Origin of the sequence: Billgrantia bachuensis (assembly GCF_011742165.1) — a bacterium.
Classification (GTDB): domain Bacteria; phylum Pseudomonadota; class Gammaproteobacteria; order Pseudomonadales; family Halomonadaceae; genus Halomonas; species Halomonas bachuensis.
This window is the reverse complement of the sequence record NZ_JAAQTO010000013.1, coordinates 1-55052: the sequence shown is the minus strand read 5'-3', so window position 1 is coordinate 55052 and position 55052 is coordinate 1. Positions and strand designations below refer to the sequence as shown.

Genomic DNA, 55052 nt, shown 5'->3' with positions numbered 1-55052 from the left:
TCGAACTGGTGCTGGAACGCGACCTCGAGGCCGAGCCGCTCGACAGCCTGCGCCTGATCTTCGCCTGCTGCCACCCGGCTCTGGCCCGACCCGCCCAGGTAGCACTGACGCTGCATACCCTGGGCGGGTTGCGTACCGAGGAGATCGCCCGCGCCTTCATGGTGCCGGTACCGACCCTGGCCCAGCGGCTAGTGCGAGCCAAGGCCAAGATCCGCGATGCCGGCATACCCTTCGAGGTGCCCGATGACACGGCGCTGGGTGAGCGCCTGGAGTCGGTACTGGCGGTGATCTACCTGATCTTCAACGAAGGCTACGCGGCCAGCTTCGGCGACGACTGGGTGCGCGGCGACCTCTGTGCCGAGGCGATTCGCCTGGGGCGGATGCTGGTGCGGCTGCTGCCGGCCGAGCGCGAGGCGCGCGGCTTGCTGGCGCTGATGCTGCTGCACCATTCCCGGCGTGACACGCGTACCGACGAGGCTGGCGACATCGTGCTGCTGGAGGAGCAGGATCGCACGCGCTGGAATGTCGACGAGATCGAGGAGGGCACCGCCCATATCGAGGTGGCGCTACGCGGCAACCCGCTTGGCCCCTACGCGGTGCAGGCCGGCATCGCGGCCCTGCATGCCCGGGCGGCGACACCGGCCGAAACCGACTGGCGGCGTATCGCCGCGCTCTACAGCCTGCTCTACGTCCTTCAGCCCACGCCCGTGGTGGCGCTCAACCGGGCCGTGGCGATCGCCATGGCCGATGGGCTGGAAATGGGCCTCGAGCTGCTCGAGAAGATCCATTTGCCCAATTATCACCTGCTGCCTGCGACGCGTGCCGACCTGCTGCGCCGGCTGGGCCGTCTTGACGAGGCGGCAGTGCATTACCGTGAGGCGTTGGAACTGGTCACCCACGACGCCGAGCGACGTTTCCTCGAATGCCGCTTGCGCGAGGTAATGGCGAACGCCGCCGATGTCGATTTGCCGTTGGCTGGCTCGAAAGAGGGATGAGGCCTCTCGGCCCACCCCAACCCATCACTCAGGAGACATACCATGAGCTACGTCGATGGTTTCGTAGTACCGGTTCCCGAAGGGAATCTCGACGCCTACCTGGACATGGCCCGGCGGGCCGGCGAGATCTGGCGCGAGCACGGCGCGCTGGAGTACGTCGAGTGCGTGGCCGATGACGTCCCGCCGGGAGAGCACACCTCCTTCCCGCTGAGCGTCAAGCTCGAACCGGGGGAGACGGTGATCTTCTCCTGGATCCTCTACCCCTCGCGCGAGGAGCGTGATCGCATCAATGCCAAGGTGATGGAAGACCCGCGCATGGCCGACATGATGGATCCGGCAAACCATCCGTTCGATGGCAAGCGAATGATCTGGGGAGGATTCCGTGAGGCGCTGAGGATGCCCTAGATCCTGGAACCACAGACCCTAAGACAGCCAGGCGACAGCCAGCCCCACCACCGCGGAGGCCAATGTCGGGCCGGCAATGCAGCGGGCCAGATGAGCATTGCCGGCACTGACGGCCAGCGCCACCTTGAACAGGTTGTTGACCGAGGCCGCCAACACGATGCCCAGCACGGCGGTGGTGAGTTCGATGGTACTCGTGGCCATGCGGCTCAGCGACAAGGCAACGGCATGCACGTCCGCCATGCCGGAAACGGCGGCCAACAGATAGACGCCGGCAGCGCCGAGCCAGGCGCGTAGCCATTCACCCAGCACCATGACCATCGCCAACAGGGCGCCGAGCATCAGCGCGGCGCGCAGTTCCAGGGGGTTCTGTGTCATCGGCCGGTCGGCCTTGAGGCCGCGGCGATGGCGGCGCCATAGCCACAGCGCCGGCAGGTAGAGCGTCACGCCCATGGCCGCTAGCGGTGCCACTAGTCGCGGCAGCATCGCGGGGCCGAGCAGCGCGGCATAGAGCAGCAGGCGCGGCAGCATGGTGCCGCAAGCCAGCAGGATGCCTGCGGCGAGCATCGGGGCGAGCTGCGGTTCGCGGCGCGCCTGGCGAGCGTACTGCAGGGTCAGGGCGGTGGAGGAGGTGAGCCCCGCGAACAGCCCGGTGAACAGGATGCCTTTCTCGGTGCCGCCGAGGCGCACGGCGAAGTAGCCGACGAACGAGATCGAGGCGATCAGCACCACCAGCCACCAGATCTCGTAGGGGTTGAGCACGCCGCCAGGGCCCATGTCTTCGTTGGGCAGTAGCGGCAACATCACCACGCTGATCAACAGCAGCTTGAGGCCGGCGTCGAGCTCGTTGGCCTGCAGCTTGTTGAGCAGGCCATGAATCTCGCGCTTGTTGTCGAGGATCAGCGCCGTGACCACCGCGCAGGCCGTGGCCAGCCCAATGTCCACCGCGACCGCAAGGGCGCCGAAGCAGAAGGTCAGCAGCAACCCGACCAGCCCGGTAATGCTGTAGTCGCGGGTCTGCTCCATGCGGGCCCGGTAGCCGACCAGGGCAATGATCGCCACGGCCAGGAAAACCAGCGGAAAGGCCCAGCGCGTGAGCACTTCCGAGAGCAGGGCCGCCACGCCCCCGAACAGTCCCACCAAGGCGTGGGTGCGCACCCCGGCGACCCGCTCGCCCCACTCCCGCTCGCGGGCGACCCAGCCGCGTTCGATGCCGATCAGAGCACCCAGCAGCAGCGCTACGCCGAGTTCGATGAAATCCCTATTGGTGAAAAGAAACTCACGAGTAGCTTCTTCCATTTCATCCTCGTCCCTGAAAGTTCTGCCATTCAGAGTGGTCTGTAACGAAGCCTTGATCAATTCGATGCCAGCGACGGTGGGACAGTTGCCTTCCGGTGGGGAGTTGGCGAATACTGTATGAGAATACAGTTATTGTGAGGGCTCCCATGACGCTCGCTTCACCTCCCGCGCTACATGTCGTCGGCGGGGCTTCGGCACCTACCGAGACCTGCGGTCAGCCCCTGCTGGGCTGTCGGGTACGGGCCGGTTTTCCCAGTCCCGCCGACGATCATCTCGATGACGAACTCAACCTGCATGAGCATGTCGTGCGACGTCCGGCATCCACCTATTTCGTACGCGCCGAGGGGGACTCGATGCAGAGCGACGGCATCCACGACCGTGACCTGCTGGTGGTGGATCGCAGCCTGGAGCCGTTGCCGGGACGGGTGATCGTGGTAGCGGTGGACGGTGAGCTCACCGTCAAGCGGCTGGCGCATCAGCGTGGGAGAACCGTACTGCTGGCCAGTAATCCGCGTTTTGCGCCGATTCCGTTGGAAGGGCGCGAATGCCATGTGTGGGGCGTGGTGACGCATGTGATCCATGCGCTTCCGGGGGCGCCGGCATGATCGCCCTGGTCGATGGCGACAGCTTCTACGTCAGTTGCGAGCGAGCCTTCGACCCACGCCTGGAAGGGGTGCCGGTCGGCGTGCTCTCTAACAATGACGGCTGCGTGGTGGCACGCTCGCGGGAGCTGAAAAGATTGGGCGTGGCCATGGGGGCGCCGCTGCACCAGTTGCCTCCCTCCATCCGACGCCAGGCCGTGCTGCTTTCCAGCAACTATGCCCTCTACGGCGATGTTTCGCGCCGGATGAATCTCGTGCTCGCCGAGTTCTCCCCGGCGGTGGAGCTCTATTCGATCGATGAAAGTTTCGTGCACTTTTCCGGCTTCGAGCCCGGGGCGCTGGAAGCCCATTGCCAGCGGTTGCGCGAGACGGTGCGACGCTGGACCGGTATTCCGGCCGGCGTGGGTTTGGCTCCCACCCGGGTGCTGGCCAAGCTGGCCAACCGCTTGACCAAGCGTGAGCCGGCCTACGAGGGGGTCTGCCTGCTCGAGGCTGACAGCGACATGACCCGCCAGGTACTGGAGCAACTACCGGTCGTTGGCCTGTGGGGCGTGGCCCGGCGTACGGCCGAGCGGTTGAAGCTGATGGGCATCGAGACGGCCTGGCAGCTGCGGCAGGCCGATCCCAAGTGGATTCGCGATGCCTTCTCGGTGGTACTCGAGCGCATCGTCTGGGAACTGCGCGGTCATTCGGCCATCGAGCTCGAGGATTTGTCCGTACCGCGCAAGCGCATCCTGGTATCGCGCTCCTTCGGCAGGCTGAGCAGCGAGCTTGTCGACCTGCAGGCCGCCACGCGGCAGCATGCCACGCGGGCGGCTGAAAAGCTGCGCCGACAGGCCAGCCTGGCCCGTGCGGTACTCGTTTTCGTGCGCACCAATCCGCACCGCCTGGGGGACGCCCAATACGCCAACAGCCACGTCGTGTCGTTGCCGGAGCCCTGCAACGACACGCCGAGCATTCTCGCTGCTGCGCGCCGGGCGCTGGCGGCGATCTTTCTCGAGGGGCACCGCTACCAGAAATGCGGCGTAATGCTGCTGGACCTGGTGGATGCCGAGCGCTGCCAGCTGTCGCTGCTGGATGAGCCCGCCGACGAGCGGCGACGCGATCGCAGCCGTCGGCTGATGGCAACCCTCGACCATCTCAACCGGGAGATGGGGCGCGACACCGTGCGCTTCGGCCTGCCGCACAAGGACAACGCCTGGGCGCTGCGTTGTCAGCATCGTACCCAGCGCTACACCACCTGCTGGGATGAGCTGGTGCGGGTTCGAACGGGGTAGGTCGGTAGGCCTGCACGGATCGCAACATGCTTCGAGGGTGTATTAGCGGGGAACCGCGGCTCCCCAGAAATTGAACCCCGCAAATCTCGGGACCTTCGATAGGTAATCCGTCTCCATCCGCTGGATGTTGAAGCCCGAGCGCTTGACGAGCTCAGGTATGTTGCGGTTGAGATAGCAACCCCCCGCCACCTTGCGCCATAAGGGGTTGATGCGATCCTGCCACTGTCGCACGGCCTCATCGGGCGCCGAGCCGTGTTCGCAGAACAGCAACTGGCCACCGGGCTTGAGGACGCGACGCATCTGGTCGAGGGCACGGCTCCAGTCCTGGATCGTACACAGCGTATAAGTCAGCACCACGGTATCGGCACTATGGTCCTCGAGAGGGATCTCTTCCCCCGGCAAGTCCAGCCAGCGTATCTCGAAGGGCGCTCCGGCGACATTATGTCGGGCCTTGCGACGCATGCCCTCTGAGGGTTCGAGCCCCCAGACCAGCTCGACCCGGCTCGGGTCGTAGTGGGCAATATTGAGGCCGGATCCCATGCCGACCTCCAGGACACGGCCTCGTGCCGCCGGCACCACTGCCGCCCGCTGTCGGTCGACTACTTTATTGCCACATGCCAAGTGGAGAAGGTGGGGCAGAACATACTGCTCGTATAAAGACATCAGCGATTACTGCCTTCTGAATTGTCTGGATGACGGGAGAGGGGCCGGCTACCCCAGTGTCGCCAAGGAGGGAAACAGGTCGACCATAATGCTGGAAAGCCGCGTCATGGTGCCCGAAGCAATGGCAATGCCCATCAGAATCACGATAGTGCCGGCGACAGGGCGTGTATAGGCGCTCCATCTCCCCAGACTTTTTCGATGCAGGGCGAACCGATTGATCAGCAGGGTACTGGCGAGGAAGGGCAGCGCCATGCCCACCGAATAGGCGCTGAGATAGACCATGCCGGCCTGGGCGCTGGCGGCACTTGAAGTGGCCATTAGAATGGCGCCCAGGATGGGCCCGATGCAGGGGGTCCAGCCGATGGCGAAGGATACCCCAAACACTGTCGCCGACAATGGGGAGCCGCCCTGGACGTTCGGTGTGAACTGAAAGGTGCGCTGGAACAGCGGCAACCGAAACACGCCGGTCATGAACAGGCCCAGCACGATCACAATGGAACCGGTGACCCAGTTGAACTCCTGGCGATATCCCCGCATCAGTTGGCCGATTCCACTGGCTCCGAGCCCCAACAAAATGAACACGATGCTGAAGCCGAAGATAAAGAAGACACTGAGAATCAATGCCTCCAGGCGCCTGTCGGCCTTGCCGGCACTACCCCCCGTGACCACCGACAGATAGGCAGGTAGCAGCGGCAGCGTGCAGGGCGAGAAGAAGGAAACCAACCCGCCGGCGAAAGCGCCGATCAGACCAATAGATGATAATGATTCCAAGACGTTACGCTTCCTGGTGATGCATTAGGCGTGAACCAGCCTGTGGCGACTGCCTGCTTCGTATTCGGTTCGGCAGGAATTCTAAGGGGTGTATCTGCTTCAAGGTCAACTGTAAATTATTGAATAAGAATATTCCTTCAAATGAATCCATGAGCGACCTTGACCTTGAAGTTAACTTCAAGGTTATCGTGTGCCGTGATGGTTGGCTTCAATGTCTCGCTCTCACGAAGGCCTCCAGGTGCGCTCTCCAGGATGGAATCGAAGTGCCCGGGTTGGAAGTGACCTTTGCAAGCGGGACCAACCGAAGCCACGCTAAAGCTTCACGCAATCCAGCCTAGGCGGGCTGCTGGAAGTTCCATTCGCGTTGTGGGGTGAAGCCATGCAAACACTTAGTATCGGTGAGCTTGCTGAACGTAGCGGGGTCGCCAGCCAGGCGATCCGATATTACGAAAAGGAAAAGCTCATGCCTGCTCCTCAGCGAACGGAAGCCAACTACCGACGCTTCCCCCTGGATGCCGTAGACAGGCTGCAATTCATCGTGCATGCCAAGCAATGGGGCTTCACGCTCGATGAGATCCGTGAGCTGTTGATTCTTCAGGATGCCAACGGTGATCGGGCGCAGGCCAAGCGTATCGCCAAGGAAAAGCTGCACAGAGTTCGCGAACAGATCAAGCACCTCTCGCGGATCGAGGCCTTGTTGTCGAGGACCCTTGCAGAATGCACTGGCGAAGGGCCGATGCGAGAAGGCTGCCCGATCGTCGAGGCCATCGCCGAGAAATCCGAATAATCGACATCTTAGCCCTGGTGGCGCAGCGCCAGTGATGCCGCAGAAGATCGATATCAAAATCAAGGGGCATGTCCTGTGCTTCTTTTGTCGGGCGAGTGGCGCGGGTGCTCGGCCAGCATCCGTGGGTCATCGACGCCCACGTGAACCTGGCCATGCAAAAGCAGCGATACAGGTAGGAAAGGGCGCGGCACCTACGTGCTGACCAAATCACTACGGTTGCATCGCTTCAGGCCGGATACCAACGGGTAAAACGCAAGAGAACCAGGTTGGCCAGATCCAAGCAGCAAAAGAGGAGAGTAAATATGATGGGAAATGAAGCATGCGCATGGGGAATTGGGGGGATGAGCCTGATAGCCATCCTGCTGATCATTGCCTTCGGGCTTGGCATTGCCGTGCTCTTAAATATCTCTTTTCTGCGATAAAGCGTGAATCATGACGTCAATAAGTGACGAGTTTGCTCACCTTAAAGAGACACAAGCGTGAAACGGCGATTGTTACTGCTTTTACCCTTGCTGGTTTTCCTGGGTTTGGGTTTGTTTTTTTACCGAGGCTTGGGCATGGATCCCAGTGCGAGAGATTCGGCGTTACTGGCGCAAAAGTTCCCTTTTTTTAATCTTACGACACTTGAAGCCCCCTCCCGGCGTGTTGACGAGTCACTATTCGAGGGCGAGGTGACCCTGGTGAACGTCTGGGGAGAGTGGTGCCCAACCTGCAAGCAGGAAATGCCACAGCTATTGGACTTGGCCGAACGTGGAGTGCGCCTGGTAGGTATCAATTACAAGGACACTCAGCGAAAGGGATTGGAATTCCTTGAGGAGTACGGTAATCCCTTCGAGCTCAATATTTTCGATCCGGAAGGTGGCTTGGGTTTCGAGTTAGGGGTTTATGGCGCGCCAGAAAGCTTTCTGGTCGATAAGGAGGGTATTATTCGTTATAAGCACACGGGATATATTACCCCAAAAGATGTTGAGCAAATCACGCAAGAAGTGGAAAAGTGGCAGCGGTGACTCCTTTACGTGGGGCCAATGCAGGCGAAAGCGGCGGTGGCCTCATGAATGCGGCCCTCGCTTCGCTTGAACAGATCGAGCTCGATGCGCTTTACAGTTCGCCTCCGGCAGCCTTCGCCAACAGCCTCTCATTATGAAATCGGTGATAATGTAAGGAACGTTTCGAATGGATCCCACCGACCTGAGCCTGCCGCCGTTGGCGGCGGCCTTCGTCTTCGGCTTGCTGGGGGGCGCTCACTGCATTGGCATGTGCGGCGGCATCATGAGTGCTCTAACTTTTGCCGTGCCTCCCAGCATGCGTCAGCCGGGACGCCTCGCTGGCCTATTGCTCGGCTATAACTTTGGCCGCATCAGCAGCTACATGATCGCCGGCGCCTTGGTGGCGCTGCTGGGATCCGTACTCAATCATGCCCTGGATGGCATCGCTCTGGTATTGCGTAGCCTGGCGGCGGTCATGTTGATTCTGATGGCGTTGTATATTGCCAACTGGTGGAAGGGCTTGCTTCGTGTCGAAGCTCTGGGGCGTATCCTGTGGCGCCGTGTCGAACCGGTCGGCCGTCGCTTGATGCCTGTCGTCAAGATTCCCCAAGCCATTGCGCTAGGTTCCATCTGGGGCTGGATGCCCTGTGGGTTGATCTATTCGATGCTGGCATGGAGTCTCGCCGTGGCTGAGCCAATGCGCGCGGCAGCGATGATGGGAGCCTTCGGGCTTGGTACGCTGCCTGTCGTCATGGCCACAGGCGTGGCAGCACGCCGCGTCTCACAGTGGATTCGTCATCCTGCGACCCGCACGATAGCAGCGTTACTGATCGTTGGGTTTGCCGTCTGGCAGCTCTGGCATCTGCAGGTAATGTCCGGCACGGATGGAGGCATGACGTCGTCACATCATTGACGGCTCCCTTGTGGACCATCCAGGACGATAACGGATCCCGCCGGTACTCGCTCTTCGATCAGTTACCTCAGGCTGAAGCCTTGAGGGCTGCCGCTACAAATTACCTAGGAAAATGTGTCCCCTCGCTCAGCCAGCGGCGCGTACCTCCTGACAGCCTTAGGTTGCCTTGGTTTGACAGGTAGCTATTAAGTTGATTTCAAAAAATTATTCCCCGTCGAGCGCAGGCGGCGGAAAAGGGCTTGACCTTGAAGTTGGCTTTAAGGATATCTTGCAAGAGCAGCTTCGCTGTCGAACGAAAATCGAAATCGCCCCTTGCCTCCAGCCATGGTGGAAGGTGATGCCAAGCAAGAGAGGAGAGATGTATGCGGAAACTTCATTACGCAATCATGACTGCCGCCGTCATCGCCGCTAGCGGCTTCGGAGCCGGTTCGCTCCTAGCGCAAGACAATACTATGCAAGAGCCGATGGAAGCCAATGGCATGCAAGGCGATATGATGCAAGGAGATGGCATGCCCGGCATGATGGGGATGATGAGCGAGATGAGCGCCATGATGGAAAAATGCAATGCCATGATGGACAAGATGCAACAGGACGATAGTGCGTCATGATATGGAAAGTAGACTGCTCCCCGCATATCGACGAGATATAAGGAGCAGTCTATACGTGAGGCTTGGTTATTTATCGGAGCAAGGCGGGTGGTAAGAAAAAATTCTTCAGTTTTTATCCTGTTGATGTTGGTCAGCCTGGTCTCTTTCGCCCACTCTCTTGAAGACGTAGAGAACGATCTGCAAGAGAGCGGGCGCTATGCGCAATTTGTAGACCAGCCTGCCCCTGCCTTTTCGTTGGCTGACGCCGACGGCCAAGTTTTGTCATTATCTGAATTGGAAAGAAAAGTCGTCATATTGAACTTCGTTTATACGCGCTGCAAGGAAGCATGCCCTTTGCATATGAACTTGATTGCTCAGATTCAGGACGGCATCAATGAATCTTCTCTCCGAGAGGATGTCATGTTCATCACGATAGCCACCGATACCGAGGATGTTCCCGCGACGCGCAGGAATATGCTTGCCTACGGCGAGAATTTCGACTTCGATCCGCAAAATTGGCGTTTTTTGTATCGAAGTGAGGGAGAGCATGCCGAGACGACAAAGCAGTTAGCAGAGGCGTATGGGCTCAATTTCGCTGAAGCCGAGGAGGGCGTTCAACTTCATGGCGTTGTCACTCATGTTATCGATCAGACGGGCCGAATGCGTGCTCGCTTCCACGGCCTGAAGTTCGAGACAGAGAATCTGATCACGTATGTCAATACGCTGGTGGAAGGTTCCGATACATACCATCAGAGCGTCTGGCACCGCGTTACCCGTTTCTTCACCCAAGTTTTCAATTAAGTGATGGTTCCTGCCACGTCTGGATTCGGAACCTGGGCTGTTTACCTTGAAAGAGGTCAGAAAGAGATGAAAAGCTGGAAGTCCTGGATCATTGTCGCTCTGCTCGCCTTCCCAGTAACAGGGTTGTCGGCCGAGACGGAAGCGACCCTTTACAAGAACCCCAATTGTGGATGTTGTGCCGAGTATGCCAAGTATCTGGAAGAGAACGGCTTTGACGTGGAAACGATCGATACTGATGACCTTTCCCAGCTGAAAGCCGAACACAACATACCCGAGCGGCTCCACGGCTGCCATAGCACGCTCATCGGCAACTATGTATTCGAGGGGCACGTACCCTTGGAAAGCCTGACCCGGGTGCTTGAAGAAAAGCCGTTCATCAAAGGATTGAGCGTGCCAGGCATGCCGCTTGGCTCACCCGGAATGACGGGCGAGAAACGCGGGCCTCTCGAAGTGTATACGTTGGCCTTCCAGCCGACCGAGACCCCCGAAGTTTACGCCACCCATTGAGGGGCCGTCCTGGTGATGAAAAAGCTGACCGGAACCACAAGGTTACTAGCCGCATGCTGGGTATTGCTGGCCTCTTCGGTTGTCGCTTCTCCGCCCGACGCCACGCCGCCCGAAAAGGTTGGACCGCAAGGCTTTCTCCTCTGGGAAAGCCCGCGCGACGTTTCCGAAATACGCTTCGAGGACGGCAACGGCACTCCGCTGACGCTGACTGCCTTTGAAGGCAAAGTGATCCTGCTCAATATCTGGGCGACATGGTGTGGCCCTTGTCGCGAGGAAATGCCCACCCTGGATGCCCTTCACGCTGAATTGGGTGGGAAGGATTTCGAAGTCGTTGCACTGTCGATCGACCGCAAGGGTATCGATGTCGTTAACGAGTTCTATCAGGAAGTGGGCATCGAGCATCTTGCCCCCTACGTTGATCAAACCGGTACGGCCAGCGCGAATCTGGGGGCTGTCGGTATTCCTACCACGCTGCTGCTCGACCGTCAGGGCAAGGAACTGGGACGCCTGGTCGGGGAGGCGGAGTGGGACACCCCCGAGGTGGTCGATTTCTTGGCCGAAATGATAGAAACCAGCAAAGAGGAAGCGCCATGAGTTGCTGTGACGACAAAATCCCGCAGGGGGAGCAGAAAACCGGCTTGAAAGGCCTGGCGACAGGGTCCCGCCGCTGGATGCTTCTGGCTGCCGTGACTGTGACTGGTAGCCTCACCCTGGGTTGGGATCAACTGGTTCTGCTCGGCATCGCGCCCCTCCTGGTAAGCCTGTTGCCTTGCCTCGTCATGTGCGGGTTGGGATTGTGCATCATGAAGTGCAAGGACAAGACAAGTAAATCTGCCGACCAGGGCGAAGCCACCGGCGTGCAAGCCAGGGTGGAAGACCCTGCCATAGCGTCCACGGAAACCCCATCCCACCAGCGCCAAACAGCGGATCAGAAGGCAACGATAGAGCCGCCCGGATCGAACCTCCAAGCTTGAACACAGGGTGAGGCGTAATGCTGGAGATTGCCAATATCGGCCTGATGACTGCCTTTCTGGCTGGTCTGGTTTCGTTCGCTTCGCCCTGTGTCTTGCCGCTCGTGCCTGGCTACCTCTCCTTCGTGGCCGGGCGCTCGCTTGGCCAGATACAGGAAGCGGACCGGCGTGAGCGACTCAGGGTGTTGACCCAATCGATATGGTTCGTGCTTGGCTTCTCCACGGTATTCCTGATGCTGGGGGCCAGTGCCACCGCCATCGGCCGTTTGCTGCTAGTCTATCGCCAGGAGGCGAACCTGGTCGGCGGTACCATCGTCATCCTGTTCGGTGCCTTCATGGCCGGACTGATCCCGCTGCATGGGTTACAGCGAGAGTGGCGGTTTATCGGCCGGCTCAAGGAGGAGAGGGGCGGGCGCGGTGCGGCTTATCTATTGGGCGTTGCATTCGCCTTCGGCTGGACACCCTGTATCGGCCCGATACTGGGCGCGATTCTGACCGTCAGCGCCTCGACGGCCAATGTCTCGAGCGGCATGACGCTTCTCGGCATTTATTCGCTGGGTCTGGGCGTGCCTTTCCTGCTAAGTGCCGTTTCGCTCGATCGTTTCCTGCATCATCAGAAATTCTTGCGCCGCTGGGGCCGGGTCCTGCATAAGGCGGCGGGAGTGATCATGATACTGATGGGCGTCTTGATGATCACCGGCAAACTGACCGACCTTTCCTATTGGCTATTGCGCACCTTCCCTGCATTGGGTGCCATTGGCTAGCTTTAATGAAGGAAATAGACCATGAAAAAGAGTACGAGTTGCTTTTGGCGCGCCCTGTCATTGACGAGCTGGATCATGGCAAGCATGGGTATCGCCGGGGTAGCCGCTGCTGTCGAGGAGGCGCTGCCATCGCTGCAGTATGACCCCGCGGAAGAACGGCTGCTCAAGGTGCAGGCCGACCAGCTCTTCGAAAGCACGAATAGCGGCGGGTCCTGGAGAGAGATCGCCCTTCCCGAGGGGGGGAAGGCGGGACAGCTCATGGCGGCCACGGTACCTGCAACAGCGGAAAAGGCGCTCTATATCGCGGGGACCTCCATCGGGGTACAGCGCAGCACAGATAATGGAAAAACCTGGCAGAAACTCGACGAGGGGCTACCGAGCCAGGACATCACGGCCTTGACCGTGCACCGCCAGCAGCCCGAGACGCTCTACGTGGTCATCGCTGACGACGGGCTCTACCAGAGCGAGGATGCCGGCGAATCGTGGAAGAAAATGGATAGCGGCCCTACCCAGCCCATACGTCGGCTCATCCACTCCGACATGGAGGGAAGCATGCAGACTGGCTGGCTTTATGCGGTATCGGATGATGCGGTGCGCCTGTCTATGGACTGCTTCTGCGGCTGGCGGCTTACCGGGGAACTCGACGCCGGTCGCGTCTACGATCTTGCCTATGACCTCAACACGCCTGAAGTCGTCTATGTCACCACGGATCAGGGCCTGTTTCGTAGTGACAATGGCGGCCAGGAGTGGTCCTCAGTTAATCTGAATGTCGCGGATAAAGTCGCTCTCACGCTGACGTCACAGGGAACGCTTTATGCGCTGGATCATGAGGGGCGACTCACGCGTAGCGAGGACCAGGGGGAAACCTGGTCGGCTCCCGATGCATAAACGCTGGCTGCTCACCACGACTTGGCTGCTACTCGGTGCTGGGGTGCAAGCCATAGCGGATGGAAACCCCGTTTCGGGTACTACCTCTCTGCTACAAGAGGGGGAGAGTGTTTACCAGCAGTATTGCGCCAGCTGTCACGGCAGCCAGGGCGAAGGCATGCCGAACTGGGAACGCCAGGATGACCAGGGGGAGCTGCCGGCTCCCCCGCACGGACCGGAAGGCCATACCTGGAAACATTCCGACGCCATGCTCTATCGGATCATCGCCGAGGGGTGGCGCGATCCCTGGAACAAGACCGAGCGACTCACCATGCCGGCCTTTGGCGACATTCTCACTCCGGCTGAAATCAGAGCGGTGGTCGCCTATCTCAAGACGCTATGGACGGCTGAACAAAGACGTCACCAGGAAGAGGAAAGCCAGAATGAGCCTTTTCCACCTTGATAATTGTCGGGTTTTATTCTTTCGATAATCTTGGCTTTCCTGGCCTACTAGCCTAGGCCTGGTCGTGTTTCTGGCTATTGCTATCTGTGTTTATATTCATTGTCTCTATGTAAGAGGGCGCCGCCCTGTTTTCACTAACCCTTAGAGATAATTATCACTGTCTGTTCCCGCGCGGCTATAAGGGCAGGTTCGGACAGAAAAACTATTCATGAGTGCATAGGATAAACCCAAGTAAAGAAGTTAACGCCTAGCCAACCTCGATGCGTAACTGGCCCGCGCCTAACTTCTTTCTGGATTTATTCATAACTGCTGTTGGCGTCTTCGAGCCGATGACGCATAGGTGAAGGAATCAGCATCATGCTCACCGGCGTGAAGAACGCGGACATGAAAAAAGTGCTGGCATGGGTGTTAATTCTACCGCCTCGCCACCTCTACTGGCTAAGCAGAAAATTCTTGCGCGGCCAAGTAGATCAGTCGCCAGGCGGAAACTTGAACGCCTGCCAATTACAACTACTCTGTAATAGAAGGCAAGGGGCTGAGCGTTGTTTTTAATGGAGTTGCCGCCATTTTCAAGGAGCAACAGAATGGAGCAACAAGGAGAATACTTGCGCAAAGGCGCCATGAATTCTGACATGGGCATGAAAGAGCACATGCAGATGATGGAGCAGAGACGCATCGCTACGCTTTGGTGCCACTTCGCCAACATCATCCTCGGCCTATGGCTTGTCACCACTCCCTTCACCTTTGGATACCTTGATATCGGTCCGAACGATTTCGACCTGCAGCGCCTCGCTGGCGAACGGTCCTTGTTCGCCGTAGAGACGCGGAGCCTTCTGATGGCCTGGAGCGATGTCATTAGTGGAACCTTGATCGCTCTGTTCGCAATATTATCGCTGGCGCGTATCAGTTGGGCGCAGTGGGCGAACGCGGCCATGGGAACCTGGCTGATGTTTGCGCCGCTATTGTTCTGGACACCGTCACCGGCCTCGTATGGCAACGGGCTGCTGGTCGGTGGATTGGTGATTGCTTTCTCGGTACTGGTGCCCATGATGCCGGGAATGAGCATGTCGGGCATGATGCAGAAGGCATCGATCCCGCCGGGCTGGGACTACAATCCCTCAACATGGGTACAGCGTATACCTATCGCTATGCTCGCCGTGCTTGGCGTTTATCTGGCCCACTATCTCGCCGCTTATCAGCTGGGGCATGTGAGCAGCGCCTGGGATCCGTTCTTCGTCGCTGCGGGCAAGAACGGCACCGAGACCATTATTACCTCAGACATGTCAAAAGCCTGGCCGGTGTCGGATGCCGGCGTCGGGGTCATGGCGTATATGCTCGAGTTTCTCATGGCGGTAATGGGCGACGCCCGCCGTTGGCGGACCATGCCCTGGATGGTGGCAGCCTTTGGCATTGTCGTTATCCCTTTGGGCGTGATCAGTATCTTTTTCATCATAGCGCAACCGATTTTCATCGGTACCTGGTGCACGCTCTGCCTGGTACAGGCCTTGGCCATGCTGGTGATGATGCCCTACGCGCTCGACGAGTTGGTGGCCATGGGTCAGTTCCTCAAGGATGCCCGACAGCGTGGCAAACCCTTCTGGCGTACCTTTTTCATGGGCGATGCCATGGAGGGTGCGCGGGAAGACGACAACCCCGAGTTCGCTGGAAGCCTCGGTCGAATGGCCAGGAATGCGGTGCGTGGGGTCAACTTGCCATGGACACTGCTGGCGCTCTGTGTCATTGGCGTGTGGCTGATGTTCACCCGTCTCATCTTCGGCACGGAAGGCGCCATGGCGAATAGTGACCATCTCATGGGCTCGTTGCTCATCACGGTTTCTGTCCTTGCAATGGCAGAAGTCGGCCGGCCACTGCGTTTCCTTAACCTGTTCTTTGGGCTTTGGCTGATTGCCGCGCCTTGGGTGCTCGCGGGTGCCTCCGCTGGGGCGGCCATCGGCAGTGTCGCCGCCGGTTTGCTGATAATCGGACTCAGCCCTCCCAAGGGGGCGATCCGCTACCGCTACGCAGGTTGGAACCGGCTACTGACTTGAAACGTGGGTATCGGTCACCATGGTCCGGAGGCGCTCGATCGACTGAAGACAAAGTCCGCCTGCGGCGGGCAGAGGGGCGGAGGCTGACTTGCCCACAGGAGGCCAGATGACTTGGTCTAACCGACCGAGGGTGGGCACGACAGGAGGCTTCGATCAGCAGTCCAGGCGGCACATGTTCGCCATGTACGAGCAATGACGCGCCATTTGTTATCCGCCGTGACGACAACTAACTTTCAGTCAGGTTTCCGTGCTGATCGCAGCAAAGCGAGGGATTCGCATGGCGCTGCTCACCCTATCTTTCATTCTGCTTGTAACCTTGGGGCTGGGGTTGCTGCTGCAATGGCTACCGGCCCGCGGGAGCCTGAAGCCGACCTACCCCCAAAGGGCGCCTTTCCTCGGCGGCGGTAGCCCCGATACGCATGCCTGGAACCGCTACCACATTCGCTACTATCCCATGACGCTGCTCCTGATCGCCTTCGAGATGGAAATGATGTTCATGTATCCGTGGGCGGTGGTATTCATCGAGAAGGGCACCATGGCAGTCATGGAAATGGGCATGTTCCTGGCGATCCTGTCGGTGGGCATCGTCTACGCCTGGCGTGAGGGGGTGTTCCGGTGGCAGTGAGCTGGCAGCGACGGCTGGCGGCTCGCGCTCCGGCTGCGGTCTTTCTTGTCGAGGGGGCGCGTATCGGCCCGGTGCGCGAAACGCTCGCGCTCTCGCCCGGCATTCGCCTCGTCGACACGCCTCGCCATGCCAGCGTGTTGGTGGTGGCGGGCGATGTCCCGACCGGCTGGCGCGACGACCTGCGCCGTATCCACGATCAGTTGCCCGCACCGTTCGTCAGCGTGTGGTGTTGTTGCGAGTCGTTCGAGGCACTGTGCAACCCCATACGTAACGATGCTGTCGAGGCGTTGCCCCAGGGAGTCGTCGAGACGCATCGCGAGCTGATGCTGGGCAAGCGCGACAGTGCGCCCCGGCTGCTGCCGGACGAACCGCCGAATTCCTGGGAGGGACTCGGCGACGATGGCCATGGCGGCGAGGGCATGATGGGAGGCACGCCCTACGGTCGGCCCATGGCCATGAACATGCAGGACGATCTTCGCGATGGCCTGACGCTGGATACGTTGACCTTCCGACTGGGGCCTTTTCATTCCGCGCTGCCGCCGGGCCTGCAGGCAGAGGTCAGCCTGCAGGGCGACCTGGTGCAGACCTGGACGGTCACGCGCAAGCCCTTTGCCAGTGTCGTCGAGCCGATCTTCCATGCGGCTCGCCAGGAGCCGGTGCCAATCGTCGAGATCGAACTTGCCCGTGCTCGCCATCATCTGCGCCGGCTTTACCGGGGGCTATGGATCGCAGGCTGGCCGAGACTGGCTGAACGAACCCTGCGCATGGCGGGGCAACTGAGCCCCAACAGCGATATCGCAGGCCTGCGCTATACCCTGGAACGCGGCGGGCTGTGGCGGCTGGCGCTGCCCGAGCCCGGTCGCGGCGCGCTGGACGAAGCGCAGGCGCGACAGCTCGGTGGTCCGGCGGCCCGCGCGGCGGGAATCGATGATGACTTGCGCAGCCAAGACGCGCATTACCGCCGGCTCGGCTTTGCGCCGACCTGTCGCGAGGCGGGCGATACGGCGGCTCGCTGGCAGCAGTGGCTCGACGAGATCGAGCAGTCGCTTGTGCTGGCCGGCCAAGCCGCCCGCCACGACCTGAAGACTGCAGAGGCTGATGCTGTCGAGACCCCGCGCGGCCCTTGGGCCGACGCCTTCCCTCACGACATGAGTGACCTACTGGGCGAGGTGCTGCCGGGACTGGAGTGGAGCGAAGCCCTGCTGACCCTGGCTAGCCTGGATGTCGCTGCCCTGGATCTGCATCCCCTCGGTGAGACCCGGCTACCTGGCCCTGGTCATGCAGGGCAAAAGGGGCATGCATGATTCTCGACCAGCTGATCCTGCCGTGGCTGCTGGCCTGGCTGATGGCCGGCCTGGGGGCTTATCTCGTGGCGGTGCTGGATCGCTTGATGGCGTCGGGCTCGGCCCAGGTGGGAAGCGTTTGGCTCGCTCCCCTGGCCAGTGCCGCCTGGTTGATGACGCAGCAGGCCACGACTACCGAGGCACCGGACGCTCCTGCCTGGCGGTTGGCGCCGGCGCTCTATCTAGCCCTGGCCGCCATCGGGCTGGCACTGGTGCCGTGGTCGCCGACGCTGGTCGGCGTCGACCTGTCGACCAGCCTTGTGTTGTGGGGCAGCCTGGAAGCGCTGGCCACGGTGGTGATCTTCCTGCACGGCTGGTCGGCCAACTCGCACCTGGCCTTGATCGGCGCCTACCGCTACGTCGCACTGGGGCTCTCCTACCTGCTGATCAGCATGTTCGTGCTGATCGGCGTGGCGCTACCGGCCGAGTCGCTGCGCTTGACCGAGGTGGTGGCGGCGCAGGCATCCCTCTGGCACGTGGTTTCCCAGCCGCTGGGGCTGCCGCTGTTCCTGGTGGTAGGCCTGGGGTTGACCTTCTGGGGCCCGCTCAATCTGGCCGACTCGGCGGACCTCTCTGGCGGCACCGCGGTGGAACGCTCGGGCCCGCCGCGTCTGGTATGGGCGCTGGCGCGCGCCGCCATGCTGGTGGCCTTCAGTGCGATTGCCGCCACCGCCTTCCTCGGTGGCTGGATGGGTCCCTGGCTGCCGGGGCCGGCCTGGCTGCTGATCAAGAGCCTGGCGGTACTGGTGGTGCTGCTATGGCTGGGGCGTCGGCTGCCCAGGCTCGCTCCCGAGCGCTGCCTGACGCTGATGTGGGTGGTGCTGCTGCCGCTCTCCTTCGTCGACCTGATCTGGGCCGGGGCGGTGGCCCTGTGGATGGCCTGAGTGAGGCCAGGGAGCCGACATGACGCCAAGTCCCGCTACGCATATTGCCTTTGTGGTGCTGGCGGCGCTGGCCGTGCTCAGCGGCTGGCGGGTGTTCTGCACCGATTCGATGGTGCGGGCGTCGTTCTTCCTGCTGCTGTCGTTCATCGCTGTAGGCGGGATCATGATCCTGCTTACCGCCGAGTACCTGGGGGTGGCGATGTTCTTCATGATGGCCGTCGAGATGATGGTCATGGCGCTGTTCATGGTCATGTTCATGATGAACCCGGCCGGCCTCAATCCGATGAAGATGGTGCACCAGGAGAGAGTTGCTATCGTCGCCGGTGTCGCTGTCTTCGGCGTGCTCTCGGCGGTGGCCGTGCTCGGCGATTTTCCCGATATGCCGCTGCCGGCGGAACATGCGCCGGTGATCTCGCTGGGCCGTGAGCTGCTTGGCGATTCGATGCTGATCTTCGAGACCGCCGGCGTGGTGCTGCTGACCACCATGGTCGGCGTGGTGGTGCTGTCGAGCCGACATGGACGCTATGGCCGCGCCGACGAGGGCTCGATACCGCCCGGGCTCGAGCCCGGCGGCGAGCCGGCAGGCCAGCCAAAGGAAAGCGAAGAGGAAAAAGGAGAAGAGGGCGGCCACGCCCACCAACACCACCATTAGCGATGACGCGGTGGAACGACGCGTAACACAGGCCAGGAGGGCGACATGACACTCACCACGCTACTCGTTCTTGCAGCGGCGCTGATCGGCATCGGCTTCTATGGGGCGCTGTCGCAGCAATCGTTCGTGATGCTGATGATGGGCCTCGAACTGATGCTCAACGGGGCGATGTTGGCGGCCGTGGCATTCTGGGCCTATAGCGGCGCCGGTGCCCCCGAAGGGCAGCTGTTGACCATCGTGATCATGGCAGTCATGGCAATCGAGATGGCGCTTGGCTTCGCCCTGGTGGTGGCGGTGTTCCGCGCCAAGCAGGCCGACACGACCGAAGCCTTGAGCGAGCTGAAGCAATGACGCTCTGGGCCGTACCGCTGACGCCGTGGCTGCTGGCGCTGCTGCTGTACGGGGCAGGGCGACGCCTCGGGCCGCTGGCTCTCGGACTCTCGGCAGGGGGGGCACTATTGCTGACGCTTGTCGTGACCGGGCTCTCCCTGAATACGGGGGTGGCGGCGAGCTATCGCTGGAGCGAGTCCCTGACGCTGGGGCTGGAGCGCTCCATGGCAGGCGACATCTTCGCCTGGCTGGTGCCGCTGGTGGCATTGCCGGTGGTGCTTTATGCGACTGTTCATGTCAGCCAGGCCCCGTGTCGCCTGGTGACCCTGCTGCTGGCGTTCGTCGGTGCTATGCAGCTGCTGGTGCTGGCCAGTGACCTGCTGACCTTGCTGGTGGCGTGGGAGCTGGTCGGGGCCTGTTCCTGGGGGTTGATCCTGCATCGCTGGCAGGAGGAGGGCATTCCGAGCCAGGCGATGCAGGCTTTACTCGTCATCCGGCTGGGCGACCTGGGGTTGTACATCGCCGCAGCAGCCTTGTTTGCCGGCACCGGTGGTTTCGGCTATGCCGCCCTCGGCGGTCTCTCGGGTGGGCTGTTGCACGTGGCCGTGGCCGGCATCGTACTGGCGGCGGCGGCCAAGTCCGCACAGCTGCCGTTCAGTGCCTGGTTGTTCGCCGCCATGGCCGGGCCGGTGCCGGCCTCGGCCCTGCTGCATTCGGCGACCATGGCCGCTGCCGGTACCTTCCTGCTCGCTCGGCTGGCGCCGCAGCTCGAGCAGGCCGCCTGGTTTTCGCCCCTGGTGATTTTCCTGGGGCTGGCCACGGCGCTGGCAGGCGGCCTGGTATCGAGCTGCCAGGGCCACACCAAGCGGCTGCTGGCCGCTTCCACGTCGGCGCAGTATGGGCTGATGTGGGTCGCCGTGGGGGCGGGCTTCCCCGGTGTGGCACTGCTACACGCCGTCACCCATGCCTGCCTCAAGGCGGGGCTGTTCCTGGTCGCGGGGCTGGCCGAACGGCGCGTCGACAGCTACCGGCTGGCGGACATGCGACTGGGGCGACAGCTGCCGGGCGTGGCGGGGGCGAGCCTGGTGCTGTGCCTGGCGCTGGCCGGCGTGGCACCGCTGGGAGCGGCCTGGAGCAAGGAACAGATTGCCTCCGCCGCCGTCGATATCTCGCCCTGGTTGGCGCTGTTTGTGGCCATCGCCGGCGGGCTCAGTGCGCTCTATGCCACGCGCTTCCAGCGGCTGGCCTTTGGTCGCTCGCCACGGCGACTCGTCTCGGGCCGGCCGCCGGCCTGGGGGGAGCGTATTTCGCTGGCGGGGCTGGCGCTTGCCACGCTGATGCTCTCGCTGCTGTGGTGGCGGCCGTTCTCCGAGTCGATCGCGGCGGACTTGGGGGTCGTGCTGCCCAGGGAGCATGCGTGGCTGATGGTGGTGTCGCTGGCGCTTGTGGCGCTGGGTATTGGCATGGGGCTGTGGTTAACCCGTGGGAGCCCGCGTGAGGCGGAACCGGCCTGGCAACCGGTCCTGGCCGACTGGTTCGGCCTGCCGACGTTGCATCGCGGCGTGGGATTGGGTGTCATGCGGTTCGCCCGGGCCCTGGCACGCTTTGACGATCGGGTATTCGACTTGCCGTTGACCCGTCTGGCGCAAGGTGTAAGTGCCGGTGCAAGTGGCCTGGCGCGTGGCGACGACGCCCTGCTGGCCGCGCCTATCAACCAACTGGCAAAAGGCATTCACGCAACTGCACGAGGCTTGGCGCACGGAGACGATCAGGTCGTCGACTCCGGCTTGATGATCGCTGCGCGCTGCGCGCAGTGGCTGGCCGACGTCAACACTCGGCGCGGCGAATGGCTGACCGACGGCCTGCCCAGTGCGCTGGCACAAGGGGTTGAGGCCGGCGGGCGCTGGGCCCGGGCGACGCAGTCCGGCCAGACCCACCACTACTACACCGCCATGGCCGCCGGCCTCGGTACGTTCTTCCTGCTGCTGTTGATAGGAGCCTCGATGTGATGCTGACCGTCGCGCTGTTCGCTCCCCTGCTGGGCGCTCTCCCGCTTGCCTTGAATTCGCGCTGGAGTGCCGCTCAGGCGCGCTGGATCGCCGTGGTAGCATCCGGCGCCTCGTTGCTGGCGCTGGCGCTGGCCTGGCTGACGTTCGATCCGGCCGGTCCGCTGTTCCAGCATATCGACGAAGTGGAGTGGGTACCGTCGCTGGGCATGGCCTACCGGGTTGGCGTCGATGGCATTGCCTTGGCCGTGGCGACCATGAGTGCGGTGCTGTTCGTCGCGGCCGTCGTCTATCCCTTCGATACCGGGGGGGATGCGCGCCAGTACTATGCCTGGCTATTGTTCCTGCACGGCGTGTCGCTAGGGGTCTTCCTGGCCCTCGATCTGCTGATGTTCTATGTCTGCTTCGATCTCACTCTGGTGGGCATGTACTTTCTGATCGGGCGCTGGGGTCACGGCGACCCCCAGCTCGCCGCCTTCAAGTTCTTCCTCTATACCTTTGCCGGCTCGCTGGCACTGCTGCTTGGCATCATCGGGCTCTATCTCGCTCTCGAGACGCCGACATTCGACATGCGCGCCATCATCGAGCAGCAGCCGCTGGCGGGCAGGGGCACCTATGCCAGCCTGGTATTTCTGGCGATGATGGTGGGGCTGGCGGTCAAGACCCCGCTGGTACCGGTGCATACCTGGCTGCCCCAGGCCCACGTCGATGCGCCGGGGCCGGCCTCGGCGATTCTTGCTGGGGTACTGCTCAAGATGGGTACCTACGGCATGATCCGGCTGCCGCTGGCCATGCTCGGCGAGACCTTCTCCCGTTTCGCCCTGCCGGTGGCAGTGCTGGCGCTGGTGGCGATTCTCTACGGTGCCCTGGTGGCGCTGGGGCAGACCAACCTCAAGCGGCGTATCGCCTATACCTCGATCAACCACATGGGCTACACCGTGCTGGGGATTGCCGTGGCCGCTTCACTGATAGGCGGGCATGATGAAGCACGGCGGCTGGCGCTGACCGGTGCCACGGTGGAGATGGTTGCCCACGGCCTGATTACCGGCTCGCTGTTCCTGATCAGCGGCTCGCTGTGGCAGCGCACGGGGGATTATGCCATGGCGCGTTATGGTGGCCTGGCTCGCCGGGCGCCGCAGCTGACCGCGTTGACCGTGCTGGCCGCCTTCGCCAGTCTCGGCATGCCGGGGCTGGCCGGCTTCGTCGCCGAGTTTCAGGTGTTTACCGGCACCTTCGCCGTCTATCCCTGGCTGGCGGTGCTAGGGGTGCTGGGCATCGTGATCACCGCGGCGCTGTTCCTCGACCTGCTGTGGCGGCTGTTCTTCGGCCGGCTGCCCGAGCACCTGGCACATTTCCCCGACCTCAACCGGATCGAAATCGGGGTGCTCGGTGTGCTGGCGCTGGGGGTCGTGGCGATCGGTGTGGCGCCACACTTCCTGCTCGAGGTGGTTGAGGCCTCGGCGAGCCTGCTGAGCGGAGGACGCTGATGCCCGTGGCGGACCTGACCCCCGAACTGGCGCTGCTGATCGGGGCGGTGATGATTGTGTTGGGTGCCGCCTTCCTGCCGCACGCCCGCCAGGGCTGGCTGGCCGGTGCGGCTCTGGTGACGCTGACGATCGCCCTGGGTGCCGTCGTCGTGCAGTGGCCGGCAGCGCCTTCGCTGACGTTCTCTGGTGTGTGGATCCTGGATGCACCGGCCTCGCTGGCCAAGCTCGTCATTCTGGGTAGCGGCGCACTTGCCATGGCGATGTCGCCCGACTGGATGCGCAGCGACCCGCGGCATGGCGAGTACTATGCGCTGTGCCTGTTCGCGCTGCTGGGCGCCGTGGTCATGGCGGCGGCTGGCGACAGCATGGAGCTGCTGCTCGGCGTGCTGCTCTCCTCGGCGGCGAGCTACCCGCTGGTGGCCTACCACCGCGGGTTCGCGCCGGCGCTGGAAGCGGGCATGAAGTACTTCCTGATCGGCGCTCTGGCCAATGCGCTGCTGTGTGTCGGGGTGGTCATGCTGTTCGGCCTGGTCGGCGACACCGACTACCGCGTCCTGGCCGCGTTTCTTGCCCAGAGCGACAGTCTGGTGCTCAGTGTGGCCGTGGGCTGCGTGATCCTGGGGCTTGCCTTCAAGCTGGCGGCGTTTCCGGCGCATGCCTGGATGCCGGATGTCGCCCAGGCGGCCCCGGCGCCGGTTGCGGCGATGCTCAGCGTGGCGCCCAAGGTAGGAGCGGCGCTGGCGCTGGCGCGTCTGGTGGCGCTGTTGCCGGGAGAGCAGGGGCTCTGGCTGGTAGCGCTGGTCTCGGCGGTCACCATGACCCTGGGCAACCTGGCGGCGCTTCGCCAGGTCGACGTTCGCCGGCTGCTGGGCTGGTCATCGGTCTCCCAGTCCGGGTATGCGTTGATGGCGGTGGCCGTGATCGGGCGCGCCGAAGGTGCCGTGTCGGCATTGCTTGTCTTCCTCGTCGCCTATGCGCTGGCCAACCTGGCCGCCTTCGCCGTGGTCACTCATCTGCGCGGACGCACCGACCTTGCCGATTATCGCGGCCTGGCCAGGGCGCAACCCTTGGCGGCTGTGGTGCTGATCGTTGCCGTGCTGTCACTGGTGGGCATTCCGCCGCTGGTGGGTTTCTTCGGCAAGTTCCTGCTGTTCGAGGCTACGCTGGCGGCCGACCATGCCTGGCTGGCCGTGGTCGCGGCGCTCAATACCCTGGTTTCGCTGTACTACTACCTGCGAGTGGCTGCGGCGATGCTATTCGCACCCCACCAAGGGGAGGTCTCTACGCTGGGGCGAGCTTCGTGGCTTGCCATGCTGGCCGGGTTCGTGCTGCTGCTGGCCGCCAGCCTCGGCGTCGAGGGACTCTTTCAGGAGATGTCGCTATGGCGCGCCGCCCCGGCCGGATAATGCCGACGGTGGGCTTGATTGCCGGCAAGGCTGCAAAGCGCTTGTCATGACGACATGGAAGGGAGGCGCCCCGGGTGCCATGCTGAAACCAACTGCCTGCAGGAGACGCCCATGCCACTATCCAATCGCTGGCACTACCTGCTGCCGCTGCTGTGCGGGGCCGTGCTGTTGGCGGGCCCGTTGACTGCGGGTGCGCGTGAACTCGCTGTTGAAATCGATGAGATGGTCGAGGTGGAGGTCGCCACGGTGGGGCTGGCCGGCTTCGGTGGTCCACCGGTGGTGCTGCTGCGCGAGCCGGGCGTGCGCGAGGTAATTCCGATCTTCATCGGTGTCAGCGAGGCGGGTGCGATCCTGCGCGGGCTGGCCGGTGAGCGTGCGCCCCGACCCATGACCCACGACTTGCTGGGCGATGTACTCGCTGGAATCGACGCCACTCTGGAGCGGGTCTACGTCGATGCCATCGTCGACCACACCTTTCTCGGCATGCTGGAACTGCGCCTGCCGGGGCGTGAAGAGACGCTGCTCATCGACAGTCGGCCCAGCGATGCCATCGCCTTGGCCCTCTATGCGGGGGCAAGCATTCACGTGGCCCCCAAAGTACTCGAGGCGGCTCGGAATATCGAATACGAAGGATTGGATGAACAGGTCGTCGTGGCGTTGGGCATAAGCGTCACGCCGGCGACCGACGACTTGCGCGAGGCGCTGGGCTTGCCCGACCGCCCCGGCGTGCTGGTCAGCGACGTGCGCGGGCCGGCGGCGGAGGCCGGGTTACGCCCCGGCGCGTTGCTGCTCGAGGTGAACGGAGAGGTTCCCGTCACACCGCTGCGCTACCTTGAGCTGGTACGCGATACCGCCGTGGGCGAAGACGCCCGGCTGCGTTATTGGCAGGAGGGCGAGGAGAAAGAGCTGGAGGTCTCCACCGACGTCCCCCCGCCGCAACCCGTGCCGCGGCTGCGGCATGACGTGCCCGGCGTTCGTACCTGACCGTGTAGAGAAGACACGAGGCGACAGGGCAAGATGGCCAGCCCTCCTGGCTGGCCGTTCGTCTTCGTCAGAAGGTTTCCCACTCCTCCTCGGCAGTATGCACCTTGCGCGGCTTGGGGTCCGCGGCGGGGCGCGGAAGCGCGGCGGGCCGAGCCGCAGGAACGGTCCGTTGCTGCGCCTTCGGCTGTGTGGATCCTTCCTCTCCCAGGACGAAGGTTCCGATCAGGTCGCCGAGGTGCTGCGCGTGGCGGCGCATTTCGGCGGCGGCGGTAGACGTCTGCTGTACCATGGCGGCGTTCTGCTGGGTCATGGTGTCCATCTCGGCCACGGCGGTATTGATCTGGCCGATGCCGGCGTTCTGTTCCCGCGCCCCGGCACTGATCTCGGCGATCACGTCGCTGACCCGCGCCACGCTATTGACGATCTCCTGCATGGTGGCACCGGCGCGCTGGACGATTTCGCTGCCGTCGCGGGCATGGGCGACGGAGGTATTGATCAGGGCACGGATCTCCTTGGCCGCCTCGCCGGAACGGCTGGCCAGGGTGCGCACTTCCTGGGCCACCACGGCGAAGCCGCGGCCATGCTCGCCGGCACGGGCCGCCTCCACCGAGGCGTTGAGCGCCAGGATATTCGTCTGAAAGGCGATGCCGTCAATCAGGCCGACGATCTCGGCGATACGGCTCGACGAGGCGTCGATATCGGCCATGGTGCGCTCGACCCGCTGCATGGCGCTCTCCCCATCGCGGGCGACCTGGGACGTGGCCACCACCAGCTGATTGGCCTGTTCGGCCGATTCGGTGCTGTGGTTCACCGTGGCGGTGATCTCCTCCATCGAGGCGGAGGTCTCCTGCAGGTTGGCGGCGGCCTGCTCGGTGCGGGTGGCGAGTTCGTCACTGCCTTGGGCGATCTCCTCGGCGGCCTGGTTCACGCTCGCGGTGCTGCGGCGCACGTCACGCAGGGTATCCTGCATGCGCGAGACGAAGGCGTTGAACTGGCTCGCCAGTTCGCCGATCTCGTCGCGGCTCTCCACTTTCAACCGGCGGGTCAGGTCGCCTTGCCCCTTGGCGATGTCGCGCATGGCTTCGGCGGTGCGGCGTATCGGAGCCACGGTGCGGCGTACCAGCCAGATCGATACGACCGCTACGCCGACGAACAGCCCCAGGCCCAGCAACGACGAGAACAGGATAGAGTGACGCAGTTCGGCGGCCGCCTGGGCCTTGGCACTGACCATAGCGGCGTCGATCTCGGTAGCGTAGACGCCGGCGCCGATCATCCAGCCCAGCTCGGGCACATTGGCCGCATAGGAATACTTGGGCTCGATAGTGCCGGAACTCGGGTGCTCCCACGGGTACTCATAGAAGTCGCCTCCCCGCTGCGCTGCGGCGATCAGGTCGCGGAGGATGTAGGAGCCATCCGGGGCCTGCAGGTCCCACATATTAGTGCCTTCGCGCTCGGGCATCGGCGCGGTCACCACGTTGAGCCCGTCGTACTGGTAGGCGAAGACGTAGTTGCCGCCTTCGAACTTGATGGCGCGCAGGATCTCGGCGGCGCGCTCGCGCTTCTCGGCGTCGCTGAGGCTGGAGGCTTGCAGGATGGGCTCGATGGCGGTGTGGGCACTCTCGACGACGTCGCGAACCCCGGCCTTGCGCGTGTCGATGAGCAGTTCACGCTGATGTTCCAGGTTGATTCGGCTGTCCTGGGCGCGAGTATAGCCATCGATGACCACCAGGCTGAGAGTGGTCAGCAGCAGGGGCAACAGGACCAGGAGCAGAAGGCGAGCCTGAAGACTCAGTGCGAATAATGAGGCCTTGGGAGCGGATGCTTGCATTGCGAAACCTCGGAGATGGAAGTGTACTGATACGATCGTAAGTACTTACTTACATCGGCCGATCACAGCGATTCTTTAGGTCTTCCTCCCTTTCCGCGGCTACGACATTAGTCCGACAGTGGCCTCATAGGAATGGCATCAGGGGGTATCGCGCAGGCGAGTCAGACCCTCCTGAGCGGTAGAGGCGACCAGCCGGCCGCTGCGGTCGAAGATGCTGCCGCGAGCGAAGCCACGAGCACCACCGGCCCAGGGGCTGTCCATCTCGTAGAGCAGCCAGTCGTTGACCTTGACGTCGTGATGGAACCACAGCGCGTGATCGAGACTAGCGATCTGCAGCTTGGGGTCGCGGAAGGTAATGCCGTGTGGCACCAAGGCCGTGGTCAGCAGGTTGAAGTCGGAGCTGTAGGCCAGTAAGTAGCGGTGCAGCGCCGGATCGTCGGGCAGCTCGCCGGTGAGGCGAAACCATAGCCGCTTGCGCGAAGGCTGGCCCGGCTCGGCTTCGTCGCCCAGATGCAGGAATTCGATCGGATGACCGGGAAAGCGCTCCAGGCGGGCGCTCGGGTCCTGGGTCAGCGCTTCGGGAAGGGTAACCTCGGGCATGGCTACCTGGTGATTCATGCCCTCTTCGCGGCCATGGAAGGAGGCGCTGCAGAAGAAGATGGGACGCCCCTTCTGGATGGCGGTGACGCGCCGAGTGGTGAAGCTGCCGCCATCGCGCACGGCGTCGACCTGATAGACTACCGGACGATGCGGGTCCCCGGGGCGCAGGAAATAACCGTGCAGTGAATGCGCCTGACGGCTGGCATCCACCGTGTGAGAGGCGGCCGAGAGTGCCTGGCCGAGCACCTGGCCACCGAACAGCTGCGGCAGGCCAAGATCCTGGCTACGGCCGCGGAACAGGTTCTCTTCGATCTCTTCCAGGCCGAGCAGGTCGACGAGCGCATTCAGGGCATCGGGCATGGGGCTTCCTCTGGCATATCATACGGTTGTTTCAGGCAACAGCATAACGGAGTCCACGCCGATGCGCAGTGACGAATTCTACATGCACCGGGCGCTGGACCAGGCCCGCGAAGGGCTGGCCGCCGGTGAGGTGCCGGTGGGGGCGGTGGTGGTGGATGCCGCCGGTGAGATCGTCGGTGCCGGCTACAACGCTCCCATTTCGGGCCACGACCCCAGTGCCCACGCCGAGATTCGCGCACTGCGTGCCGCCGCCGCGCACCTGGGCAACTACCGCCTCGATGGCTGTACTCTCTACGTCACCCTGGAGCCCTGCCTGATGTGTACCGGAGCGATCATCCATGCCCGTATCGACCGGCTGGTCTACGGCGCTGCCGAGCCGCGTACCGGCATGGTGGAATCGAAGGCCAACCTGTTCGCCCAGCCCTGGTACAACCATCGGGTCACGGTGGAGGGTGGGGTGCTCGCCGCGCGTTCGGCGAAGTTGCTCAAGGCCTTCTTCGAAACCAGGCGTGAGAACGGGGCAGCCTCGTCAGACGTTTTCCATGGCAGTTAACGGTGGGGCGGCCCTGACCCGGTTGCGCCCCTCGGCCTTGGCGCGGTAGAGCGCATCGTCGGCGGCCTGCATGAGGACGGCGACATCAAGCGGGCCGTCGACCAAGGTGACGACGCCGATACTGGCCGTCAGGATCCGGCCATCGTGATGTCGTAGCTCGGCATCCTGTAGCCCTTGGCGCAGCGTTTCGGCAATCTCACGTGCCTGTTCGGCGTCGGCCTGCGGCAGGCAGGCAACGAATTCCTCCCCGCCATAGCGGGCGAACAACCCATCGTGCGGTTCGATGATTCGGCGTCCTGTCCGGCCCAACTGATCCAGGTAGCGGTCGCCGATCAGGTGGCCCTGATGGTCGTTGACACGCTTGAAGTGATCGACATCGCAGATCAAGACGCTCAACGGCCGTTGCGTGGCGTTGGCTTCCAGCGTTTCCATGAAAAGGCGACGGTTGGGCAACTGGGTCAGTTCATCGTGGCGGGCCAGCCACTCGACCTCCTCCTGCAACTGGCTGCGGGTGCGAATCTCGCGGCGAAGTTCAGTATTGGTGGCATGCACCCGGCGATGCTGGTGCGCCAGGCGGGTATAGCCATGCAGTACCAGATAAAGCAGATAGGCCAGGGTCAGGCCGGTGACGAGGCTGACGATCGGATGCCGAGGCAGATGCTGCAGCAGGCGGGAGTGCGTGGGCTGAACGACCAGGCCCAGCGGTACGTCGCCCACGTCGAGCTGCACTTCGTGCTGCCAGGGGCCGAGGCGGATTTCGGGGACCTGGCTGGCCAGGACCTGGCGTGCTCCCTGTCGACTTCGCCGAACAAGGTTTCTGCCAGCATCGGCAGGCTGATGACCATGGCCACGGCGCCCAGGGTGTGCCGCTCGCTCAGCGGAATCGGCAGATAGTGAATGATGCCGGGAACGCCCTGCAGCAGCATGATGACGTCCGTGTGCCCGATGCGCTGCTCGAAGAGCGCGCGACTGACCGCTTCGCGCCCGGCAGGCTGTGCATCGAACAAACGCACGCCCAAGGCCCGCCGATTGATGTCGTTGAACGGGTAGATCTGTGTGATGCGGCTGTCAGGATCGACGAAGGCGATATTGAGCAGATAGCGGAAGTCGCGATGGTAGAGTGCCGCCTGTCCGGCCCACTCGGCCTGGTTGGGTGGTGTATCGAACAGGGTCCAGACGTTGGCGAAGCGCTCTACGGCGGCTAGGTGGTCCTGGATTTCACGCGTCAGGTGCTCGCCAAGCTGCCGGGCTTGCGTCTCGACGGTGGCATGCAGTTCACGCTCAGTGACGGTTTTCTGATGGTGCCATAGCAGCAGTGCGGCCATGACGAGGACCAGGGATGGGGCCAGAGCGCGCCTGAGGGCGGCGGCGTGGGTCCGCCAGCCCGGCAGGGCGGCCACGCCCAGGCCGGCCAGCAGTGCTGTCATGGCCAGCATGGACCAAGGGCCGGCCGCTGTCCGCAGCAGCTGAGGGTCGGAATCCGCTCTGACATGCAGTCCCTGAACGCCCAGCAGCAGCGCGGCCATGAGCAGCAGCAGAGGACCGCCCAGTGCGGATCGGCTATGCGTGGCGATCAGCGTGGCAAGCAGGATCAGGCTGAGGGTCGTCAGCAGCGCCGGACGCCAGGCTTCCAGCGTCACCCCGTTGGCCAGGCCGTGACTCATGGCGTCCCAGTGCGACAGCGGTATCCAGTACTCCGGCAGTGCGTAGCTGGCCAGCGTCAGGGCCAGCGGCAACAGGGTGAGCCCGACAAGAAGCTTGGCCGGCGCATGCCAGCCCCGCAGCAGCATCAATTTAGCCAGGACGAGCATGCCCGTTAGCCCGAGCGCGACGAATTCATGCAACGGACTACCTTCACCCAGGAATGCGACACCAATGACGAGCGGGACGATGGCCAGGTAGGTGAAGAAGGTGGCATGGCGATGCATGATCACGCTCTTCTAGAGAAGGGGAGAGATGATGTCGAACAGTGGGGCGCCATCGCTATCGCCATCACCCTCGCCGTTCGGCAGGTTGTTCAATTGCAGGTACTGCTGTTGGCTGCGGTCGACGTAGGTCAGGATCTCATGGTAGCGCCGTATGTTGCGCACGTAGATGACCGGCTCGCCGCCACGGGCGTAGCCATGGCGAGTCTTGCTATGCCATTCATGTTGCTGCAGCAGCGGCAGCGCCTCGCGTACGTCCTTCCAGCTGTCGGGATTGCCGCCGAGCTCCCCGGCGATCGTACGCGCATCGTACAGGTGACCGAGCCCCACGTTGTAGGCAGCCATGGCCATGTAGAGGCGGTCCTCGCCCTGGATCGATTCTGGCAGACGCTCCTTGATCTGGCGCAGGTAGCGCGCGCCGCCATCCACGCTCTGGGCCGGGTCGAGGCGGTCGCTCACGCCCATCTCGCTGGCGGTGGGCTGCGTCAGCATCATCAGCCCGCGTACGCCGGTGGGTGAGGTGGCTTCTGGGTCCCAGTGCGACTCCTGATAGCCCAGTGCCGCCAGCAGCTTCCAGTCGAAACCGGTATTGCGCGCCGCCTCGCGAAACAGTTCGGCGTAGTCGGGCAGGCGCTCGTTGAGGTGGGCGATGAAGGTGCGCGCGCCAACGTATTCGAGATAGTCGTCATGGCCGAAGTGGCGGGCGATCAGTTCGTCGAGCAGCCCTTGCCGTTGCAGGCCGGCGAGGAAACGGTTGGCTTCCTGCTGCAACCCCAAGCCACCCTTGGCCGGAAAGGCCCAGGCCATCGAGAGTGGCTTGCCCAGTGGGAAGCCGCGCTCGACGCCGGAAAAGAAGATCCGATTGATGCGAAACTGATGCTCGAAGACCACGGCAGCATCCAGGCTGCCGCTCTCGACCCGGCTAAGCAGTTCGGCGACCTCCAGGTCGGATGATTCGCGCCAGCCGAGCTCCGGATGCTCGGCCTGCAGTTCGCGCAGTACACGATCGGTACCCGAGCCGCGAATGGTACCGATGGTGAGACCGGCGAGGTCTTCCGTGGAATCGACCGGCGGCAGGCCGCGGCGATAGACCAGCAGCGGTTGCAGATCGAGGATCGGGCGACTATAGATGAGGTCTGGCTGGGTCAGGTCAAGCGGCAGGGCGGCCGCGGCCAGATCGCCTTCCTGGCGCACCGCATCCAACGCGCTCTGAATGTGATGGCGGGCATCCAGGGTCAAGCTGACGCCGAGAAAGTCGGCGAAGTGGCGCATCAGCTCATATTCGAACCCCGTCGGGCCGTGGCGCCCCTCGTAGTAGGTGGTCGGCGTGTTGCGCGTGTGTATGCTGATGAAATCGCGTTGACGAACCGCTTCCAGCAAGCCGCTGGGGGGCTCGAAATGACGGTAGGGCGCCAGGCACAGGATGACTCCCAGCAGCAACAGGGCGGCCAGGCGCAGGCGGCTCAGCGGGACACGACTATCAAACTGGGGCATTCAGGCGACGATCGGCGATGAGAGCTTCACGATAACGGCACGAGGCACGACTGTCATCTGCTGCATTTCGTCTACCCATCGCTTTCCAGTATCATGTCGCCTTTCTGCGCCGCCGTGCGGCCTTCCTCCGCTTGCTTCAGAGGCTTCAAGACATGCTCGAACTTCGAGGCGCGCCTGCCCTTTCCGCTTTCCGTCATGACAAGCTGCTGGCTGCCCTGCGCGCACGGGTTCCCGAGGTCGAGTCCCTGCACGCCGCCTACGTGCATTTCGTGGATCACGCCGGTGAATTCTCCGACGAGGAACGCAACCTTCTCGGTCAGTTGCTCGATTATGGTATCAGAAGCGCGAGCGACGACTCCCAGAGCGCGTTCGATAGCGAAGGCCAACTGTTCCTCGTGGTGCCGCGCATCGGTACCCAGTCGCCATGGTCGTCCAAGGCCACCGACATCGCCCGCAACTGCGGCCTGGGCAGGGTGCGTCGGATCGAGCGTGGCATCGCCTACCGCGTGGTACTCAAGGCGCCGATGTCCGAGGCCGCCTTCATGGCGATTCGCGAGACCCTCCATGACCGCATGACCGAGAGCGTGCTGACCGACGCCTCCGATGCCGCCCGGCTGTTCGCTCATCACGAACCGGCGCCGCTGGGGCAGGTGAATATCCTCGAAGGGGGGCGGGCGGCACTCGAGGAAGCCAACCTCTCCTTGGGCCTGGCGCTGGCCGAGGATGAGATCGACTATCTGGTCGATGCCTTCCGCGACCTGGAGCGCAACCCCTCGGACGTCGAGCTGATGATGTTCGCCCAGGCCAACTCCGAGCACTGCCGGCACAAGATCTTCAACGCCGACTGGGTGATCGACGGCGAGGCGCAGAGCCATTCGCTGTTCAAGATGATCAAGAATACCTACCAGGCCTCGCCCGACAACGTTCTCTCCGCCTATAGCGATAACGCCGCGGTGATCGAGGGAGTCACGGCTCCGCGCTTCTTCGCCGCGCCGCTGACCGGCAAGGTCGCCGAGCGTGCCGTGTACGCTGCGCAGCGCGAGCCGATCCATATCCTGATGAAGGTGGAGACCCACAACCACCCCACGGCAATCGCGCCCTATCCGGGGGCGGCCACCGGCGCTGGCGGCGAGATTCGTGACGAAGGGGCCACCGGCATCGGCGGCAAGCCCAAGGCCGGCCTCACCGGCTTCACCGTCTCCAATCTGCGCATCCCCGAATTCGTCCAGCCCTGGGAGGCGTTCGACTACGGCAAGCCCGAGCGCATGCAGTCGGCGCTTGCGATCATGCTCGAAGGGCCCATCGGCGGGGCGTCGTTCAACAACGAGTTCGGGCGCCCCAATCTCACCGGCTATTTCCGTACCTACGAGCAGGACACCCTGGGTGCCGGCGGCATCGAGCGGCGCGGCTACCACAAGCCGATCATGATCGCCGGCGGCTACGGCAACATTCGCGAAGGCCACGTGCAGAAGGGCGAAATCCCCGTCGGCGGCAAGCTGATCGTGATGGGCGGGCCGGCCATGCTGATCGGCCTGGGCGGCGGGGCGGCCTCTTCGATGGCCTCCGGTGCCTCCAGCGCCGACCTCGATTTCGCCTCGGTGCAGCGCGAGAACCCCGAGATGGAACGCCGAGCCCAGGAAGTGATCGACCGCTGCTGGGCGCTGGGTGAGGCCAATCCCATCCGCTTCTTCCATGACGTCGGTGCCGGCGGGCTCTCCAACGCCCTGCCTGAGCTGGTCAAGGACGGGGAGCGCGGCGGCCGCTTCGAGCTGCGCGCGATACCCAACGCCGAGCCCGGCATGAGCCCACTGGAGATCTGGTGCAACGAGGCCCAGGAGCGCTACGTGCTGGCCGTGGCACCGGAGGACCTCGACACCTTCGATGCGCTGTGCGCCCGCGAGCGCTGCCCCTACGCCGTGGTCGGCGAGGCCACCGAGGCGCATCACCTGGAGGTGCGCGACGGTCACTTCGCGACGAAACCGGTCGACCTGCCGATGAGCGTGCTGTTCGGCAAGCCGCCGAAGATGCAGCGTGAATTCCAGCGCGAGGCGCTCGAGCTGCCCGGGGTGATGCTCGACAACCTCGATCTGCGCGAGGCCATGGAGCGTGTGCTGCGCCTGCCCACGGTGGCCTCAAAGAGTTTCCTGATCACCATCGGCGACCGCTCGATTACCGGCATGGTGGCCCGCGACCAGATGGTCGGCCCGTGGCAGGTGCCGGTGGCCGACGTCGCCGTCACCACCGCGAGCTTCGATACCCATGCCGGTGAGGCCATGGCCATGGGCGAGCGCCCACCGGTGGCTTTGATCGACCCGGCCGCGAGCGCCCGGCTGGCAGTGGCCGAGACCATCACCAACCTGGCGGCAGCGCCCATCGAGAAGCTCGGCGACATCAAGCTCTCCGCCAACTGGATGAGTGCCGCCGACCACGTCGGCGAGAATCAAGCGCTGTTCGACGCAGTCCACGCGGTGGGCATGGAGCTCTGCCCGCAGCTCGGTATCGCCATCCCGGTGGGCAAGGACTCGATGTCCATGCGTACCGCCTGGCGGAGCGACGACGAGGCCGAGGAGAAGAGCGTCATCGCGCCGCTGACGCTGGCGGTCACCGGTTTCGCTCCGGTCACCGATGCGCTGAAGACCCTGACGCCGCAGATCAACCTCGACCAGGACGAGAGCGACCTGATCCTGATCGACCTGGGCGGTGGCCGGAACCGTCTGGGCGGCTCGGCACTGGCGCAGGTCTACGGCCAGGTCGGCAACGAGTGTCCCGATCTCGACGACCCGGAGGATCTCAAGGCGTTCTTCGCCGTGATCCAGGGGCTCAACCGCGACGACAAACTGCTGGCCTATCACGACCGCAGCGACGGTGGCCTGCTGGTGACCCTGCTGGAGATGGCCTTCGCCGCTCGCGCCGGCCTCGAGATCAAGCTCGACTGGCTGATCGACGAGCCGACCCAGGCGGTCGATGCACTGTTCGCCGAGGAGCTCGGTGCGGTGATCCAGGTCAATCGTCAGCATACCGAAGAGGTGCTGGCCCAGTTTGCCGCGGCCGGCATCGAGACCTGCGGCGTCATCGCCCGGCCGCGCTATGACGACCAGGTGCGCGTAACCCTGTTCGAGGAACCGCTGCTGGAGACCACCCGGCTGCTGACCCAGCGCACCTGGGCCGAGACCAGCTACCGCATGCAGGCGCTGCGCGACAATCCCGACTGCGCCAAGAGCGAGTTCGACGGCCTGCTCGACGGCCGCGATCCGGGCCTCTCGGCCACTGCCACCTTCGATGTCGACGAGGATGTCGCCGCGCCGTTCGTCAATACGTTGCGTCCGGCTGTGGCCATCCTGCGCGAGCAGGGCGTCAACGGTCATGTGGAAATGGCCTGGGCCTTCGACCGTGCCGGCTTCGAGTCGGTGGACGTGCACATGAGCGACATCCTCGAGGGGCGCGTTTCCCTCGAGGAGTTCAAAGGTTTGGTCGCCTGCGGCGGCTTCTCCTACGGCGACGTGCTCGGCGCCGGTGGCGGCTGGGCCAAGTCGGTGCTGTTCAACCCGCGTGCGCAGGAGCAGTTCGCAGCCTTTTTCGAGCGCGACGACAGCTTCGGTCTCGGGGTGTGCAACGGCTGCCAGATGTTCGCCCAGCTCAAGGAACTGATCCCCGGTGCCGAGAACTGGCCGCGCTTCGTGCGCAACGAGTCCGAGCAGTTCGAGGCGCGGGTGGCCATGGTACAGGTGGAGCAGAATCCTTCGATCCTGCTGGCCGGCATGGAGGGGTCGCGGCTACCGATCGCCGTGGCTCACGGCGAGGGACGTGCCGAGTTCCGCGACAGCGCCCACCTGCGCAGCATGCAGGGCAGCGCACAGGTCGCCTTGCGCTACGTCGACAACTACGGCCAGGTGACCACTCACTATCCGTCCAATCCCAACGGCTCGCCCTCCGGCATCACCGGCCTGACTACGCCGGATGGGCGCGTCACCATCATGATGCCTCACCCGGAGCGGGTGGTGCGGACCGTGAGCAACTCCTGGCGTCCCGCAGAGTGGACCCGCGACGGCGCCTGGATGCGGCTGTTTCGCAATGCCCGCGTATGGGTGGGCTAAGCGCCTTCCTGCGTGTCCAGACAAGGCGGCCTTCGGGCCGCCTTTTTGTGGCTCGACAAGAGATGGAATTTATTTCCACAAATCTGTTGCCGAGGTCGCCGCTTGCGGCTATAAGAGCGCCTGACAGGGGCACCGGCATGGGGTTGGCGCCCCGAGCCGGGAGAATGTAAAGGTGCATGAGGGGCTGAGTCTGCTCTACGTGGGCGCGGTACTGGTGCTCAACGGTCTGTGGATGCTGGGACGCATCGAGGATCGCGAGATCCAGGTGATCAATTTCTTCGCCGGGGGCGTCAGCCTGGCGGTGGCGGCCTATGCCGCTTTCGGCCCGGGGGCCGATGCGGTCAGCGTGCGTGCCGCGGCCATGACCCTGCTATTTGCTTTTACCTACCTGTGGGTGGCCATCAATCGCCGCAACGGTAGCTCCGGTCACGGTTTGGGCTACTTCTGCCTCTTCGTGGCGCTCACCGCGCTGCCTACCGGACTGCTGCAACTGGTGGTGGCCGAGGGGCTCTGGGGCTGGTGGTCGGGATTCAACTGGCTGGCCTGGACGGTGCTCTGGTTCGGCTTCTACCTGATGCTCTGCCATCGCCCTCAGTTGCAGCCGTTGGTGGCGCGCACCGCCCTGGCACAGGGCTTGGTGACCGCCTGGCTGCCCGGTTATCTGCTGCTTCAGGGCCTGTTGCTGGCCTGACATGACATGATGAGCCGCACCCGGAGCGTCTGATGCGTGCCGTGAGCAATTCCTGGCGTACCGCGGAGTGGACCCGTGACGGCGCCTGGATGCGGCTGTTCCGCAATGCCCGTGTGTGGCTTGGCTGATTCGCGATCAGCATGAAAGACATGTAGTAAAAGAGGCGGCCTGCTGGCCGCCTCTTCGTTTACAGCTGTCCTGGCTCATCCCTGCCGTTTTATGGCTGGCTGCGCTGCCCGGCTAAGGCATCGCTTTCAGGCGCGCTGTTCCATCTGCGTCGATTCACTTCGAGAAGCGAGGAAACCCTCCAACACGGTATGTTCCGCACGCTTCTGCTTGATGACTGCCGTCAGAGCGGGATAGAGCGCGGGTACGGTGCTGGCTTCGCGCAGATGCTCGTGGAAGTGCAGCGAGTATCCGGCGTCGGTCACCGCCTGGGTCAAGACCTCGTATGCCACTGCCTGGGTACTGACGAAGAAAGGCGCTGCCAAGGCAGCGCTTGGCTGTGCCTGGACGCCGGAAGACTCCGGAAGGCCCAGCTGGCGCGAGAGGCGGCGTAGCTCCTCGACGCGCATTTCGCATTGGATTCCAAGTGAAGCCATCAGGCGGCTTACGGCGGTATCGAAGGGCAGGAAGCTGAAAGCGAGTCGTCGATAGCGCATGACCTCGTTGCGTTCGTGCGCCTCGGCGAGTGTCAGAAGCTCATCCAGCACCAGGGCCAGCCTGGTGATCCTTGTTGGTTTTTCTGGCATGGCGGTGTCCTCTTTACGAAGGCCGAGCATCAGCCGCTTCCCCGCATGTTAGCGGCCTCAATGATGCTCAGAGAATGCCTCCGATTTGCATGACCTTCATCAAGTTTCGCGACGTTTAGGTCCGATGAACCAGTGATTCCATCCACGGGTATGACGAAAGCCACGCTACTTCCCCATTGCCCTTTGGTGGCTTCGTCCGACACAGCACTGAACTCTCACTATAGACGAATTGCGAAAAAATCCATCGAAGCAAAATGAAACGAAGGTTTGACAACTGTAGCCGTCGCGCCAGACTGCCTTGACGAATGACATGAGGCAGCCAGGCATGACACAGCAAGTTTTTCATGAACGGGTGACACTTACGTTTCAGGACCATGTGGCCGAGGTCGCCCTGGCGAGGCCCCGCGAGCACAACGGCCTCGACTGGGAAATGATCGACGCCCTGCTGGCAGCGCAGCAGCGCCTGCGCGAACTCGACGGTTTGCGCGCCGTGGTACTCAAGGGGGAGGGCGAGAGCTTCTGCGCTGGCCTCGACATGGCGGCGATCATGTCCTGTCCCGAGCGGTTGCCTTCGTTGCTGGCCGCCGACGAGCAAGGCATCAACCCGGTGCAGCGTCTGGCGCTGGGCTGGCGCGACGCCGGCGTGCCGGTGATTGCCGCCCTGCATGGACATGTCTATGGCGGCGGCTTGCAGATCGCGCTGGGCGCCGATATTCGCGTGGTGCACCGCGAGGCTCGGCTGGCGCTGCTGGAGATCGTCTGGGGGATCATTCCCGATATGGCCATCAGCGTGACCGGAGAGAATATTCGCCGCGACGTGCTGCGCGAGCTGGCCTGGACGGGTCGCAAGGTGAACGGGCAGGAAGCCGTAGCGTTGGGCCTTGCCACTCGACTGGCCGACGACCCGCAAGGTACCGCTCGCGACATTGCCACCGCGGTGGCCGCTCGCTCGCCCAAGGCTGTGGCCGCGGCCCGTGAACTCCTTGCCCGCACCCCGGGCATGTCGGAGCGCGAGTGCCTGGCGCAGGAGGCGAGCCTGCAGCGGGGCCTGCTCGGCGGCGAGGAGCAGTTGGAAGCCGTGGCGGCCAGAATGGCAGGGCGCAAGCCGCGCTTTGCCGGTCCATATTGACCTGACGAAAAATCCGAGGACGGTTAACATGTGAGCCTCGATCGCCCCGACTGGCCTCCCATGAGTTCCACCGCCGTAGCCGTCATGCCCACTTCTCGCTGTCCTTCGCTGCGCCCCTACCAGCAGGAGGCCGTGCGCCGCGTGGTGGCGCATTTTCGCGCCAGTGACGAGCCGGCGGTAGTGGTGCTGCCCACCGGCAGCGGCAAGTCGCTGGTGATTGCCGAGCTGGCGCGCCTCGCCCGCGGACGGGTGCTGGTGCTCGCCCATGTGCGCGAACTGGTGGAACAGAACCACGCCAAATACCTGGCCTATGGCCTCGAGGCGGATATCTTCAGTGCCGGCCTGGGGCGCAAGGAGAGCGCGCGCCAGGTGGTGTTCGGCTCGGTGCAGTCGGTGGTGCGCAACCTGGAGCGCTTCGACTCCGCTGCTCAGGGGCAGGCCAATTTCACCCTGCTGGTGATCGACGAATGCCACCGGGTCTCGCCGGACAAGGACGCCAGTTACCGCCGCGTGATCGAGTGCCTGCGCCAGGCCAATCCGCGGCTCAAGGTGCTGGGGCTGACCGCCACGCCCTATCGCCTGGGGCAAGGTTTCATCTATCACCGCCATCATCACGGCATGGTACGTGGCGACGAGGATTGCTTCTTTCGCGACTGTGTCTTCGAGCAGCCGTTGAGACTGATGGTCAAGCAGGGCTATCTCGCGCCGCCGACCCGTATCGACGCAGCGGTCGAGCGCTACGATTTCTCGGCGCTGGCGCCGGGGGCAAATGGCTTGTTCCGGGAAGAAGAACTCAACCGGGTAGTGGCGGGCAGCCGCGCCACGCCGGGGATCATCGCCGAAGTGATCACGCGCGCCGCGCACCGTCGTGGGGTGATGATCTTCGCTGCCAGCGTAGCCCACGCTGAGGAGGTTCTCGGCTACCTGCCGCCCGCCGAGGCGGCCCTGATCACTGGGGAGACGCCATCGCGCGAGCGCGAGCGAATCATCGCCGCCTTCCAGGCGCAAGAACTAAAGTATCTGGTCAACGTAGCGGTGCTGACCACTGGCTTCGACGCGCCCCACGTCGACCTGATCGCGATCCTTCGGCCCACCGAGTCGGTGAGCCTCTACCAGCAGATCGTGGGACGCGGCCTGCGACTCGCACCGGGCAAGACCGACTGCCTAATTCTCGATTACGCCGGCAACCCCTGGGATCTCTACGCGCCGGAGGTGGGCAGCCCCAGGCCGGCCTCGGACACCGAGCCGGTGCAGGTCGAATGCCCCGTTTGCGGTCATGCCAACCTGTTCTGGGGGCGGCGCGACGGCGACATCGTCATCGAACACTTCGGCAGGCGCTGCCAAGGGCTCATCAACGATCCTGACCCTTCCTGCGGGGAGGGCAGTGGCCAACGAGGCGCGGCGTCGGGCGCCTATAAAGAGCGAGGTGCGGCGTCGAGCGCTCGTAGACAGTGTGAGTTTCGCTATCGCTTCAAGACCTGCGGCGAGTGCGGCGCCGAGAACGACATCGCCGCGCGGCGCTGCCACGGCTGCGAGACCCTGCTGGTCGACGCCGACGACAAGCTCAAGGAGGCGCTGCGCCTCAGGGATGCGAAGGTGCTGCGGGTGGCAGGAATGCAACTCGAGGCCACCGTTAACGGGCGTGGCCTGCCGCGTCTCAAGATCACCTACCACGACGAGGATGGGGAGACGCTGGCCGAGTGGTTCGCCTTGGAGACCGCAGCCCAGCGCGCTGCTTTTGCTGCCGTATTCCTGCGCCACCATCTGCGCGCGCCGGGAGCGCGCTGGCGGCCGATGAGCGCGGAGGCGGTCGTCGCCGAGCGTCGGCGCCTGCGGCACCCGGACTTCGTGGTGGGGCGGAAGGTGGGTCGCCACTGGCAAGTACGGGAGAAGCTGTTCGACTACACCGGGCGCTACCGCAAGGCCGAAGCGGTGGAATGAGGGGGCGCCCCCTTCGCCGCAGGGAGCCGGATCAGCTTGACCGCTCGACCGTTGGGCACCGCATCATGACGCGGACGTCGCATCGGGTGCGCCGGCGGCGTCCTCGACGACTTCGCTATCGTCGGATGCCGATGTGGCATGTATCCGGCTGCTGTCGGCAAGCTCGCCGAACGCCTCCTTGAGGAGTTCGTTCCCGGGATCCATATCGATACTTCCGTAAAAAGAACTGCCGTCCTCGAGCATCAGGCATGGCGTGACGATCATCCCCCTGACATTGGCGTCCTTGTGGATCGTGGCGCGATGTGATGCCACGAGATTGCCCTCGACCTCACCGGAGACATGCAGAGTGTGAGCGTAGACGTCACCGACGATGCGGCCGCTATTGCCCAGGGTGACGGTATTCTGCTTGCAAGTGATCGTGCCCTCGACGTGGCCTGCCACGGTCAGATCCTCCCCGGCATCGATATCTCCCTGCACTCGGGTATGGCTGCCGATCACCGAAACGCCAGGGCGTGTCGCGGGCGCTTCCTGGCGAGGCGGTGGCGTCCGGTCGGTATCGGTCGCGACGCTGGCTGGCGTTGCTTCCGGTTGACGGTGCTTTGCCTTGTGGAACATGCAGGCCTCCAAGATCGACGAATAGCCAAGCAGCCTAGCTCGCTTGCGGGAACATCAAAGCGCGGAGCTATGTGGTATCTGGCGGCTTTTTCTCGACACTGCCTCTGGGGCTGGGCACCTATAAGGAAGGCTACGCGGGCATGGAGTAGGGATGTGGGCATTCAGACATGGTTTATCTTTCTCGGCGTGGCTGCCATGACGCTGATCGTCTGGGATGGAGGGCGGCGCAAGCGCAAGCGCCACGCTGCGGAGCTGACAGAGAACGCGGCATCGGAGGTACATACCGCTCGGACGCGCTTGCTTCCGGTCGTTTCGGCGATTGTATCGCCTGTCGGTGCACAGAGCGTCACGGCGAAGCCCATTGCCTGCACGCAGAGTAGCGCCGAGGGGAGCCGTATCGGTGTGGCGACGCGAGTATCGGGCCGGCTCATTGCCAATGAGCCGGTCGTGGTCAAGGGCAGCGTCGAGGGGGCCGTCATCGCCAAGGACCATCACGTCATGGTGACGGTGAGCGGAAGGGTATCATCGCATCTGGAAGGGCGTGAGGTCAGCGTCGATGGGCAGGTAACGGGAACCCTGAAGGCTGGCGACAAGATCACGCTACGGTCCCGGGCCCGTGTCCGCGGTGTCCTGGAGGCCAGGCGCCTGGAATGCCTTGCCGGCGCGCGTCTTCAAGGGGAGGTGGCCCGGATGACGGTTGGGTGAGCCGGACTTACCCTGACCCCCGCGCTCTTGGTAGACTGCGTGATCGATCTTCAGACAAGCCCAGCCGGGAGGCCAGCCCCGCGTGAGCGAGACGCCCCACACGGCTGTTCCCCATCAGCCGGACGCGAGCGACGCCGAGACCCAGTCGGCGGTGCTGGCGCGGCTGTTCGACGAGCCGATCACCCAACTGCCCGAGGATCTGTATATCCCGCCGGAGGCGCTGCGGATCTTCCTCGAGGCGTTCGAGGGGCCGCTCGATCTGCTGCTCTACCTGATTCGTCGGCAGAACCTGGATATCCTGGCCATCGACGTAGCCGCCATCACTCGCCAGTACATCGAGTATGTGGAGCTGATGAAGGCGATGGAGATCGAGTTGGCCGGCGAGTACCTGTTGATGGCGGCGATGCTGGCCGAGATCAAGTCACGAACCCTGCTACCGCGCCCGCCCAGGGAGGGAGGCGACGACGAGGAAGACGACCCGCGTGCCGAGCTGATCCGCCGCCTGCAGGAGTACGAGCAGCTCAAGAGCGCGGCCGAGGCGTTGGCCGGGCTGCCGCGGGTGGGCCGCGACTGGTTCCCGGCACGGGCGGCACTGCCGCCGCTGCAGGCACGGGTGATTCACCCCGAGGTGGAGCTCGATGAACTGCTCGGCGCCTTGGCCGGTATCCTGCGCCGGGCCGAGCTCAACCAGGCTCACCAGGTGGGGCGCGAAGTGCTCTCGACCCGCGAGCGCATGCTGGCGATCATGGAGCGCCTCAACCACGAGCATTACACGCCGTTCGAGGCGCTGTTCACCCTCGAGGAGGGGCGCGCCGGGGTCATCGTCACCTTCATGGCCATTCTCGAGCTGGCCAAGGAGGCGATGATCGAGATCGTGCAGAATGCACCGCTGTCGCCGATCCATGTGCGCGCCCGTGCGCCGCGAGAGGAGTCGGAGGAGGAGCTCTTCCACGATGATGGCGCCGACGCCGAGAGTCCCTTTGCCGAGGAGGGGAGCATGCCCGAGGGGGGTGACACCGCATGACCGCCATGGAGCAGCCCGACAGCCTCGACGAGATCCTCGAGGCGGCACTGCTGGCGGCGGCCGAGCCGCTGTCGCTCGAGCGCCTCGAGGGGCTGTTTGGCGACCACGAGCGGCCGCAGCGGCGCAGCCTGCGCGAGGCGCTGGAGCGGGTGGCGGGGCGCCACGAACGCGGTGCCATGGAGCTGATCGAGACCGCCTCGGGCTATCAGTTGCGCATTCGCCCGCGCCTTTCGCCCTGGGTCTCGCGACTATGGGACGAACGCCCGCAGCGCTACTCGCGAGCGCTGTTGGAGACCCTGGCGCTGATCGCCTATCGTCAACCGGTGACCCGCGGCGACATCGAGGAGGTGCGCGGGGTAGCGGTGAGCAGCTCGATAATGCGCACCCTGGCCGAACGTGGCTGGATTCGCGTGGTCGGACACCGTGACGTGCCGGGCCGCCCGGCGGTCTATGCCACCACCCGCCAGTTCCTTGATGACTTCGGGCTCAAGACCCTGGACGAGCTGCCGCCCATGCACGAGCTCAAGGGCTTGGCGGAGCCGGTGTTCGAGGACGAGGCCCCACCGCCGCCCAGCGCGCTGCTGGCGCAGGCCGACGAAGAGGCCGTGGGCGGAGAGGAGATGACCGACGACGCGGACGAGGCCGGCTATGGCGCCGGCGACGAAGATGAGAATGCCGACAAGCGTACCGAAGCGTACGACATGCTTGACGAAACGACGGCCGGGACGGCCGACGTACCACACGCCGGGAAGGCGTCCGACAGGCCAGGGCTGAGCTTCGCCGATCTCGAGGCCCGCCTGGCCGAACGTGCCCGCACCAGCGTCGACGATGACGGCGGAGCGGGGGCGGAATCCACCGAAGACGAGAAGTCAGACGACACATGACGAGCGATACCGAAAAACTGCAGAAGGTCCTGGCCCGTGCCGGGCTGGGCTCGCGCCGCGAGATGGAAGCGGCCATCGAGGCCGGCCGTGTCAAGGTCAACGGCAAGGTCGCCACGCTCGGCGATCGCATCGAGATGCGCGACCGGGTCGCCTTCGATGATCGCCCGGTGACCCTGCGCGGCGCCGAGGAGACGCCGCGACGGGTGATCATGTACAACAAGCCGGAAGGCGAGCTGTGTACGCGCAAGGACCCCGAGGGGCGGCGCACCGTGTTCGAGCGTCTGCCGCGCCTCAAGGGCGAGCGCTGGATCGCCATCGGCCGCCTGGACATCAATACCAGCGGCCTGCTGCTGTTCACCACCGACGGCGAACTGGCCAACCGCTTGATGCACCCCTCCACCCAGATCGAGCGCGAATATGCCGTGCGGGTGATGGGCGAAGTGCGCAAGGAACATATCGTGGCCATGGTCGAGGGCGTGATGCTCGAGGATGGTCCGGCGCGCTTCACCGACGTGCAGGAGTTCGGCGGCGAAGGGATCAACACCTGGTTCCATGTGGTGATCATGGAAGGTCGCAACCGCGAGGTGCGCCGGCTATGGGAATCCCAGGGGCTCACGGTGAGCCGCCTGAAGCGGGTACGCTACGGCAACATCTTCCTCGACAAGCGCGCCAAGGCGGGTGAGTGGGTGGAAATGTCCCAGGACGAGATCGACGACCTGGCCCAATCTGCCGGCCTGACGCCGCGCAAGGTGCCCGAGCTCACGCCGGACGAGAAGAATCGCTGGAGCCGCGACAAGAACAAGCGCCGCCCGGTACAGGCGATGCGCAAGCCCAAGAATTCCAAGGGTAGGTAGGGGGTCGAGGCAGGACGAAAGTCAAAAAGTCCTTGCCAGCCAGGGGTGTGATCAGTAATATCTGCCCCCGTTCGGAAGGGTCGTTAGCTCAGTTGGTAGAGCAGTTGGCTTTTAACCAATTGGTCGTAGGTTCGAATCCTACACGACCCACCATTCCGGACCTGGAAGCTTGTTTGCAAGTGCTGGGTCGTTAGCTCAGTTGGTAGAGCAGTTGGCTTTTAACCAATTGGTCGTAGGTTCGAATCCTACACGACCCACCAGATCTCGCGCCCCCGCCTCTCACGAGGCGGGGGCGTTCTGCTGTTGGCGACCTTGAAACGGCGGTGCGTGCCTCCATTTCGTTATGTAGTGCCAAGGCGGCCATGCGCTATAGCCAGCAACACAGGGATGTGGTGTAAGATAGCGCAATGGGCTGAGGTGGCGAGAGACGCCGTTATCAGCCCCAGGAGTATCGCCCGTACGGAGCGTACGGTCAGCGATGCACCCGGTACATGCAGGGGGAGCCCCTGCCAGTCACAGTGGTAGACACGATGACGATCATGACTTCCCGAATCGAGGTGCGTGAGCACCTTGCCCGTGCTTACTGCCCGACCCGCATCCCGGCCGAGGACGAAGCTCGCATCGACGAGATAAAGCGTCTGCTGGAGCTGCACAACGCGGTGCTCGTGGCCCACTACTACACCGATGATGCCATTCAGCAACTGGCTGAAGAAACTGGCGGCTGCGTTGCCGATTCGCTGGAAATGGCCCGCTTCGGCGCGCGTCACGCAGCCGACACCCTGGTGGTGGCCGGGGTGCGCTTCATGGGCGAAACGGCCAAGATCCTGTCGCCGGAAAAGCGCGTGCTGATGCCGACGCTGGAAGCTACCTGCTCGCTCGACATCGGCTGCCCGGCGGATGAATTCAGCGCCTTCTGCGATCGGCACCCCGATCGTACCGTGGTGGTCTACGCCAACACTTCGGCGGCGGTGAAGGCGCGCGCCGACTGGGTGGTGACCTCCTCCATCGCGGTGGACGTCATCGAGCACCTGCAGGCCCGCGGCGAGAAGATCCTGTGGGCGCCGGACAAGCACCTGGGTGGCTATATCCAGCAGAAGACCGGCGCTGACATGCTGCTGTGGGATGGCGCCTGCATCGTGCACGAGGAGTTCAAGGCCAAGGGTATCGAGGACCTCAAGGGACTCTATCCCGACGCCGCCGTGCTGGTGCACCCGGAGTCGCCGGCCTCGGTGGTGGCACTGGCCGATGTGGCCGGTTCCACCTCGCAGCTGATCAAGGCGGCCAAGGAGCTGCCGAACGACAAGCTGATCGTTGCCACCGACCGCGGCATCTTCTTCAAGATGCAGCAGATGGTGCCGGAGAAGACCCTGTTCGAGGCCCCCACCGCCGGCAACGGTGCCACCTGCCGCAGCTGCGCCCACTGCCCGTGGATGGCGATGAACGCGCTGGACAACCTGGCCGGCGCCCTGCGCGAGGGCAGCGGCGAGATCTTCGTCGACGCCGAGCTGCGCCAGAAAGCCCTCAGGCCGCTGGAGCGCATGCTCAATTTCAATTCCTGAGTGCAGAGAAGGCTGCTTCGCAGCCTGAAGAAGGAAGATGGAAGATGGTGCCAAGTGTTATGCAGCTGCACGAGATGAGGAAAGCACAAGCTTGCCTCATCTCATCTGTTCTTCCTTCTTCGCTCTTCCATCTTTCCTCTTTTAGAACTTCTCCATCGTCTCCCGGTAACCGACGAAATCCTCCCGCCGCTGCTCGATGCGCGCCAGGGCGTTGGTCGCGCCGCTCTGTTCCGCCACTCGGCGGGCCACGTCGAGCTGACGGATGGCACGGTCGATCTCGCCGGTGAGCTGCATCTGCTCGGCCCGGGCCAGGTGGCCCCAGGCCTCGCGGCCGCTGCGGCCGGCGGCTTCGGCGAGCAGGGTGAAGACCTGCGGGTCCTCGGGACGGCGGTTGGCCAGCTCATTCAGGATTCGATAGGCCTCGTTGGGGTCGCGCTGCAGCAGCGCTTCGCCCAGTATACGGGTAGCCGGCATGTGGCCCGGCATCAGGCGCAGCAGGCGTCGGCTGCGCTCGGTGGCGTCGTCGTAGCGGCCTGCCTCGAAGGCGACCTCGGCGGCGCTGACCGGCAGCAGCGCCAGGTCGGGCAGCTCTCGTGCCAGGCTGTCGAGTTGGCTGAGAGCGCTGTCGGTCCGGCCGTGGTGGGCGTCGATCAGGGCGTCGAGATAGCGCCTGGCCTCTGCCGGGGCGTCATCCTGGGCCAGGCGTGTCGCCGCCTGCTGCGGGTCGCGCTGATTCACCGCCAGCAACGCCCGGGCGCGCACCAGGTGGTAGGTCGGGTCGTCGTCGCGAGGGCGCATCGGCTCGAGCTGAGAGGCGCGGGACTCGGCATCGCTGATGCGCGACTCGGTCAGCGGGTGGGTGAGCAGGAACTCCGGTGGGTTGCCGCCCTGCAGGCTCACTTGGCGCTGCATGGCTCGGAACATCCTGACCATGGCATCGGGGTCGAAGCCGGCCTGGGCCATGGTCTGCAGGCCGAGGCGGTCGGCCTCCTGTTCGAAGCGCCGCGAGTAGGCCAACTGATCCTGAATGAAGGCGGCCTGGGAGCCCATGGCGGCAGCGATGCCGGCGTCACCGCCGCCGCTGGCGGCGATCAGCATTCCGGCCAGCATCGCCGCCATGGCCGGCAACTGGGTCTGCTCGGCGCGCGCCCGGCCGCGTGAGTAGTGGCGCTGGGAGAGGTGCCCCAGTTCGTGGGCCAGCACCGAGGCGACGGCATCCTCTTCTCTGGCGAAGGCGAACAGGCCGGCATTGACGCCAATGACGCCACCCGGCACGGCGAAGGCGTTGAGGGCCCGGTTATCCACCAGTGTGACGACGGTGCTGGAGCCGGTAAGCCCGCTGTGAGGCAGCAGGCGTGACACCAGCGATTCCACGTATTCCTGTGCGATGGGGTCCTGCCAACTGGGAGTGCGGGCACGAAACTGGCGCAGCCAGGCGCGACCCAGGCGGAACTCCTCGCCGGTGATGGCCTGGCTGCTGCCGGTCAGGCTGGGCAGTCCATAATCCTCCGTAGCGCTAGCCGGGGCGGGGGCAGCCAGGCCCAAGGCCAGCGCGATGGCACCGGTGGTCAGGCAGTATCGGGTCTTGCGCAGCATGTGCCAGTCTCGTTCGAAGCGGCGATCAGTTCTCTATCCGACATTGATTCGGCCTGCAAAGTGCCTTTAAATCTCAAGGGTTTTGCGCTTTGTTGCAAGGGCATGGCCCGATGCGCATAAGCGTTGGTTATTTTTCGGGAGACGACATGGCTGTGCAACCAGATGATGTGCTCGATGCTTGTGGCCTGCCCTGCCCGCTGCCTCTGCTCAAGGCGAAGCAGGCACTGGCTCGGTTGAAGCCCGGCCAAGTACTCGAGATCCTGGCGACCGATGCCGGCTCCTGGCGCGACTTCGAGACCTTTGCCGACAACAGCATCCACGAGCTGATGGCGCGTGAGGAGCGCGGCGAGGTCTACCACTACTGGCTGCGCAAGGGCGAGGAGCCCACCTCATGATCCTGCGCGATGTGTTCAAGGGCTGGATCGAGCACTACTTCTCCGACGAGGAGGCGGTGATCCTGCTGGTGCTGCTGATATTGGGCTTCGCCGTAGTGATTCTGTTCGGCCGCATGCTGGCGCCGTTCCTCACCGCTCTGGTGATCGCCTTCCTGCTGCAGGGCGGCGTCAACGCCCTGACACGACGCGGCGTGCCTCACCTGTTGGCCGTGACGCTGATCTTCCTGGCCTTCATCGGCGTGCTGCTGGCGCTGGCCTTCATCCTGATGCCGTTGATATGGAATCAGCTCGTCAGCCTGGTTCAGGAGACGCCGCGCATCGTCGCCAGTGGCCAGCGCTGGCTGGATGAGCTCCAGGAGCGTTATCCCAACCTGGTCACGCCGGACCAGGTACAGGAGTGGATCGCCGTCGCCGGCCGCGAGCTGACCCAGTTCGGCCAGCGCGCGCTGTCGCTATCGCTGGCCTCGCTGGGTAACTTGCTGGCCCTGATCATCTACCTGGTGCTGGTGCCGATTCTGGTCTTCTTCCTGCTCAAGGACCGCGATCAACTAGTGAATTTCTGCCTGTCGCTGCTGCCCCAGCAGCGCTCGCTGATGACGCGTATCTGGCAGGAGATGGACAACCAGATCGCCAACTACGTGCGCGGCAAGTTCATCGAGATCATCATCGTCGGCACCGTATCGTTCTTCACCTTCGCCTTCTTCGGCTTGCCGTATTCGGCGCTGCTTGCGGTACTGGTGGGCTGCTCGGTACTGGTACCCTACATCGGCGCCGCCGTGGCGACCCTGCCGGTGGCCGCCGTAGCGGGCTTTCATTTCGGCATGAGCGACCAGTTCCTCTACGTGTTGTTCGCCTATGGCGTGATCCAGGCGCTGGATGGCAACGTGCTGGTGCCGATCCTGTTCTCCGAGGCGGTCAATCTGCATCCTGTGTCGATCATCGTGGCGGTGCTGTTCTTCGGTGGAATCTGGGGCTTCTGGGGCATTTTCTTCGCCATTCCCCTGGCCACACTGCTCAAGGCCCTGGTCTATGCCTGGCCAAGAGGAATCCGGCAGTACCATGACTCGCTCCAGCCCGTCGAGCTGGAGCAACAGTTCGAGGAGTGAGGGCGCCCCGGCCGGGTGCCGGCGGGGCGCTGATCTCGGCTGGGTTCAGTTGGCGGTATGCAGTGCCTGGGCAGCTTCGAGAACTTCCTGAGCGTGCCCCTTGACCTTGACGCCGCGCCATTCGCGGGCAAGCTTGCCTTCGGCATCGATCAGGAAGGTGCTGCGTTCGATGCCGAGATGCTCCTTGCCATACAACTTCTTCAGCTTGATGACGTCGAACAGTTTGCAGATTTCCTCGTCCTTGTCGGAAATCAACTCGAAGTTGAACGCCTGCTTGGCCTTGAAGTTCTCCTGGGCGCGGATGCCATCGCGCGAGGCGCCGAGGATGACGGTATTGGCCGCGTCGAACTCGGCCTTGCGGTCGCGGAAGTCTCCGCCTTCTGTGGTGCAGCCCGGGGTGCTGGCCTTGGGGTAGAAGTAGATCACCACCTGGCGACCCTTGAGGGCGGACAGCGTGACGGTAGTGTCGCCGGTGGCGGCGGCGCTGAAGTCGGGCACGGATTGACCGATGGCTAGCGTCATGAGGGGCTCCTTGACGGGGTGGAAAGCGCTTCATTACACGCAGCCCGGCGAGTGCTGTCAAAGTGCGCGTCGGCCGTGCTGTACAGGCCTGTGCCGCCTGAGTACCATTTACCCTTTGCTCGTGGTCCTGTCGATACGACACCCGAGTGCGGCATGAGCGGCTATTGCAGAGGAAGAGAGGATGATCACTGGCAGTATCGTCGCCCTGGCGACGCCGATGAAGGCCAATGGCGATATCGACTGGGAGGCGTTGCGCCGCTTGGTGAACTTCCACCTGGAGAACGGTACCGACGGCATCGTCGCCGCCGGCACTACCGGTGAGCCGACCACCATGTCCTTCGCCGAGCATTTCGACGTGATTCGCGCCGTGGTGGAAGAGGTCAATGGCCGCATTCCGGTCATCGCCGGTACCGGGGCAAATGCCACTTCCGAAGCCGTGGAACTGGCGCGCTATGCCAGCGAAGTGGGCGCCGACTACTGCCTGTCGGTCTGTCCCTACTACAACAAGCCTACCCAGGAGGGGCTGTATCGCCACTTCAAGGCGGTGGCCGAGGGCAGCCGTCTTCCGGTAATTCTCTACAATGTGCCCGGCCGCACCTGCTCCGATCTCTACAACGAAACCGTGTTGCGCCTGGCCGAGGTCGGCAACATCGTCGGACTCAAGGATGCCACCGGCAACCTCGAGCGTGCCGAAGACCTCATCGCGCGGCTCGAGGGCAGCGGTTTCATGCTCTACTCCGGTGACGACGGTACCGCCTGCGAGTTCATGCTGATGGGCGGCAACGGCGACATCTCGGTTACCGCCAACGTGGCGCCCAAGGCCATGCACGAGCTGTGCGTTGCCGCGGTCGCCGGTGACGCCGATCGCGCTCACCAGATCAACACCCGGCTGATGCCGCTGCATACCAACCTGGGCATCGAGTCCAACCCGATTCCGGTCAAGTGGGCGCTGCACCGCATGGGCATGATCGAGCAGGGCATTCGTCTGCCGCTTACCTGGCTGTCCGGCAAGTACCATGCGACGGTGGACGAGGCCCTGCAACTGGCTGGCGTAATCGACGATTGAGGCGGCCTGGAAAGCTCCCGCCGCCCCGATAATCTGACTGCAAGGTGAATGCATGAATTCTGCGCTGAAATGGATGCCGCTGGTGGCTCTCGCTGCCCTGGCCACTGCTGGCTGTGCCCGCGAAGGCTTCTATGACGACCGCAACATCGATTACGTGAAGGCCCAGCGCAGTGCGCCTCTGGTCCTGCCGCAAGGGCGCAACGAGCAGCGTTATCGCGACGCCATGCCGGTACCGGAGGCTCAAGGCAGCTTGCGCTCCGACGGCGAGCGTTTCAGCGCTCCCAGCCCGGAGCGCCTGGCATCGGGCGGTGCGGTGGAGCGGGACTTCGTCGAGCGGCGGGAGATCGGCAATGATCGCTGGCTGGTGGTCGGCTCAGACCCGGGCATGGTGTGGCCGCAGCTGCAGGATTTCGCCCGTGCTCGCGGCTTGCAGGTCCAGTCCAGCGACGACGCCCGAGGCGTGCTGGAGACGGCCCAGGGCCGGCTGAGCGTGAGCCAGGGGCTGCGCGCCGGCGACAGCGAGGTTCGCTGCGAGCAGAATGGGCGTCCGGTGGCGGCCTGTCTCGATGCGTTGGAACAGCACTTCAGCGCACGCAGCGAGAGTGCCAGTGCCGCGTCGCTGGCTGGGCAGCAGATGTCGCGCGAGGATCGCCTGCGCTTCGAGCAGCTCGACAGCGGCGAGTGGGTCGTACGCATTCCGCTCGACATCGACCGCGTCTGGGCCGAACTGAACCATCAACTGGAAGCCGACTTCAGCGTGGAGAACCGGCGTGAGCTGCTCGAGCAGAATCCGCAGCAGCACGACTTCCTGGTCAACTACATGACCGCCTCCGAGCGTGACCGCGGCATGCTTCAGATCATCTTGAGCCCCGACGTGCGCCAGATGCCCCAGCAGATTCGCCTGGTACTGGAGTTCGACGGCCCCGAGCGCACCACGCTGCGTGCCGTCAACGAGAGCGAGCGGCGCTTCACCGAAAGGGACGCCCGCGAGCTTCTCGAGCGGGTGTCGGGCCTGCTGCGCTGATGCAGCAGGGGCAGGCCAACGAGCCGTCGCCGGCCATGGGCAAGCTTCGCTTTGCCTCGCTCGGTAGCGGCAGCAAGGGCAACGCCACCCTGGTCAGCGACGACGAGACCATGGTGCTGGTCGACTGCGGTTTCGGCCTGCGCGAGACCGAGCGACGGCTGGCGCGTCTTGGCCTGCATCCGCGCCAGCTCGATGCCGTGCTGGTGACCCACGAGCATGGCGATCACTTGCGCGGTGTCGGCCCTCTGGCGCGGCGCTATGCCGTGCCGGTCTACATCACGCCGGGTACATGGCTCTCGGGACGTCTGGGCGAGGTGCCTTGCCGCCATTGGATCACGCCGCAATCGCGCTTCGCGGTCAGGAGCCTCGTGATCGATCCGTTCACGGTGCCACACGATGCCCGTGAGCCGGTCCAGTTCCGCTTCGAATCGCGCGGCTGCCATCTTGGCGTGCTGACCGACCTGGGCCAACCCACCGATCATGTCGTCGAAGCCTTCAGCGGCTGCGATGCGCTGATACTCGAGTGCAACCATGATCGTTACATGCTCGAGGTCGGGCCCTACCCACCGCGGCTCAAGCGCAGGGTTGGTGGCAACTGGGGGCACCTGGCCAACGTCCAGGCGGCGGCGCTGCTCCAGCGCCTGGGCCTCGATCGCCTGCAGCGCATCGTCTGCTCGCATCTTTCCGAGCACAACAATTGCCCCGAGCTCGTCCTCGAGACCCTGACGCCGCTGCTCGACGGCGACGGCTCACGTCTGACGATCGCCGCCCAGGACAGCGGGCTGGATTGGCAGGCGATCACCTGAATTGCCATCCTCTGGTCATGCCTTCATCCCTTCTGGAGATCCCCATGGAAAAGCGCCAAGAACTCTACGCCGGCAAGGCCAAATCGGTGTATGCCACCGACGATCCCGACCTGCTCGTCCTTCATTTCCGTGACGATACCAGTGCCTTCGACGGCGAGCGCATGGAATCGCTGGCTCGCAAGGGCATGGTCAACAACCGCTTCAATGCCTTCATCATGGAAAAACTGGCAGCGGCGGGCATTCCCACCCACTTCGAGAAGCGCCTTTCCGATACCGAGAGCCTGGTCAAGAAGCTCGAGATGATCCAGGTGGAGTGCGTGGTGCGCAACATCGCCGCCGGTGGCCTGGTCAAGCGCCTCGGCGTGGAGGAGGGAAGTGAACTCACCCCGCCCACCTTCGAGCTGTTCCTCAAGAACGATGCACTGCACGACCCGATGATCAACGAGTCGCTCGCCGAGACCTTCGGCTGGGCCACGCCCGCACAGCTCGCCGAGATGAAGGCGCTGACCTTCAGGGTCAATGACGTGCTCAAGCAGCTGTTCATTGACGGCGGCCTGCTGCTGGTGGATTACAAGCTGGAGTTCGGCCTATTCAAGGGCCGGATCGTGCTGGGTGACGAGTTCTCGCCGGACGGCTGTCGTCTATGGGATGCCGAGACGCGCAACAAGATGGACAAGGATCGCTTCCGCCAAGGGCTGGGTGGGGTGATCGAGGCCTACGAGGAAGTCGGTCGCCGCATCGGGGTTCGGTTCGACTGATAACCGCAAGGCGTCCGACAGGCCTGGGAGGGGCGGTAGACGCCGTCCCTCTCCCGCGGGCGGCATTCAGCACAGCGCTGCTGGTGCATCCGGGGCGAAGGGCGGCGGCGTAGCCCCGCCTCAGTTGCTTGAAACCGGCGTCAGCGGTTCGTCGTCCTGGTCCGGGTCGTGCTCGAACCTGACCACCAGAGAGTTCTCCTCCTCTTCGACCTCGACGTTCCCTCTGGCGTCGATGACGAGGCTGCTGCCCTCGATCTCGCCATTCAGTGCCGTCGCAGTGAGCGCCAGCTCGAAGCGGGGGTCGTCCTCGTAGGTATAGAGAAATTCATGCTGGGTGCATTGGTCTCCGAGAATCCGCATCCCGCCCTCCTTGTAGACGAACTCCGCAGCATCCACGCGGAGATTCTCCCTGCTGCCGTCGTTGATCCTCAGGACGACGTAGCCCTCCAGTGACAAAGGCATGTCCCTATCCTCTCTTGCCATGGTGAACGGACTCGCATCGATCAGCGTAGGCCAAGGCGGCCGGTCGGTCATGCCTCGGGCGAGGGAGAGACGATGTCGACCACCCGTAGCACGATATTTCTTGAGGCATCTTCCATGGCTTGAAAGCGCACGTCTATGTCGCGCAGGCGCACGCCATAGACCCTCTCCTCCGCGCCATTGCGATAGGCGGGGCGCGGGTCCTGGGCCAGAACTTGTCGAATCAGTTCGCGCAGTGAGGTCCCGTCGGAACGCGCGGCCAGCACCGCCTCGGCCGCGTCGCTGAAGCGTACTTCCAATAACGATGGTGCCTCGGGTGCGTAGCCGGCGCGAGCATCGGTGCGCGCCTCCACCCAAGGCAGGTAGGGCTTGATATCGAGCACTGGGGTGCCGCTGACCAGATCGCAGCCGCCCAGCACCAGGCGTACCCCATGGCTGGTATCGATCTCGAGCAACTCCACCAGTGACAGTCCCAGCCGGTTGGGGCGGTGGGTGCTGCGGCTGGCGAAGACGCCGACCTTGGCATTACCGCCGAGGCGCGGCGGGCGAACGAGTGGCGTCCAGCGCTCGGGGCTGTGATGAAAGACGAAGGTCAGCCACAGGTGACTGAAGGCGTCGAGGCCACGCACCGCCAAAGGGTCGTCGTAGGGGGAGACGAGGATCAGCTCAGCGTGTGCAACCGATGCCAGGCCGGGCTGGCGCGGTACGCCGAACTTGTCGGGGAAGTCGCTCTCGATGTGCCCTATGGGTTGCATCGTGAGGCCGGTGGCAGAAGGCGTTGGGTTGGTCATGGCGATGCATTATGCCTGCCATTGGCCGCAGCGGCGAGCTTGTGTACCCTGCACGGCGAGACAGACAGGTCACGCGAGAC

55 protein-coding genes, 2 tRNA genes and 1 pseudogene (1 of these 58 running past the window's edge) are annotated in these 55052 nt (G+C 63.8%); 44 read left to right on the top strand and 14 right to left on the bottom strand.

What is annotated here, in order from left to right; genetic code table 11:
• Together HBJ55_RS04885 and HBJ55_RS04880 are read left to right on the top strand one after the other, a co-directional pair.
• A protein-coding gene (locus HBJ55_RS04885) for an RNA polymerase sigma factor (RefSeq protein WP_338071967.1) crosses the window boundary here: on the top strand, window positions 1–995 show its 3' portion. The gene continues 253 nt to the left of window position 1, outside the view; the window shows 995 of its 1248 coding nt (coding positions 254–1248); the start codon falls outside the window, past its left edge; it ends in the stop codon at window positions 993–995.
• A gap of 42 nt (window positions 996–1037) precedes the next feature.
• Complete coding sequence (locus tag HBJ55_RS04880; RefSeq protein WP_167111605.1) at window positions 1038–1400, top strand: DUF1428 domain-containing protein; 363 nt, start codon at window positions 1038–1040, stop codon at window positions 1398–1400.
• Between the two features lie 18 nt (window positions 1401–1418).
• Here HBJ55_RS04880 and HBJ55_RS04875 read toward each other — a convergent pair whose 3' ends face one another.
• On the bottom strand, window positions 1419–2696 hold the full coding sequence (locus HBJ55_RS04875) for an MgtC/SapB family protein (RefSeq protein WP_167111602.1): 1278 nt from the start codon (window positions 2694–2696) through the stop codon (window positions 1419–1421).
• 146 nt (window positions 2697–2842) lie between these two features.
• Here HBJ55_RS04875 and HBJ55_RS04870 point away from each other — a divergent pair, with 146 nt between their 5' ends.
• Together HBJ55_RS04870 and HBJ55_RS04865 are read left to right on the top strand one after the other, a co-directional pair.
• Window positions 2843–3301, top strand: a complete 459-nt coding sequence (locus tag HBJ55_RS04870; protein WP_167111600.1) for a LexA family protein — start codon at window positions 2843–2845, stop codon at window positions 3299–3301.
• Complete coding sequence (locus tag HBJ55_RS04865) at window positions 3298–4575, top strand: Y-family DNA polymerase (protein WP_167111598.1); 1278 nt, start codon at window positions 3298–3300, stop codon at window positions 4573–4575. Before HBJ55_RS04870 ends, HBJ55_RS04865 begins: the two co-directional genes overlap by 4 nt.
• Before the next feature lie 42 nt (window positions 4576–4617).
• Here the strand turns inward: HBJ55_RS04865 and HBJ55_RS04860 are convergent, their stop codons facing one another.
• Complete coding sequence (locus HBJ55_RS04860) at window positions 4618–5238, bottom strand: methyltransferase domain-containing protein (protein ID WP_167111596.1); 621 nt, start codon at window positions 5236–5238, stop codon at window positions 4618–4620.
• 48 nt (window positions 5239–5286) lie between these two features.
• Window positions 5287–6009: a cytochrome c biogenesis CcdA family protein gene (locus tag HBJ55_RS04855; RefSeq protein ID WP_167111594.1), complete on the bottom strand. Its 723-nt coding sequence runs from the start codon at window positions 6007–6009 to the stop codon at window positions 5287–5289.
• Between the two features lie 364 nt (window positions 6010–6373).
• Between HBJ55_RS04855 and HBJ55_RS04850 the strand changes: the two genes are divergently transcribed.
• The 21 genes from HBJ55_RS04850 (at window position 6374) to HBJ55_RS04750 (ending at window position 25420) form a co-directional block, all read left to right on the top strand.
• Entirely contained in the window at window positions 6374–6796 is a 423-nt protein-coding gene (locus tag HBJ55_RS04850; protein ID WP_240935977.1) for a MerR family transcriptional regulator, read from the top strand.
• A gap of 479 nt (window positions 6797–7275) precedes the next feature.
• Complete coding sequence (locus HBJ55_RS04845) at window positions 7276–7803, top strand: DsbE family thiol:disulfide interchange protein (RefSeq protein WP_167111592.1); 528 nt, start codon at window positions 7276–7278, stop codon at window positions 7801–7803.
• A 166-nt stretch (window positions 7804–7969) separates the two neighbouring features.
• Window positions 7970–8695, top strand: a complete 726-nt coding sequence (locus HBJ55_RS04840) for a sulfite exporter TauE/SafE family protein (RefSeq protein WP_167111590.1) — start codon at window positions 7970–7972, stop codon at window positions 8693–8695.
• A 362-nt stretch (window positions 8696–9057) separates the two neighbouring features.
• Entirely contained in the window at window positions 9058–9303 is a 246-nt protein-coding gene (locus HBJ55_RS04835; RefSeq protein ID WP_167111588.1) for a hypothetical protein, read from the top strand.
• Between the two features lie 87 nt (window positions 9304–9390).
• Window positions 9391–10083, top strand: a complete 693-nt coding sequence (locus HBJ55_RS04830; protein WP_206022237.1) for an SCO family protein — start codon at window positions 9391–9393, stop codon at window positions 10081–10083.
• Window positions 10084–10149: 66 nt separating this feature from the next.
• Window positions 10150–10590 carry a DUF411 domain-containing protein gene (locus HBJ55_RS04825; RefSeq protein WP_167111586.1) on the top strand — a complete coding sequence of 147 codons (441 nt, stop codon included), beginning with the start codon at window positions 10150–10152 and terminating at the stop codon, window positions 10588–10590.
• Window positions 10591–10605: 15 nt separating this feature from the next.
• On the top strand, window positions 10606–11184 hold the full coding sequence (locus HBJ55_RS04820; protein ID WP_167111584.1) for a TlpA family protein disulfide reductase: 579 nt from the start codon (window positions 10606–10608) through the stop codon (window positions 11182–11184).
• A complete protein-coding gene (locus HBJ55_RS22240) occupies window positions 11181–11564 on the top strand; it encodes a hypothetical protein (RefSeq protein ID WP_206022229.1) in 384 nt (127 codons plus the stop codon). The genes HBJ55_RS04820 and HBJ55_RS22240 overlap by 4 nt, the downstream gene beginning before the upstream one ends.
• Window positions 11565–11581: 17 nt before the next feature.
• Complete coding sequence (locus HBJ55_RS04810; protein ID WP_206022227.1) at window positions 11582–12325, top strand: cytochrome c biogenesis CcdA family protein; 744 nt, start codon at window positions 11582–11584, stop codon at window positions 12323–12325.
• A gap of 21 nt (window positions 12326–12346) precedes the next feature.
• Window positions 12347–13213: a WD40/YVTN/BNR-like repeat-containing protein gene (locus tag HBJ55_RS04805; RefSeq protein WP_167111581.1), complete on the top strand. Its 867-nt coding sequence runs from the start codon at window positions 12347–12349 to the stop codon at window positions 13211–13213.
• Complete coding sequence (locus HBJ55_RS04800) at window positions 13206–13655, top strand: c-type cytochrome (protein WP_167111579.1); 450 nt, start codon at window positions 13206–13208, stop codon at window positions 13653–13655. The genes HBJ55_RS04805 and HBJ55_RS04800 overlap by 8 nt, the downstream gene beginning before the upstream one ends.
• Window positions 13656–14239: 584 nt before the next feature.
• Window positions 14240–15703 carry a vitamin K epoxide reductase family protein gene (locus HBJ55_RS04795; RefSeq protein WP_206022225.1) on the top strand — a complete coding sequence of 488 codons (1464 nt, stop codon included), beginning with the start codon at window positions 14240–14242 and terminating at the stop codon, window positions 15701–15703.
• A gap of 277 nt (window positions 15704–15980) precedes the next feature.
• Window positions 15981–16328, top strand: a complete 348-nt coding sequence (locus tag HBJ55_RS04790; protein ID WP_167111576.1) for an NADH-quinone oxidoreductase subunit A — start codon at window positions 15981–15983, stop codon at window positions 16326–16328.
• A complete protein-coding gene (locus tag HBJ55_RS22640) occupies window positions 16319–17632 on the top strand; it encodes an NADH-quinone oxidoreductase subunit D-related protein (RefSeq protein WP_167111574.1) in 1314 nt (437 codons plus the stop codon). The genes HBJ55_RS04790 and HBJ55_RS22640 overlap by 10 nt, the downstream gene beginning before the upstream one ends.
• Window positions 17629–18555, top strand: coding sequence for a complex I subunit 1 family protein (locus HBJ55_RS04780; protein ID WP_167111572.1), 927 nt, complete (start codon window positions 17629–17631; stop codon window positions 18553–18555). Before HBJ55_RS22640 ends, HBJ55_RS04780 begins: the two co-directional genes overlap by 4 nt.
• A gap of 19 nt (window positions 18556–18574) precedes the next feature.
• Complete coding sequence (locus tag HBJ55_RS04775) at window positions 18575–19207, top strand: NADH-quinone oxidoreductase subunit J family protein (RefSeq protein ID WP_167111569.1); 633 nt, start codon at window positions 18575–18577, stop codon at window positions 19205–19207.
• Window positions 19208–19252: 45 nt separating this feature from the next.
• Window positions 19253–19558 (top strand): NADH-quinone oxidoreductase subunit NuoK, encoded by a 306-nt coding sequence (gene nuoK / locus HBJ55_RS04770; RefSeq protein WP_167111567.1) that lies wholly within the window; start codon window positions 19253–19255, stop codon window positions 19556–19558.
• On the top strand, window positions 19555–21546 hold the full coding sequence (locus tag HBJ55_RS04765) for an NADH-quinone oxidoreductase subunit 5 family protein (RefSeq protein WP_167111565.1): 1992 nt from the start codon (window positions 19555–19557) through the stop codon (window positions 21544–21546). The genes nuoK and HBJ55_RS04765 overlap by 4 nt, the downstream gene beginning before the upstream one ends.
• Complete coding sequence (locus HBJ55_RS04760; protein WP_167112181.1) at window positions 21546–23030, top strand: complex I subunit 4 family protein; 1485 nt, start codon at window positions 21546–21548, stop codon at window positions 23028–23030. The genes HBJ55_RS04765 and HBJ55_RS04760 overlap by 1 nt, the downstream gene beginning before the upstream one ends.
• Window positions 23030–24436 (top strand): NADH-quinone oxidoreductase subunit N, encoded by a 1407-nt coding sequence (locus HBJ55_RS04755; protein ID WP_167111563.1) that lies wholly within the window; start codon window positions 23030–23032, stop codon window positions 24434–24436. Before HBJ55_RS04760 ends, HBJ55_RS04755 begins: the two co-directional genes overlap by 1 nt.
• Before the next feature lie 111 nt (window positions 24437–24547).
• Complete coding sequence (locus HBJ55_RS04750) at window positions 24548–25420, top strand: bifunctional nuclease family protein (RefSeq protein ID WP_240935976.1); 873 nt, start codon at window positions 24548–24550, stop codon at window positions 25418–25420.
• A 67-nt stretch (window positions 25421–25487) separates the two neighbouring features.
• Here the strand turns inward: HBJ55_RS04750 and HBJ55_RS04745 are convergent, their stop codons facing one another.
• Window positions 25488–27248 carry a methyl-accepting chemotaxis protein gene (locus tag HBJ55_RS04745; protein ID WP_167111561.1) on the bottom strand — a complete coding sequence of 587 codons (1761 nt, stop codon included), beginning with the start codon at window positions 27246–27248 and terminating at the stop codon, window positions 25488–25490.
• 138 nt (window positions 27249–27386) lie between these two features.
• Window positions 27387–28208, bottom strand: coding sequence for an acyl-CoA thioesterase (locus HBJ55_RS04740; protein ID WP_167111559.1), 822 nt, complete (start codon window positions 28206–28208; stop codon window positions 27387–27389).
• A 61-nt stretch (window positions 28209–28269) separates the two neighbouring features.
• Here HBJ55_RS04740 and tadA point away from each other — a divergent pair, with 61 nt between their 5' ends.
• Window positions 28270–28761, top strand: a complete 492-nt coding sequence (tadA, locus tag HBJ55_RS04735; protein WP_206022217.1) for a tRNA adenosine(34) deaminase TadA — start codon at window positions 28270–28272, stop codon at window positions 28759–28761.
• On the opposite strand, the gene HBJ55_RS22360 is transcribed toward tadA, so the two are convergent.
• The 3 genes from HBJ55_RS22360 to mltF are packed head-to-tail and all read right to left on the bottom strand — an operon-like array spanning window position 28738 to window position 32180.
• Window positions 28738–29478: a diguanylate cyclase domain-containing protein gene (locus HBJ55_RS22360; protein ID WP_167111555.1), complete on the bottom strand. Its 741-nt coding sequence runs from the start codon at window positions 29476–29478 to the stop codon at window positions 28738–28740. The two genes, tadA and HBJ55_RS22360, sit on opposite strands and share 24 nt — an antisense overlap.
• The gene (locus HBJ55_RS04725; protein ID WP_167111553.1) at window positions 29379–30689 is read right to left on the bottom strand and encodes a CHASE domain-containing protein; all 1311 of its coding nucleotides are present in this window, start codon (window positions 30687–30689) and stop codon (window positions 29379–29381) included. The genes HBJ55_RS22360 and HBJ55_RS04725 overlap by 100 nt, the downstream gene beginning before the upstream one ends.
• A gap of 12 nt (window positions 30690–30701) precedes the next feature.
• Window positions 30702–32180 (bottom strand): membrane-bound lytic murein transglycosylase MltF, encoded by a 1479-nt coding sequence (gene mltF, locus HBJ55_RS04720; protein WP_167111551.1) that lies wholly within the window; start codon window positions 32178–32180, stop codon window positions 30702–30704.
• Between the two features lie 152 nt (window positions 32181–32332).
• Here mltF and purL point away from each other — a divergent pair, with 152 nt between their 5' ends.
• The 3 genes and pseudogenes from purL to HBJ55_RS04705 form a co-directional block, all read left to right on the top strand.
• Window positions 32333–36274: a phosphoribosylformylglycinamidine synthase gene (gene purL, locus HBJ55_RS04715; RefSeq protein WP_206022215.1), complete on the top strand. Its 3942-nt coding sequence runs from the start codon at window positions 32333–32335 to the stop codon at window positions 36272–36274.
• A gap of 172 nt (window positions 36275–36446) precedes the next feature.
• Complete coding sequence (locus HBJ55_RS04710; RefSeq protein WP_167111549.1) at window positions 36447–36965, top strand: AmiS/UreI family transporter; 519 nt, start codon at window positions 36447–36449, stop codon at window positions 36963–36965.
• Window positions 36966–36979: 14 nt separating this feature from the next.
• Window positions 36980–37093 (top strand): annotated as a pseudogene (locus HBJ55_RS04705) (phosphoribosylformylglycinamidine synthase subunit PurQ); the annotation flags it as partial.
• A 126-nt stretch (window positions 37094–37219) separates the two neighbouring features.
• On the opposite strand, the gene HBJ55_RS04700 reads toward HBJ55_RS04705, so the two are convergent.
• Window positions 37220–37717 carry a hypothetical protein gene (locus tag HBJ55_RS04700; RefSeq protein ID WP_167111545.1) on the bottom strand — a complete coding sequence of 166 codons (498 nt, stop codon included), beginning with the start codon at window positions 37715–37717 and terminating at the stop codon, window positions 37220–37222.
• Window positions 37718–38042: 325 nt separating this feature from the next.
• Between HBJ55_RS04700 and HBJ55_RS04695 the strand changes: the two genes are divergently transcribed.
• Both HBJ55_RS04695 and HBJ55_RS04690 read left to right on the top strand, forming a co-directional pair.
• On the top strand, window positions 38043–38846 hold the full coding sequence (locus HBJ55_RS04695) for a crotonase/enoyl-CoA hydratase family protein (protein WP_167111542.1): 804 nt from the start codon (window positions 38043–38045) through the stop codon (window positions 38844–38846).
• 84 nt (window positions 38847–38930) lie between these two features.
• Entirely contained in the window at window positions 38931–40787 is a 1857-nt protein-coding gene (locus HBJ55_RS04690; RefSeq protein WP_167112175.1) for a DEAD/DEAH box helicase, read from the top strand.
• 63 nt (window positions 40788–40850) lie between these two features.
• Here the strand turns inward: HBJ55_RS04690 and HBJ55_RS04685 are convergent, their stop codons facing one another.
• Window positions 40851–41402 carry a bactofilin family protein gene (locus tag HBJ55_RS04685; RefSeq protein WP_167111540.1) on the bottom strand — a complete coding sequence of 184 codons (552 nt, stop codon included), beginning with the start codon at window positions 41400–41402 and terminating at the stop codon, window positions 40851–40853.
• Between the two features lie 153 nt (window positions 41403–41555).
• Here HBJ55_RS04685 and HBJ55_RS04680 point away from each other — a divergent pair, with 153 nt between their 5' ends.
• From HBJ55_RS04680 to nadA, 7 genes are all read left to right on the top strand, one after another.
• Window positions 41556–42107 (top strand): polymer-forming cytoskeletal protein, encoded by a 552-nt coding sequence (locus HBJ55_RS04680; RefSeq protein WP_167111538.1) that lies wholly within the window; start codon window positions 41556–41558, stop codon window positions 42105–42107.
• Between the two features lie 82 nt (window positions 42108–42189).
• Complete coding sequence (locus HBJ55_RS04675) at window positions 42190–43131, top strand: segregation/condensation protein A (RefSeq protein WP_167111536.1); 942 nt, start codon at window positions 42190–42192, stop codon at window positions 43129–43131.
• Window positions 43128–44015, top strand: a complete 888-nt coding sequence (gene scpB, locus HBJ55_RS04670; protein WP_167111534.1) for an SMC-Scp complex subunit ScpB — start codon at window positions 43128–43130, stop codon at window positions 44013–44015. Before HBJ55_RS04675 ends, scpB begins: the two co-directional genes overlap by 4 nt.
• A complete protein-coding gene (gene rluB / locus HBJ55_RS04665) occupies window positions 44012–44869 on the top strand; it encodes a 23S rRNA pseudouridine(2605) synthase RluB (RefSeq protein ID WP_167111532.1) in 858 nt (285 codons plus the stop codon). Before scpB ends, rluB begins: the two co-directional genes overlap by 4 nt.
• Before the next feature lie 77 nt (window positions 44870–44946).
• Window positions 44947–45022: transfer RNA gene (locus HBJ55_RS04660), tRNA-Lys, on the top strand.
• Between the two features lie 31 nt (window positions 45023–45053).
• A tRNA-Lys gene (locus tag HBJ55_RS04655) sits at window positions 45054–45129 on the top strand.
• A 270-nt stretch (window positions 45130–45399) separates the two neighbouring features.
• Window positions 45400–46428, top strand: a complete 1029-nt coding sequence (gene nadA / locus HBJ55_RS04650; RefSeq protein WP_167111530.1) for a quinolinate synthase NadA — start codon at window positions 45400–45402, stop codon at window positions 46426–46428.
• Window positions 46429–46569: 141 nt separating this feature from the next.
• Here nadA and HBJ55_RS04645 read toward each other — a convergent pair whose 3' ends face one another.
• Window positions 46570–48024 (bottom strand): M48 family metalloprotease, encoded by a 1455-nt coding sequence (locus tag HBJ55_RS04645; protein WP_167111528.1) that lies wholly within the window; start codon window positions 48022–48024, stop codon window positions 46570–46572.
• 146 nt (window positions 48025–48170) lie between these two features.
• On the opposite strand from HBJ55_RS04645, the gene HBJ55_RS04640 reads away from it, so the two are divergent.
• Both HBJ55_RS04640 and HBJ55_RS04635 read left to right on the top strand, forming a co-directional pair.
• The gene (locus tag HBJ55_RS04640; protein WP_167111526.1) at window positions 48171–48419 is read left to right on the top strand and encodes a sulfurtransferase TusA family protein; all 249 of its coding nucleotides are present in this window, start codon (window positions 48171–48173) and stop codon (window positions 48417–48419) included.
• A complete protein-coding gene (locus HBJ55_RS04635) occupies window positions 48416–49525 on the top strand; it encodes an AI-2E family transporter (protein WP_167111524.1) in 1110 nt (369 codons plus the stop codon). Before HBJ55_RS04640 ends, HBJ55_RS04635 begins: the two co-directional genes overlap by 4 nt.
• A 45-nt stretch (window positions 49526–49570) precedes the next feature.
• On the opposite strand, the gene HBJ55_RS04630 is transcribed toward HBJ55_RS04635, so the two are convergent.
• Window positions 49571–50047, bottom strand: a complete 477-nt coding sequence (locus tag HBJ55_RS04630; protein WP_167111522.1) for a peroxiredoxin — start codon at window positions 50045–50047, stop codon at window positions 49571–49573.
• Window positions 50048–50228: 181 nt separating this feature from the next.
• On the opposite strand from HBJ55_RS04630, the gene dapA reads away from it, so the two are divergent.
• The 4 genes from dapA to purC are packed head-to-tail and all read left to right on the top strand — an operon-like array spanning window position 50229 to window position 53701.
• A complete protein-coding gene (gene dapA, locus HBJ55_RS04625; protein ID WP_167111520.1) occupies window positions 50229–51113 on the top strand; it encodes a 4-hydroxy-tetrahydrodipicolinate synthase in 885 nt (294 codons plus the stop codon).
• Between the two features lie 52 nt (window positions 51114–51165).
• Entirely contained in the window at window positions 51166–52137 is a 972-nt protein-coding gene (locus tag HBJ55_RS04620; protein WP_240935975.1) for an outer membrane protein assembly factor BamC, read from the top strand.
• Between the two features lie 35 nt (window positions 52138–52172).
• Entirely contained in the window at window positions 52173–52943 is a 771-nt protein-coding gene (locus HBJ55_RS04615; RefSeq protein WP_167111518.1) for an MBL fold metallo-hydrolase, read from the top strand.
• Window positions 52944–52987: 44 nt separating this feature from the next.
• Window positions 52988–53701, top strand: a complete 714-nt coding sequence (gene purC / locus HBJ55_RS04610; RefSeq protein WP_167111516.1) for a phosphoribosylaminoimidazolesuccinocarboxamide synthase — start codon at window positions 52988–52990, stop codon at window positions 53699–53701.
• A gap of 120 nt (window positions 53702–53821) precedes the next feature.
• Here purC and HBJ55_RS04605 read toward each other — a convergent pair whose 3' ends face one another.
• Window positions 53822–54163 carry a hypothetical protein gene (locus HBJ55_RS04605; RefSeq protein WP_167111514.1) on the bottom strand — a complete coding sequence of 114 codons (342 nt, stop codon included), beginning with the start codon at window positions 54161–54163 and terminating at the stop codon, window positions 53822–53824.
• Window positions 54164–54231: 68 nt separating this feature from the next.
• A complete protein-coding gene (tsaA, locus tag HBJ55_RS04600; RefSeq protein ID WP_240935974.1) occupies window positions 54232–54972 on the bottom strand; it encodes a tRNA (N6-threonylcarbamoyladenosine(37)-N6)-methyltransferase TrmO in 741 nt (246 codons plus the stop codon).
• Window positions 54973–55052 lie beyond the last annotated feature (80 nt).

Excerpts from the sequence above, each read along its gene's own strand:
- HBJ55_RS04780 (WP_167111572.1), top strand. The coding sequence starts at position 17,629 with ATGATTCTCGACCAGCTGATCCTGCCGTGGCTGCTGGCCTGGCTGATG.
- HBJ55_RS04825 (WP_167111586.1), top strand. The coding sequence starts at position 10,150 with ATGAAAAGCTGGAAGTCCTGGATCATTGTCGCTCTGCTCGCCTTCCCA.
- rluB (WP_167111532.1), top strand. The coding sequence starts at position 44,012 with ATGACGAGCGATACCGAAAAACTGCAGAAGGTCCTGGCCCGTGCCGGG.
- HBJ55_RS04835 (WP_167111588.1), top strand. The coding sequence starts at position 9,058 with ATGCGGAAACTTCATTACGCAATCATGACTGCCGCCGTCATCGCCGCT.
- HBJ55_RS04805 (WP_167111581.1), top strand. The coding sequence starts at position 12,347 with ATGAAAAAGAGTACGAGTTGCTTTTGGCGCGCCCTGTCATTGACGAGC.
- HBJ55_RS04790 (WP_167111576.1), top strand. The coding sequence starts at position 15,981 with ATGGCGCTGCTCACCCTATCTTTCATTCTGCTTGTAACCTTGGGGCTG.
- nadA (WP_167111530.1), top strand. The coding sequence starts at position 45,400 with ATGACGATCATGACTTCCCGAATCGAGGTGCGTGAGCACCTTGCCCGT.
- HBJ55_RS04700 (WP_167111545.1), bottom strand. The coding sequence starts at position 37,717 with ATGCCAGAAAAACCAACAAGGATCACCAGGCTGGCCCTGGTGCTGGAT.
- tsaA (WP_240935974.1), bottom strand. The coding sequence starts at position 54,972 with ATGACCAACCCAACGCCTTCTGCCACCGGCCTCACGATGCAACCCATA.
- HBJ55_RS04695 (WP_167111542.1), top strand. The coding sequence starts at position 38,043 with ATGACACAGCAAGTTTTTCATGAACGGGTGACACTTACGTTTCAGGAC.
- HBJ55_RS04765 (WP_167111565.1), top strand. The coding sequence starts at position 19,555 with ATGACGCTCTGGGCCGTACCGCTGACGCCGTGGCTGCTGGCGCTGCTG.
- purC (WP_167111516.1), top strand. The coding sequence starts at position 52,988 with ATGGAAAAGCGCCAAGAACTCTACGCCGGCAAGGCCAAATCGGTGTAT.
- nuoK (WP_167111567.1), top strand. The coding sequence starts at position 19,253 with ATGACACTCACCACGCTACTCGTTCTTGCAGCGGCGCTGATCGGCATC.
- dapA (WP_167111520.1), top strand. The coding sequence starts at position 50,229 with ATGATCACTGGCAGTATCGTCGCCCTGGCGACGCCGATGAAGGCCAAT.
- HBJ55_RS04615 (WP_167111518.1), top strand. The coding sequence starts at position 52,173 with ATGGGCAAGCTTCGCTTTGCCTCGCTCGGTAGCGGCAGCAAGGGCAAC.
- HBJ55_RS04635 (WP_167111524.1), top strand. The coding sequence starts at position 48,416 with ATGATCCTGCGCGATGTGTTCAAGGGCTGGATCGAGCACTACTTCTCC.
- purL (WP_206022215.1), top strand. The coding sequence starts at position 32,333 with ATGCTCGAACTTCGAGGCGCGCCTGCCCTTTCCGCTTTCCGTCATGAC.
- HBJ55_RS04740 (WP_167111559.1), bottom strand. The coding sequence starts at position 28,208 with ATGCCCGATGCCCTGAATGCGCTCGTCGACCTGCTCGGCCTGGAAGAG.
- HBJ55_RS04685 (WP_167111540.1), bottom strand. The coding sequence starts at position 41,402 with ATGTTCCACAAGGCAAAGCACCGTCAACCGGAAGCAACGCCAGCCAGC.
- HBJ55_RS04690 (WP_167112175.1), top strand. The coding sequence starts at position 38,931 with ATGCCCACTTCTCGCTGTCCTTCGCTGCGCCCCTACCAGCAGGAGGCC.
- HBJ55_RS04755 (WP_167111563.1), top strand. The coding sequence starts at position 23,030 with ATGCCCGTGGCGGACCTGACCCCCGAACTGGCGCTGCTGATCGGGGCG.
- HBJ55_RS04800 (WP_167111579.1), top strand. The coding sequence starts at position 13,206 with ATGCATAAACGCTGGCTGCTCACCACGACTTGGCTGCTACTCGGTGCT.
- HBJ55_RS04640 (WP_167111526.1), top strand. The coding sequence starts at position 48,171 with ATGGCTGTGCAACCAGATGATGTGCTCGATGCTTGTGGCCTGCCCTGC.
- HBJ55_RS04760 (WP_167112181.1), top strand. The coding sequence starts at position 21,546 with ATGCTGACCGTCGCGCTGTTCGCTCCCCTGCTGGGCGCTCTCCCGCTT.
- HBJ55_RS04880 (WP_167111605.1), top strand. The coding sequence starts at position 1,038 with ATGAGCTACGTCGATGGTTTCGTAGTACCGGTTCCCGAAGGGAATCTC.
- HBJ55_RS04745 (WP_167111561.1), bottom strand. The coding sequence starts at position 27,248 with ATGCAAGCATCCGCTCCCAAGGCCTCATTATTCGCACTGAGTCTTCAG.
- HBJ55_RS04750 (WP_240935976.1), top strand. The coding sequence starts at position 24,548 with ATGCCACTATCCAATCGCTGGCACTACCTGCTGCCGCTGCTGTGCGGG.
- HBJ55_RS04820 (WP_167111584.1), top strand. The coding sequence starts at position 10,606 with ATGAAAAAGCTGACCGGAACCACAAGGTTACTAGCCGCATGCTGGGTA.
- HBJ55_RS04645 (WP_167111528.1), bottom strand. The coding sequence starts at position 48,024 with ATGCTGCGCAAGACCCGATACTGCCTGACCACCGGTGCCATCGCGCTG.
- HBJ55_RS04870 (WP_167111600.1), top strand. The coding sequence starts at position 2,843 with ATGACGCTCGCTTCACCTCCCGCGCTACATGTCGTCGGCGGGGCTTCG.
- HBJ55_RS04605 (WP_167111514.1), bottom strand. The coding sequence starts at position 54,163 with ATGCCTTTGTCACTGGAGGGCTACGTCGTCCTGAGGATCAACGACGGC.
- HBJ55_RS04795 (WP_206022225.1), top strand. The coding sequence starts at position 14,240 with ATGGAGCAACAAGGAGAATACTTGCGCAAAGGCGCCATGAATTCTGAC.
- HBJ55_RS04875 (WP_167111602.1), bottom strand. The coding sequence starts at position 2,696 with ATGGAAGAAGCTACTCGTGAGTTTCTTTTCACCAATAGGGATTTCATC.
- tadA (WP_206022217.1), top strand. The coding sequence starts at position 28,270 with ATGCGCAGTGACGAATTCTACATGCACCGGGCGCTGGACCAGGCCCGC.
- HBJ55_RS04725 (WP_167111553.1), bottom strand. The coding sequence starts at position 30,689 with ATGCATCGCCATGCCACCTTCTTCACCTACCTGGCCATCGTCCCGCTC.
- HBJ55_RS04775 (WP_167111569.1), top strand. The coding sequence starts at position 18,575 with ATGACGCCAAGTCCCGCTACGCATATTGCCTTTGTGGTGCTGGCGGCG.
- HBJ55_RS04620 (WP_240935975.1), top strand. The coding sequence starts at position 51,166 with ATGAATTCTGCGCTGAAATGGATGCCGCTGGTGGCTCTCGCTGCCCTG.
- scpB (WP_167111534.1), top strand. The coding sequence starts at position 43,128 with ATGACCGCCATGGAGCAGCCCGACAGCCTCGACGAGATCCTCGAGGCG.
- mltF (WP_167111551.1), bottom strand. The coding sequence starts at position 32,180 with ATGCCCCAGTTTGATAGTCGTGTCCCGCTGAGCCGCCTGCGCCTGGCC.
- HBJ55_RS04810 (WP_206022227.1), top strand. The coding sequence starts at position 11,582 with ATGCTGGAGATTGCCAATATCGGCCTGATGACTGCCTTTCTGGCTGGT.
- HBJ55_RS04630 (WP_167111522.1), bottom strand. The coding sequence starts at position 50,047 with ATGACGCTAGCCATCGGTCAATCCGTGCCCGACTTCAGCGCCGCCGCC.
- HBJ55_RS04860 (WP_167111596.1), bottom strand. The coding sequence starts at position 5,238 with ATGTCTTTATACGAGCAGTATGTTCTGCCCCACCTTCTCCACTTGGCA.
- HBJ55_RS04865 (WP_167111598.1), top strand. The coding sequence starts at position 3,298 with ATGATCGCCCTGGTCGATGGCGACAGCTTCTACGTCAGTTGCGAGCGA.
- HBJ55_RS04840 (WP_167111590.1), top strand. The coding sequence starts at position 7,970 with ATGGATCCCACCGACCTGAGCCTGCCGCCGTTGGCGGCGGCCTTCGTC.
- HBJ55_RS22240 (WP_206022229.1), top strand. The coding sequence starts at position 11,181 with ATGAGTTGCTGTGACGACAAAATCCCGCAGGGGGAGCAGAAAACCGGC.